The organism is Bradyrhizobium sp. CCBAU 11430 (assembly GCF_028128855.1).
In the GTDB taxonomy this organism is placed as follows: domain Bacteria; phylum Pseudomonadota; class Alphaproteobacteria; order Rhizobiales; family Xanthobacteraceae; genus Bradyrhizobium; species Bradyrhizobium ottawaense.
The window spans coordinates 1-55,952 of sequence record NZ_LBJV01000045.1; the positions used below are offsets into that span (position 1 = coordinate 1).

Annotated in this window: 57 protein-coding genes and 1 pseudogene (1 of these 58 running past the window's edge); 23 read left to right on the forward strand and 35 right to left on the reverse strand. The window is 65.2% G+C overall.

Annotated elements, in window-relative coordinates:
- Positions 1-518, reverse strand: a pseudogene (locus tag XI04_RS11830) (hypothetical protein); the annotation flags it as partial.
- Between the two features lie 132 nt (positions 519-650).
- Positions 651-947 (reverse strand): hypothetical protein, encoded by a 297-nt coding sequence (locus tag XI04_RS11835; RefSeq protein ID WP_244429075.1) that lies wholly within the window; start codon positions 945-947, stop codon positions 651-653.
- 564 nt (positions 948-1,511) lie between these two features.
- Between XI04_RS11835 and XI04_RS11845 the strand changes: the two genes are divergently transcribed.
- The 3 genes from XI04_RS11845 (at position 1,512) to XI04_RS11855 (ending at position 4,673) form a co-directional block, all read left to right on the forward strand.
- Positions 1,512-1,805: a hypothetical protein gene (locus tag XI04_RS11845; protein ID WP_271623694.1), complete on the forward strand. Its 294-nt coding sequence runs from the start codon at positions 1,512-1,514 to the stop codon at positions 1,803-1,805.
- A gap of 795 nt (positions 1,806-2,600) precedes the next feature.
- On the forward strand, positions 2,601-3,881 hold the full coding sequence (locus tag XI04_RS11850) for an amidohydrolase/deacetylase family metallohydrolase (protein ID WP_271623695.1): 1,281 nt from the start codon (positions 2,601-2,603) through the stop codon (positions 3,879-3,881).
- Positions 3,882-4,058: 177 nt separating this feature from the next.
- Positions 4,059-4,673 carry a cupin gene (locus XI04_RS11855; RefSeq protein WP_097668185.1) on the forward strand — a complete coding sequence of 205 codons (615 nt, stop codon included), beginning with the start codon at positions 4,059-4,061 and terminating at the stop codon, positions 4,671-4,673.
- Between the two features lie 50 nt (positions 4,674-4,723).
- Here the strand turns inward: XI04_RS11855 and XI04_RS11860 are convergent, their stop codons facing one another.
- Together XI04_RS11860 and XI04_RS11865 are read right to left on the reverse strand one after the other, a co-directional pair.
- Positions 4,724-5,425, reverse strand: a complete 702-nt coding sequence (locus tag XI04_RS11860; RefSeq protein ID WP_028145015.1) for a Crp/Fnr family transcriptional regulator — start codon at positions 5,423-5,425, stop codon at positions 4,724-4,726.
- 16 nt (positions 5,426-5,441) lie between these two features.
- Positions 5,442-5,675 (reverse strand): hypothetical protein, encoded by a 234-nt coding sequence (locus XI04_RS11865; RefSeq protein WP_028145014.1) that lies wholly within the window; start codon positions 5,673-5,675, stop codon positions 5,442-5,444.
- A gap of 158 nt (positions 5,676-5,833) precedes the next feature.
- Between XI04_RS11865 and XI04_RS11870 the strand changes: the two genes are divergently transcribed.
- On the forward strand, positions 5,834-6,571 hold the full coding sequence (locus XI04_RS11870; protein WP_038972967.1) for a Crp/Fnr family transcriptional regulator: 738 nt from the start codon (positions 5,834-5,836) through the stop codon (positions 6,569-6,571).
- 113 nt (positions 6,572-6,684) lie between these two features.
- On the opposite strand, the gene XI04_RS11875 is transcribed toward XI04_RS11870, so the two are convergent.
- The 9 genes from XI04_RS11875 to lptF all read right to left on the reverse strand — a co-directional run bounded on the left by XI04_RS11875 (position 6,685) and on the right by lptF (position 16,785).
- Entirely contained in the window at positions 6,685-7,404 is a 720-nt protein-coding gene (locus tag XI04_RS11875; protein WP_097668186.1) for a Crp/Fnr family transcriptional regulator, read from the reverse strand.
- 340 nt (positions 7,405-7,744) lie between these two features.
- Entirely contained in the window at positions 7,745-7,981 is a 237-nt protein-coding gene (locus XI04_RS11880; RefSeq protein ID WP_038972966.1) for a hypothetical protein, read from the reverse strand.
- A gap of 74 nt (positions 7,982-8,055) precedes the next feature.
- Positions 8,056-9,114 carry an alcohol dehydrogenase gene (locus tag XI04_RS11885; RefSeq protein WP_038972965.1) on the reverse strand — a complete coding sequence of 353 codons (1,059 nt, stop codon included), beginning with the start codon at positions 9,112-9,114 and terminating at the stop codon, positions 8,056-8,058.
- Between the two features lie 16 nt (positions 9,115-9,130).
- Positions 9,131-9,991 (reverse strand): 16S rRNA (adenine(1518)-N(6)/adenine(1519)-N(6))-dimethyltransferase RsmA, encoded by an 861-nt coding sequence (rsmA, locus tag XI04_RS11890; protein WP_038972964.1) that lies wholly within the window; start codon positions 9,989-9,991, stop codon positions 9,131-9,133.
- Positions 9,991-11,028, reverse strand: a complete 1,038-nt coding sequence (gene pdxA, locus XI04_RS11895) for a 4-hydroxythreonine-4-phosphate dehydrogenase PdxA (RefSeq protein WP_097668187.1) — start codon at positions 11,026-11,028, stop codon at positions 9,991-9,993. The genes rsmA and pdxA overlap by 1 nt, the downstream gene beginning before the upstream one ends.
- Entirely contained in the window at positions 11,028-11,963 is a 936-nt protein-coding gene (locus XI04_RS11900) for a SurA N-terminal domain-containing protein (protein WP_028145007.1), read from the reverse strand. The genes pdxA and XI04_RS11900 overlap by 1 nt, the downstream gene beginning before the upstream one ends.
- A gap of 69 nt (positions 11,964-12,032) precedes the next feature.
- On the reverse strand, positions 12,033-14,522 hold the full coding sequence (locus XI04_RS11905) for an LPS-assembly protein LptD (RefSeq protein WP_038946521.1): 2,490 nt from the start codon (positions 14,520-14,522) through the stop codon (positions 12,033-12,035).
- Positions 14,522-15,619 carry an LPS export ABC transporter permease LptG gene (gene lptG / locus XI04_RS11910; RefSeq protein ID WP_038946522.1) on the reverse strand — a complete coding sequence of 366 codons (1,098 nt, stop codon included), beginning with the start codon at positions 15,617-15,619 and terminating at the stop codon, positions 14,522-14,524. Before lptG ends, XI04_RS11905 begins: the two co-directional genes overlap by 1 nt.
- Positions 15,616-16,785 (reverse strand): LPS export ABC transporter permease LptF, encoded by a 1,170-nt coding sequence (gene lptF, locus XI04_RS11915; protein WP_028145004.1) that lies wholly within the window; start codon positions 16,783-16,785, stop codon positions 15,616-15,618. The genes lptG and lptF overlap by 4 nt, the downstream gene beginning before the upstream one ends.
- A gap of 340 nt (positions 16,786-17,125) precedes the next feature.
- Between lptF and XI04_RS11920 the strand changes: the two genes are divergently transcribed.
- The 3 genes from XI04_RS11920 to XI04_RS11930 all read left to right on the forward strand — a co-directional run bounded on the left by XI04_RS11920 (position 17,126) and on the right by XI04_RS11930 (position 19,736).
- Positions 17,126-18,625, forward strand: coding sequence for a leucyl aminopeptidase (locus tag XI04_RS11920; protein ID WP_095424298.1), 1,500 nt, complete (start codon positions 17,126-17,128; stop codon positions 18,623-18,625).
- Positions 18,626-18,631: 6 nt separating this feature from the next.
- Positions 18,632-19,084, forward strand: coding sequence for a DNA polymerase III subunit chi (locus XI04_RS11925; protein WP_018317550.1), 453 nt, complete (start codon positions 18,632-18,634; stop codon positions 19,082-19,084).
- A 166-nt stretch (positions 19,085-19,250) separates the two neighbouring features.
- Positions 19,251-19,736: a hypothetical protein gene (locus XI04_RS11930; protein ID WP_038946527.1), complete on the forward strand. Its 486-nt coding sequence runs from the start codon at positions 19,251-19,253 to the stop codon at positions 19,734-19,736.
- A 165-nt stretch (positions 19,737-19,901) separates the two neighbouring features.
- Here XI04_RS11930 and XI04_RS11935 read toward each other — a convergent pair whose 3' ends face one another.
- Both XI04_RS11935 and XI04_RS11940 read right to left on the reverse strand, forming a co-directional pair.
- Positions 19,902-20,375, reverse strand: coding sequence for a hypothetical protein (locus XI04_RS11935; protein ID WP_095424297.1), 474 nt, complete (start codon positions 20,373-20,375; stop codon positions 19,902-19,904).
- 26 nt (positions 20,376-20,401) lie between these two features.
- The gene (locus XI04_RS11940; RefSeq protein WP_026201869.1) at positions 20,402-20,770 is read right to left on the reverse strand and encodes an antibiotic biosynthesis monooxygenase family protein; all 369 of its coding nucleotides are present in this window, start codon (positions 20,768-20,770) and stop codon (positions 20,402-20,404) included.
- A 96-nt stretch (positions 20,771-20,866) separates the two neighbouring features.
- On the opposite strand from XI04_RS11940, the gene XI04_RS11945 reads away from it, so the two are divergent.
- Together XI04_RS11945 and XI04_RS11950 are read left to right on the forward strand one after the other, a co-directional pair.
- Positions 20,867-21,337, forward strand: a complete 471-nt coding sequence (locus XI04_RS11945; RefSeq protein ID WP_152103061.1) for a MarR family winged helix-turn-helix transcriptional regulator — start codon at positions 20,867-20,869, stop codon at positions 21,335-21,337.
- Between the two features lie 161 nt (positions 21,338-21,498).
- Positions 21,499-22,467 (forward strand): tripartite tricarboxylate transporter substrate-binding protein, encoded by a 969-nt coding sequence (locus tag XI04_RS11950; protein WP_271623696.1) that lies wholly within the window; start codon positions 21,499-21,501, stop codon positions 22,465-22,467.
- Between the two features lie 92 nt (positions 22,468-22,559).
- Here XI04_RS11950 and XI04_RS11955 read toward each other — a convergent pair whose 3' ends face one another.
- The 3 genes from XI04_RS11955 to XI04_RS11965 form a co-directional block, all read right to left on the reverse strand.
- Positions 22,560-24,422, reverse strand: coding sequence for an ABC-F family ATP-binding cassette domain-containing protein (locus XI04_RS11955; protein WP_271611573.1), 1,863 nt, complete (start codon positions 24,420-24,422; stop codon positions 22,560-22,562).
- A 110-nt stretch (positions 24,423-24,532) separates the two neighbouring features.
- Positions 24,533-24,706 carry a hypothetical protein gene (locus XI04_RS11960; RefSeq protein WP_162832233.1) on the reverse strand — a complete coding sequence of 58 codons (174 nt, stop codon included), beginning with the start codon at positions 24,704-24,706 and terminating at the stop codon, positions 24,533-24,535.
- A 218-nt stretch (positions 24,707-24,924) separates the two neighbouring features.
- Positions 24,925-25,182 (reverse strand): hypothetical protein, encoded by a 258-nt coding sequence (locus tag XI04_RS11965; protein ID WP_018317542.1) that lies wholly within the window; start codon positions 25,180-25,182, stop codon positions 24,925-24,927.
- A 314-nt stretch (positions 25,183-25,496) separates the two neighbouring features.
- On the opposite strand from XI04_RS11965, the gene ndk reads away from it, so the two are divergent.
- Both ndk and XI04_RS11975 read left to right on the forward strand, forming a co-directional pair.
- Complete coding sequence (ndk, locus tag XI04_RS11970; RefSeq protein ID WP_018317541.1) at positions 25,497-25,919, forward strand: nucleoside-diphosphate kinase; 423 nt, start codon at positions 25,497-25,499, stop codon at positions 25,917-25,919.
- Between the two features lie 44 nt (positions 25,920-25,963).
- Positions 25,964-26,824: a TerC family protein gene (locus tag XI04_RS11975; protein ID WP_028144998.1), complete on the forward strand. Its 861-nt coding sequence runs from the start codon at positions 25,964-25,966 to the stop codon at positions 26,822-26,824.
- Between the two features lie 6 nt (positions 26,825-26,830).
- Here XI04_RS11975 and XI04_RS11980 read toward each other — a convergent pair whose 3' ends face one another.
- From XI04_RS11980 to XI04_RS12000, 5 genes are all read right to left on the reverse strand, one after another.
- Positions 26,831-27,142, reverse strand: coding sequence for a DUF3240 family protein (locus XI04_RS11980; protein WP_028144997.1), 312 nt, complete (start codon positions 27,140-27,142; stop codon positions 26,831-26,833).
- Positions 27,139-30,213 (reverse strand): efflux RND transporter permease subunit, encoded by a 3,075-nt coding sequence (locus XI04_RS11985; protein WP_271608755.1) that lies wholly within the window; start codon positions 30,211-30,213, stop codon positions 27,139-27,141. Before XI04_RS11985 ends, XI04_RS11980 begins: the two co-directional genes overlap by 4 nt.
- Positions 30,214-31,347, reverse strand: a complete 1,134-nt coding sequence (locus XI04_RS11990; RefSeq protein ID WP_049806442.1) for an efflux RND transporter periplasmic adaptor subunit — start codon at positions 31,345-31,347, stop codon at positions 30,214-30,216. It lies immediately after the preceding gene.
- A gap of 725 nt (positions 31,348-32,072) precedes the next feature.
- Positions 32,073-32,636, reverse strand: coding sequence for a cytochrome b/b6 domain-containing protein (locus XI04_RS11995; protein WP_038946535.1), 564 nt, complete (start codon positions 32,634-32,636; stop codon positions 32,073-32,075).
- Positions 32,637-32,647: 11 nt separating this feature from the next.
- The gene (locus XI04_RS12000) at positions 32,648-32,923 is read right to left on the reverse strand and encodes a PepSY domain-containing protein (protein ID WP_028144993.1); all 276 of its coding nucleotides are present in this window, start codon (positions 32,921-32,923) and stop codon (positions 32,648-32,650) included.
- Between the two features lie 133 nt (positions 32,924-33,056).
- On the opposite strand from XI04_RS12000, the gene XI04_RS12005 reads away from it, so the two are divergent.
- From XI04_RS12005 to XI04_RS12015, 3 genes are read left to right on the forward strand one after another with little or no spacing between them, the layout of a single operon-like run.
- On the forward strand, positions 33,057-33,383 hold the full coding sequence (locus XI04_RS12005) for a PepSY domain-containing protein (RefSeq protein WP_038946536.1): 327 nt from the start codon (positions 33,057-33,059) through the stop codon (positions 33,381-33,383).
- Positions 33,383-34,048 (forward strand): response regulator transcription factor, encoded by a 666-nt coding sequence (locus XI04_RS12010; protein WP_028144991.1) that lies wholly within the window; start codon positions 33,383-33,385, stop codon positions 34,046-34,048. Before XI04_RS12005 ends, XI04_RS12010 begins: the two co-directional genes overlap by 1 nt.
- Positions 34,045-35,424, forward strand: a complete 1,380-nt coding sequence (locus XI04_RS12015) for a sensor histidine kinase (RefSeq protein WP_095424292.1) — start codon at positions 34,045-34,047, stop codon at positions 35,422-35,424. Before XI04_RS12010 ends, XI04_RS12015 begins: the two co-directional genes overlap by 4 nt.
- A gap of 106 nt (positions 35,425-35,530) precedes the next feature.
- Here XI04_RS12015 and ppx read toward each other — a convergent pair whose 3' ends face one another.
- The 4 genes from ppx to XI04_RS12035 form a co-directional block, all read right to left on the reverse strand.
- Complete coding sequence (ppx, locus tag XI04_RS12020) at positions 35,531-37,033, reverse strand: exopolyphosphatase (protein ID WP_028144989.1); 1,503 nt, start codon at positions 37,031-37,033, stop codon at positions 35,531-35,533.
- 15 nt (positions 37,034-37,048) lie between these two features.
- Positions 37,049-39,241: an RNA degradosome polyphosphate kinase gene (locus tag XI04_RS12025; protein WP_028144988.1), complete on the reverse strand. Its 2,193-nt coding sequence runs from the start codon at positions 39,239-39,241 to the stop codon at positions 37,049-37,051.
- 158 nt (positions 39,242-39,399) lie between these two features.
- Entirely contained in the window at positions 39,400-40,077 is a 678-nt protein-coding gene (locus tag XI04_RS12030; protein ID WP_271611574.1) for a DnaA ATPase domain-containing protein, read from the reverse strand.
- A gap of 130 nt (positions 40,078-40,207) precedes the next feature.
- Entirely contained in the window at positions 40,208-40,750 is a 543-nt protein-coding gene (locus XI04_RS12035) for a CDP-alcohol phosphatidyltransferase family protein (RefSeq protein WP_025035876.1), read from the reverse strand.
- Between the two features lie 157 nt (positions 40,751-40,907).
- On the opposite strand from XI04_RS12035, the gene purM reads away from it, so the two are divergent.
- Both purM and purN read left to right on the forward strand, forming a co-directional pair.
- On the forward strand, positions 40,908-41,981 hold the full coding sequence (gene purM / locus XI04_RS12040; RefSeq protein WP_028144986.1) for a phosphoribosylformylglycinamidine cyclo-ligase: 1,074 nt from the start codon (positions 40,908-40,910) through the stop codon (positions 41,979-41,981).
- A 14-nt stretch (positions 41,982-41,995) separates the two neighbouring features.
- Positions 41,996-42,649, forward strand: a complete 654-nt coding sequence (gene purN / locus XI04_RS12045; RefSeq protein ID WP_038946541.1) for a phosphoribosylglycinamide formyltransferase — start codon at positions 41,996-41,998, stop codon at positions 42,647-42,649.
- A 16-nt stretch (positions 42,650-42,665) separates the two neighbouring features.
- Here purN and XI04_RS12050 read toward each other — a convergent pair whose 3' ends face one another.
- Complete coding sequence (locus tag XI04_RS12050) at positions 42,666-42,950, reverse strand: hypothetical protein (protein WP_038972947.1); 285 nt, start codon at positions 42,948-42,950, stop codon at positions 42,666-42,668.
- A gap of 28 nt (positions 42,951-42,978) precedes the next feature.
- Positions 42,979-43,185, reverse strand: coding sequence for a cold-shock protein (locus XI04_RS12055; protein WP_007591938.1), 207 nt, complete (start codon positions 43,183-43,185; stop codon positions 42,979-42,981).
- 378 nt (positions 43,186-43,563) lie between these two features.
- Between XI04_RS12055 and XI04_RS12060 the strand changes: the two genes are divergently transcribed.
- Complete coding sequence (locus tag XI04_RS12060; protein WP_212475970.1) at positions 43,564-44,697, forward strand: autotransporter outer membrane beta-barrel domain-containing protein; 1,134 nt, start codon at positions 43,564-43,566, stop codon at positions 44,695-44,697.
- A gap of 10 nt (positions 44,698-44,707) precedes the next feature.
- Here XI04_RS12060 and XI04_RS12065 read toward each other — a convergent pair whose 3' ends face one another.
- Positions 44,708-45,748 carry a LysR family transcriptional regulator gene (locus tag XI04_RS12065; RefSeq protein ID WP_212475971.1) on the reverse strand — a complete coding sequence of 347 codons (1,041 nt, stop codon included), beginning with the start codon at positions 45,746-45,748 and terminating at the stop codon, positions 44,708-44,710.
- A gap of 70 nt (positions 45,749-45,818) precedes the next feature.
- Here XI04_RS12065 and XI04_RS12070 point away from each other — a divergent pair, with 70 nt between their 5' ends.
- The 5 genes from XI04_RS12070 (at position 45,819) to XI04_RS12090 (ending at position 49,451) form a co-directional block, all read left to right on the forward strand.
- Entirely contained in the window at positions 45,819-46,436 is a 618-nt protein-coding gene (locus tag XI04_RS12070) for a hypothetical protein (protein ID WP_212475972.1), read from the forward strand.
- Positions 46,423-47,043, forward strand: coding sequence for a GNAT family N-acetyltransferase (locus XI04_RS12075; RefSeq protein WP_028144981.1), 621 nt, complete (start codon positions 46,423-46,425; stop codon positions 47,041-47,043). The genes XI04_RS12070 and XI04_RS12075 overlap by 14 nt, the downstream gene beginning before the upstream one ends.
- A gap of 25 nt (positions 47,044-47,068) precedes the next feature.
- The gene (locus tag XI04_RS12080) at positions 47,069-47,632 is read left to right on the forward strand and encodes an isochorismatase family protein (protein ID WP_212475973.1); all 564 of its coding nucleotides are present in this window, start codon (positions 47,069-47,071) and stop codon (positions 47,630-47,632) included.
- Positions 47,633-47,662: 30 nt separating this feature from the next.
- Entirely contained in the window at positions 47,663-47,833 is a 171-nt protein-coding gene (locus tag XI04_RS12085; RefSeq protein ID WP_162832232.1) for a hypothetical protein, read from the forward strand.
- 235 nt (positions 47,834-48,068) lie between these two features.
- The gene (locus XI04_RS12090; protein ID WP_028144979.1) at positions 48,069-49,451 is read left to right on the forward strand and encodes an aspartate aminotransferase family protein; all 1,383 of its coding nucleotides are present in this window, start codon (positions 48,069-48,071) and stop codon (positions 49,449-49,451) included.
- A gap of 218 nt (positions 49,452-49,669) precedes the next feature.
- Here the strand turns inward: XI04_RS12090 and rnd are convergent, their stop codons facing one another.
- The 5 genes from rnd to XI04_RS12115 form a co-directional block, all read right to left on the reverse strand.
- Complete coding sequence (gene rnd / locus XI04_RS12095; RefSeq protein WP_028144978.1) at positions 49,670-50,818, reverse strand: ribonuclease D; 1,149 nt, start codon at positions 50,816-50,818, stop codon at positions 49,670-49,672.
- 410 nt (positions 50,819-51,228) lie between these two features.
- Positions 51,229-52,563 (reverse strand): ABC transporter substrate-binding protein, encoded by a 1,335-nt coding sequence (locus XI04_RS12100; protein WP_271608752.1) that lies wholly within the window; start codon positions 52,561-52,563, stop codon positions 51,229-51,231.
- Positions 52,564-52,574: 11 nt separating this feature from the next.
- Positions 52,575-53,444, reverse strand: coding sequence for a carbohydrate ABC transporter permease (locus XI04_RS12105; protein WP_271608751.1), 870 nt, complete (start codon positions 53,442-53,444; stop codon positions 52,575-52,577).
- A complete protein-coding gene (locus XI04_RS12110; protein ID WP_271608750.1) occupies positions 53,441-54,391 on the reverse strand; it encodes a carbohydrate ABC transporter permease in 951 nt (316 codons plus the stop codon). Before XI04_RS12110 ends, XI04_RS12105 begins: the two co-directional genes overlap by 4 nt.
- Before the next feature lies 1 nt (position 54,392).
- Positions 54,393-55,241, reverse strand: coding sequence for a phosphodiesterase (locus tag XI04_RS12115; protein WP_271608749.1), 849 nt, complete (start codon positions 55,239-55,241; stop codon positions 54,393-54,395).
- A gap of 191 nt (positions 55,242-55,432) precedes the next feature.
- On the opposite strand from XI04_RS12115, the gene XI04_RS12120 reads away from it, so the two are divergent.
- A protein-coding gene (locus XI04_RS12120; protein WP_271608748.1) for an REP-associated tyrosine transposase crosses the window boundary here: on the forward strand, positions 55,433-55,952 show its 5' portion. The gene runs 5 nt beyond the window's last position; 520 of the gene's 525 nt are visible here — the first part of the coding sequence; it begins with the start codon at positions 55,433-55,435; its stop codon lies off the right edge, out of view.

Consider the following 55,952-nt stretch of genomic DNA (forward strand, 5'->3'; position numbering starts at 1 on the left):
GTGGGCGCGGCGGAGGCCGGAGAGGCCTCGGGCCAGCGCGCGGTCACAGCCGGCTGCTGCGCGTTGGTCGCAGGCGCGCCGCTTGGCGGCTGCTGGGCGACCGGCGGCGCATTGGTTGCAGCGGGCGCGGGCGCGCTCATGTTCGGCGTGCCTGGTGCGGCACTCGTCTGCGGAGCGGTGTATTCGGCGCGCGCGTTCTGCATCGCTTGCGGCACGGCCGAATCCGCCTCGGGCGTGTCGGTCGTCGCCTGCGCGGTCTGGGAGGATTTGCCGCCTGCGGCGCGCAGATACCAGCATTGCCGCTTGGTCGTGCGGTCGAGACGATAGTACCAGTGTTGCCCCTGCGGCGCGGCGCCCTTCGGCGAGGCGAGGCAGTCGGCGGCCGCGTTGGCTGTGCTCGATGGCGCCGGCGCGTTCTGCGACACGGCGGCCATTGGCGCGCCGGCAATGATGCTGCCGACTAGCGCGGATACGAATTTTGCGGTGCGGTTGCCCATCCTGGTCTCCCGGTTACGCATGACGCAACTCTTAACCAGCCCTTTGTCATCAAAGACTTGGGTGGCAATGAGCCGCAAATCCGGAGAGGATGTGGCTTGAATTGGGCTTGCGGCGCGTTCGTTCCGCCGCGAGATCAGGCATTTCCTTGCGCGTTACTGCTTCGCCGAGCTCCAGGTTCCGCCGCAGCCATCGGAGCGCCGCCAGGTTCCGGAACCGCTGCGAGCGCCGAGACGGCCGGAGCCTGTGAAGGTCACGCCGTCGCCTTGACCGACCGTGCTGACCGAGCCGCTCGGGCTGACGGTGCCAGTGACACCCTGGCCGATGACCTTGCCCGAGGAGACGACGACCGCACCGGACGTGGTGCCGCCGCAGCCGACACTGGTGACCACCCAGGCGCCGTCAAACCCGCCACCTCCGCCACCGCCGCGCGCCGCGAGGCGTGGTTCCACGAGATGCCCCATTTGCTGTTGTCCGGGCCGTAGACGATCGAGCCCCAGGGCTTGAGATCCTCCATCTTGCGCATGCGCAGCAACAGGCCCTCGGTCGGCTCTCCATTCGGCGCCATCGAAATCCGCTGCTGGAGCTTTGTGATCGCGCGAGTGAGTCCGTCGGGGGTATCAGGGTCGAAATTGAGCTCGTCCGCAGTGCCGACAAGCAAGGCCAGTGTCGCCAGCCCCAAAACGCGATTGAAAATCCTCGCGCGCATCAAAATTCCCCAAAATAATGGCGCCACTCTACCAGCCCGGCGCGCGCGAAAAGTGGTGCGAGAGACGGTGGTACCCACACACGTGTCCCGGACGCGCTGCAGCGTTCTTACGCTGCTGCGCAGAGCCGGGACCCAGCGCTGCCCGCGCGCCGCTGCGACATGGGCCCCGGCTCTGCAGCGCACCGCTAAGGGGCGCTGCGCTGCGTCCGGGGCACGAGAGCCGAGGAGGCTGAGGCGCTCGCAATAACGGAGTATGAGGTTGCAGCCCGCTCCAAGTGACGCTGTCTGCGATGACACCGAGTATGTGGTGCAGACACGCCTTCGCGCTCTCGCGGCGCGTTTCGCCCGAGGCTTGCTGTCGTTCGCGCTCGGGGGGGGGGGGGGGGGGGGGGGGGGGGGGGGGGGGGGGGGGGGGGGGGGGGGGGGGGGGGGGGGGGGGGGGGGGGGGGGGGGGGGGGGGGGGGGGGGGGGGGGGGGGGGGGGGGGGGGGGGGGGGGGGGGGGGGGGGGGGGGGGGGGGGGGGGGGGGGGGGGGGGGGGGGGGGGGGGGGGGGGGGGGGGGGGGGGGGGGGGAAGATGCACACGGGGTGGACCACAGGTGATGCCGGTCGCCCGGCCTTCCCTGCGCGGCTGGTTTTAACGGTGTCCTTCGTGCTCTCCCCGGGGAGCGATGCACTATTGCCCCCGTCGCCTTGCGGATGATCGATGCGCGTGCCCGGTCGGGCCGCCGCATCACCGCAAGCCTTGACGCACAGACCCCGGGCGTCAGGACCACACGACTTCTCCGTCCGCGGACGATCCCGCCGAAATACCCGGAAGGCTTGCGTGTGCTCGCCCCCAGGCATCGACGAAACCGCTGTGACCGCGCCGTGTCGTATCGCGTCGCCTGAGGACTCACGGTTGCCCGCCCTGTCATCATGCTGAGCCGCGCCGGCGCTACCGCGTCCACCGCCACCCGGCCCGCATCTCGTGACGATCGCGAAGCGCCCCTTTGGCAGGGGCCGGGATGGGCGAGGATATGCCATAAATCCGAAATTCGGAAAAGTGGAATATTTTTACGCCAAGGGCTTGACCGGGTGTTTTGCCCGACGCCTCTCGGGAGCCGCCGTCAGTTCTGCTTGCCGTTCTGCATGGCGCAAACGGCCCATCGCCACGAATGACCCAAGCGGCCCGGCGGATGTGCTCGCTTAGTCGGCGCTCTTCCCAGGAAGGTTCACGCGATTCCGGAAAATTTCGCGGCTCCTCAGGGCTCGTGTGCAGTCATAGGATTGGATCATCCGCGCGAAGATGCTTCAATTCCAATTCCATTCATTCCGGTCTCGTACGTTGGCGGCAGAAGCGCATCTGCTCGTCAAGGCGGGGCCGTAGCCGCCAATAAAAGCGCATGGGGGGCCGTCATGTCCGTGTTGTCACGCCGCGATTTCCTGGCATTGTCGACGTCAGCCGCAGTTGTCGGTCTCGCCGCGCCCGCCGGCGCCGCGATGGGGCCGAACGACAAGTACGATCTGGTGATCCGGGGCGGCGAGGTGCTCGACCCCAGCCAGTCGCTGCGCGCCAGACGCGATATCGGCATCCGCTGGGGCGTGATCGAAACGGTACAGGAGGCGATCCCGGCCGAGCGCGCGCTGAAGAGCATCGACGCGTCAGGCAAGCGCGTGATGCCCGGTCTCATCGATCTGCATAGTCACGTCTACCCCTACGGCTCGGCAATCGGTATTCCCGCCGACGAGCTGGTGCAATTCCAGGCCACGACAACCGTCGTGTCCGCGGGCGACGCCGGGGTCAACAATCTGGCGGCGCTGCGCCGGTTCATCGTGGCCCAGACGCGGGCGCGGATGTATGCCTTCGTCCATATCGCCAATAACGGCCTGTCGGCGTTCCCGGTCGCGGAGCTGTACAATATCGACGTCGCCCAGACCGAAGCCTGCGCGATGGCGCTCGCCGAGAACGCTGATTTCCTGCTCGGGGTCAAAGTGCGGATGTCGGAGAACGTGATCTACAAGCATGGGCTCGAGCCGCTGAAGCGCGGCATCCAGGCTTGCGAGATGTGCGGCTGGCCGGCGAAGATGATGGTGCATATCGGCGGCGTCGAGTCCAAGGAGCTGATGTCGCAGATCCTCGACCTGCTCCGCCCGGGCGACGTGCTGACCCATGCCTATTCGGGCGCACCGAACATGTCCAACGTCTTCACCAATATCGTGCAAGAGGGCAAGCTGCTGCCCGCGGCCCTGGCGGCCAAGCAGCGTGGCGTCATGTTCGACGTCGGTCACGGCGGCGGCAGCTTCGATTTCACCGTGGCGGAAGTGGCGATCCCCGGTGGGTGCACTCCGGACACGATCTCCTCCGATATCCATGTCTTCTCCGGCAACTCGCCGGGCATCCCGTTCCTGCCCAACGTGATGAGCAAGTTCATGACGCTGGGCTTCACGCTGGAGCAGGTGGTCGCGATGGCCACCACGGCTCCGGCGAAGATCATCAATCGCGCGCCGAAGATCGGCACCCTGCAAGTCGGAGCGCCCGGCGACGTCGCCATCATGGAGCTGGTGGAGGGGCCGGTTAGCTTCCTCGACACCCGCAACAACAAGAGAGACGGCAAGGCCCAGCTCAAGCCGGTCCAGACTGTCATCAACGGCGTGCCGTTCGGCCGGCCTTATCAGGCGCCGTTCGCGGTGCGATAGAGAGCCGGCCGGTCTCAGCTGTTGTGGGGACCCGCATGAACCAGTGCGACGCGCGAGTTATCCAGGCTGCATCGAGGCTGCAGCCCGCAGGGTGGGGTGAGCCCTGCTCCTGATCGAGCCCGTTCGCCTGGAAACTTCTCACCCCCGCCGTCGTTGAATCGTGGCTGAGGACAGGCCATGCCGATCAAGGACCAGATCAAGAATCTCGCCAAGAAGCTTGTGGAGGAGCATCCCGATGCGGCAACGCTGCGGGCGCTGGTGCGGGCCCGGAAGCCGGCAGCCATCCGTTTTCGCGACGATGGCATCGTGCCGAACAATCCGAGTTTTCCGGTGTTGCTCTATCGCGGCGCGGTGAATCTGAAGTCCAGGCGCTTTCCCCCCGAGGTCATCATCGACACGCTGTTCGATACAAACGGCTGGGGCCGGTCGTGGCGGGACACCGTGTATGACTTCGTCCATTATCATTCGCAGATCCACGAAGTGATGGGCGTGGCGCGCGGCACCGCCAGGGTCGAGTGCGGCGGGATCAAGGGGCGCATCCTCCGCGTGAAAGCCGGCGACGTTCTGGTGTTGCCCGCCGGCACCGGACACCGGTTGATCGAATCCAGCCGGGACTTCGGGGTCGTCGGAGCGTATCCGCAGGGCGGGACGTACGACGAGTGCACCGACATGCGAGAGCGTCCCGATGCCGTGAAGCGCATTGCCAAGGTCCGCAAGCCGAAGTCGGATCCTGTCCTCGGCCGCGGCGGTCCGCTGCTCACATCATGGCGGACCGCGCGGTCGCGTTCGTGACGCGAGGGGTAGCGCTCCGCTCACCCATTCTTCGCGCTCACCCACCGCGCTCAGGTCAGATAGTCGGGCGTGAAATCGGCAAACCTGCGCAACTCGTCGGGCTGCAGCAGCTCGATCTCGTTGCCCTCCCATGCGATCAATCCGCGATGACGCAGTTCCTGGATGGTGCGATTGACGTGCACGATCGACAGGCCGCAGGCATCGGCGACGTGCCGCTGCGTCATCGGCATCTGGAAGCAGGCGTCCTTGAGAAGGCCGACGATCTCCAGCCGCGCCGCGAGCTCGCAGATCAGATGCGCGACCTTCGGCAAGGCCGCCTGCGCGCCGAGCCGGGCGATCCATTGCCGCGAGATCGCCGCATCGATCAGCGTCTCGCGCCAGAACGCGCGGGTCAGATGGATCGAGCCGTCGAGCAGCTGGCGGAGCTGGCTGTGCCCGACGTAGCCGACGACGGTCGGGCCGAGGCCGACGAGGTCCGCATCCGTCGGCGAGACCAGCAGCGTGTGCAGGCAGGGCATGTCGCCGGGAACGTGGAACGCGAGGATCTGGCTGCGATCGCCGACGATGCGGGCCTGGTAGAGGAAGCCGCTGACGACGAAGACGCAGCGCGCGGCGGCCTCGCCCTGACGCAGCACGATCTCGCCGTCCGCGACCTGGCGTAGCGTGGACGGCAGGCCCGCGATCTGCCGGCGTTCGTCCTCGGACAGGCCTTCGATGGCCTGGAGACGCGCGATGAACTTCGGATGCGGCATGAGCCTCGCGCGTGCTTCAGCAGTCTCGCGGCACGTCGATGAAGCGCCGCGAGAGCTTTGCGATGGTCCAGTCGGAGACCTCGGTGCTGCGGAACTCGCGGATGGCGTGGGCGAGTTCCTGATCCGACATCGGATGCGCCGGCTCGCGCAGCGTTCCTTTCTCGAAGGCATCGCTGATGCAGTCGAGGTGTTCGCTGGTCTCGGATGCGAACAGGCCGCGGATGCGCTCCAGGATCGTCGTAGGGCTCATGAGAAGGGCCGGCTCGGTTGGTGATCGAGGTGTGGTGTGGGTGCGACCCGTACGATCGCAAACGGATTAGCAACCTGTGCGTCCGTCTCGCGTTCTAGTCCGCTGAACCGAGGCCAGAAGTATCATTTGATAGATCCGGCGCGATTTTTGGTGGTCTCATGGAAAAAGCCCACGACGTGCTGATCCGGAACCTGAGCGAGCACACCTCGCTCACCGGGGAGGATCTCGACGAGATCCGCGCGCTCACCTTTACGCAGCGTGATGTCGCGCCCAACGAGGATTTCATCCGCCAGGGTGACGAGCCCGAACATTCGGCGCTGGTCGTCTCCGGCATGGTGGCGCGTTACCATCTGCTCGGCAGCGGGGGGCGGCAATATCTCGCGTTCCATATCTCCGGTGACCTGCCGGATTCCCAGGGTCTGTTCATCGACCAAATGGACCATGGGCTCTCCGCGCTCGGGCACGCCTCGGTTGCCTTCATCCCGCATCGCGAATTGTTCACGGCCTTCCGGCGCCGGCCCACTTTCGCGCTCTCGGTCTGGCGCGAGACGCTGCTCGATGCCTCGATCTTCCGCGAGGCCATCACCAACAACAGCGCCCGGCCGATGCAGGCGCGCATGGCGCACCTGTTCTGCGAGCTGTTCTACCGCGCCCGCGCCGCGCAGCTCATCCGCGGCAATCGCTTCCGCCTGCCGATCAGCCTGGTGCAGCTCGGCGAGACGCTGGGCATGGCGATCGCGACGGTGAACCGGACGCTCGCTGACCTCAGACGGGGCGGCGCGATGGATCTGCGCGACGGGGAGCTCATCGTCCTGAAATGGCGCGAGCTGCAGCGGCTCGGCGATTTCAGCCCGGCCTATCTGCATCTGAAGCGTCAGTCGCCACCGGAGACGTGAGCCGCAACGGTGCTAAAGCATGATCCGGACAAGTGCGCAGCGGTTTTCCGAAAAGATCATGCTTGAACGACAACCTGAAGCGCGATGACGATGCATCCTGATCGCATCTCGCTTTAGCCATCGGCAGGTGTCGCTCCGCCCAGCACCTCATCAAAATGCTTCCTTACCCAATCGTTGCAGCAGCAGGCTCTGGCTTCGAGCGCTGTCCCGTCGAGGATCAGGATGGCGCCGCGGCGGGTCGCGAGGATGCGCCTTGCCTTGAACATCTGGATGACGCGGCTGGCATAGCTGCGGGAGACGCCGAGCATGCCGGCGAGTTGCTCGTGGGTGAGGGGGATCTCGGCCCCGCCGATACTCTCTTTCGCGGAGATGATCCATTTGGCGGCGCGCTGCTCGATCGAATGAGCGGCGTTGCAGGCCGCCGTCTGCAGCAGCTGCGCGAATTGGCAGTCGGCGTAGCGCGAAAAGACCTCCTGAAGCGTGGCCGACCGCTGCTGTGCCTGCTCGAGTGCGCGCAGTGGCAGCCGGACGAGGGTGCCGCCCAGCTTCACGACGATGCGCGAATATGCGAGCGAAGGGTTGCGGCCTGCGGCAAGGCCCACCGCACCCTCACGGCCCACCAGCAGGCTTTCGACCTCGCGATCGTCCTCGACCGGCACGGCGAACGATACCAGTGCGGAACCGCAGGGAAAGTGTACCGCCGCCACGTCGTCGCCGGCGTGATGCAGGACGTGGCTCGCCGCGAGTTCGACCGGCTGGAGGTGAGGCGCGAGCAGTTCGAAATCCTGGTGGGTGAGCTGCCGGAGCAGATCGTTCGGGGGCCGACCGGTCACAGTTTCTTCTCTGGGCTGGCCGGGAATCGGCGCCAGCCAGAACCCTACGTTTCCGCAGCGGAACCGACGGTTCCAAAGTGCACACAAGCGGCCGCGCATAGTTGAGATGCTAGCGCGCGGGCTTACCGGACTCCCGGAAGTTGGGAGGGGCGAGTCTGCATGCGCGTTATTAGCGCAGCGCTGATCTGGCGAGGTCTGTTCAGGAGTGAACATAGCGGGCTTGCGGATTGGCGTAGCATGTGGCGCCGAGTGCCGTATTCCGTGCGCTTTGCCCGAGGACCGCCGGCCTCAATCCGCCAAAACGCCGCTGGGCCGGCGGCCCGAGGGGCGGCGACGATCATCACCCGAAGCGTGCTTCGCGATTCCACGAGGATCGGTGCAGCGCCGCGTGCGCGCGATAGGCGTCGATCGCCTTGTTGGCGAGCATCAGCTGCCGGCGTTCGCCGGTTTTGAGCTGACCTTCGATGGCGTCGAGAATGACGTTGGCGCTCTCGTCCGGCGGACCGAGCTCGCCGCTCTGCTCCAGGCAGCTCCAGGCGATGAAGAATGCGCTTTCGACGGTGCAGCGAATGGACATGGGCTGCCAACGCGGCGGGGCAGCAGGCGTTCCGTCACGCGGGCCCAACTTGCGTCGGGCCCGCTGCGTGCGGCTTAGTTCTTCAGCACGATGCGGCCGACGACCTTGCCGGCACGAAGCTCGTCGATCCATTTCTGGACGTCGCCCATCGGCTCCTCGCGCATCGGCGTCGGCTTGATCTTGCCGGCGCGCGCCAGCGCCATCAGCTCCTGGGCCTCCTTGAGCGTTCCGACCATGAAACCCTCGATGGTCATGCGTTTGTAGACCCATTGCACCATCGGCAATGTGAACTGGCCGCCCATCAGGCCGGAGACCACGATCTTGCCGCCGCGCGCGGCGACCGCGACCGCAAAGGCCATCGACTTCTCGTTGCCGGCGAAATCGACGATCTCGTCGAAGCCGCCTTCGGTCTCCTTCAGGATGCGCTTGATCACGTCGGGCTCGGACGGATCGTAGGCGTTGGCTGCGCCGTTCTTCAGCGCGGTGTCGCGCGCGGCCGGCGACAGGTCGGCGACCGTGATCGGCTGCTTGAACATCGCCTGCGCGAACGACAGGCCCATCATGCCGACGCCGCCGAGACCGATCAGCAGCAGATTGCGCTGGCGCGGACGGTCGACCAGGCGCTTGAGCGCGCCATAGGCGGTGACGCCGGAGCACATCAAGGTCGCGGCCTGGTTGACGGGCAGGGGATCGTAGTCGAGCAGATATTTCGCGTCGGGCACCAGCACGTGGGTGGCGAAGCCGCCGTCGATGGAGACGCCGAGGAAGCGCTGCTTCACGCAGAGATTCTCGTCGCCATTGGCGCAGTCGCGGCACTGGCCGCAGCCGATCCAGGGGAAGACGGCCTTCTTCGCGCCGACGAGGCCGGTGGCGACGTCGGGGCCGACTTCGTCGACGACGCCGGCAATCTCGTGGCCGAGCGTGAAGGGCAGCGTCATGCCGCGCGTGGTGTCGAGCTTCTTGCCGCCGCCGAGATCGGCATAGCCGTCCTGGATGTGCAGGTCGGAATGGCAGAGGCCGCAGCGCTCGATGCGCACCAGCACCTCGGCGCCTTTCGGCTTCGGCGTGTCGACGATGGTCTCGCACAGCGGCGCATCAAACTTGACCAGGGACTGCCGACGCATCAACGCCATATTTCTTCCTCCGAAATTATCGCTCTGTTTCGGTTCGTATATTGGCCAATTCACACGCCATGGCAACAAAGCCCGAGATCGGAATGGTCTCGGCGCGCCGCGTCGCATCGACGCCGGCGGCCGCAGCGAGCCGCGCGGGGTCGACGCCCAGCGACTTCAGACTCTGCCGCAACATTTTCCGGCGCTGACCGAAGGCGGCCGCGGCGACCTGCTCGAGCAGCTTGCGATCGCAGGCAAGCGGCTCTGCGCGCGGCGTGAGGCGCACGACGGAGGAGGTGACCTTGGGCGGCGGCACGAAGGCGGACGGCGCAATGTCGAACAGGATCTTGGTCTCGCAACGCCAATTGGCGAGCACGCCGAGCCGGCCATAGGCCTCCTCGTCCTCGCGCGCGACGATGCGCTCGCCGACCTCGCGCTGGAACATCAACACCATCATGTCGTACCAGGGCGGCCAGGGCTCGGTGGTGAGCCAGCCGATCAAGAGCTGGGTCGCGATGTTGTAGGGCAGGTTGGCGACGATCTTCGCGCGGTCGCCATTGAGCAGCGGGCGGGGATCGAAGGTCATGGCATCGCCATGCACGATCTCGAGCCTGTCAGGGTAGCGCGCGGAAATATCCTGCAACGCCGGGATCGCCCGCTCGTCATGCTCGATGGCGATGACGCGCCTCGCGCCGAGCGCGAGCAGCGCGCGTGTCAGCCCGCCCGGGCCCGGGCCAATCTCGACGATGGTGGAATCTTCGAGTGGCACTGCCGCGCGCGCGATGCGGGCGGTGAGATTGAGGTCGAGCAGGAAATTCTGGCCGAGCGATTTGCGCGCCGACAGCGCGTGCTGGCGAATGACCTCGCGGAGCGGCGGGAGGTCGTCGATCGCGCTCATCAGCTTTGCGAAGCCGCCATGCGGCTGGCCAGCTGAAGCGCCGCGATCAGGCTGGCCGGATTGGCCTTGCCGGTGCCGGCGATGTCGAAGGCGGTGCCGTGATCAGGCGAGGTGCGGATGAAGGGCAGGCCGAGCGTGACGTTGACGGCGTCGTCGAAGGCGACGGTCTTGATCGGGATCAGCGCCTGGTCGTGATACATGCAGATGGCGCAGTCATAGGTGCTGCGCGCGGCCTCGTGGAACATGGTGTCGGCGGGCAGCGGGCCCCTGGCCTCGATGCCGTCGCCACGCAACGTCTTGAGTGCGGGGGCGATGATCGTCTGCTCCTCGTGACCGAGCGAGCCGTCCTCGCCGGCATGCGGGTTGAGGCCGGAGACCGCGATGCGCGGCTGCGCGATGCCAAAGCGCGATTTCAGCTCGGCTGCGACGATGCGAGCAGTCGAGACGATCAGCTCGCTGGTGAGCTCTGCCAGCGCATCGCGGATCGAGACGTGGATGGTCACGGGTACCACCGCGAGCCGCGGCGACCACAGCATCATCACCGGCTGCGGCACGCGGCCGCCTTCCGCGGCGAGCTCGGCGAGGAATTCGGTGTGGCCGGGATGACGGAAGCCTGAGCGGTAGAGCACGCTCTTGGCGATCGGGTTGGTGACGACGGCGCCGGCGCGGCCCTCGCGGACATCGGTGACCGCCTGCCGGATCGAGGCGAGCGCGGCCGGCGCGCTCGATGCGTCGGGCGTGCCGGGCTCGGCGGTCGCGCGCTCGCCGGTAGCGACCACCGGGAGGGCGTCAATGAAGGCGGAAGCGGCCTCGTCCGGGCTCACCGCCGCGGTCCTGACATCGGCACCGAGCGCGGCGGCGAGCGCCTTGGCGCGCCGGGCGATCAGCGCCTCGTCGCCGAGCAGATAGAAGGCGGGCAGGTTCAGTTCACGGCGCCGGAGCCAGGCTGCGATCGTGATGTCGGGGCCGATGCCGGCGGGCTCTCCCAGGGTCAGGGCAAGGGGAAGGGTATGCGGTTTGGCTGCGCGATTGGCCATCAGCGGTTGCGATATTCGATCATCGCCGCCTTGCGGAGCTCGTCGAGATAGGCCTTCTGGGTCTTCTCGTACTTCTCCTGATACATCTTCTCGCGGACCTCGCGCTTCTTCGGCGTGTCGATCATGGTCGGCTTGCGCGAGCACAGCACCACCATCTCGATGCCGTTCTTGGTCATCTCGGGCGCCGTCAAATGGCCGATCGGGGTGTCGTCGAGCACCTTGCGCAGCGCCTCGGGCAGCTCCGCGGTGGTCTTGGTGACACTGTCGCGGATGGTGGCGTTCGGCGTCGAGCGGAACAGCGAGTTGGCTTCCTCGCAGCTTCCGACGCGCGCGCGATAGCTCTCGGCTTCCTTCTTCCGTGTTTCCAGGAATGCGGCGGACGAGCCGCGCGGCACGATCAGCACGATCGGCTGCATCTTGTATTCGGTGCCCTCGATCTGGAGCTTGTCGCCGGTCTGGGCCTGCACGGCCTGCGCGACGTCGCGCTCGCCGACGAGCAGCTTCTCCTTGAAGCGGCCGCGCACGAGGCTGGTCCAGACCATCTCGGCCTTCATGCGGCCCTTCAGCGTCTCGGGGCGCACGCCTTTGGATTCGAGCGACTTGGTGAGCTGGTCCGGCGTGATGCGCATGCGCTGCGCCATGCCTTCGTAGGACTGGTTGATGTCGGAGACGCCGGGATCGACCCCGAACTTCTTGCCCTCCTTCATCTTCACCTTGTCGTCGATCAGCTCGTTGATGACCTCCTGCCGGCTCGGGGTCTTCTGCGTCGTCAGCTGGTCGAGCTTGGAGCGCTGCTCGATGTCGAAATCGGTGATCGGGTCGCCGTTGACCATGACGACGATGTTCTGCGCGCGCGACGGCGAGGGCAGTCCGGTCAGGACCAGTCCGGCAGCGATGGCGAGGAGAAGGCGGAAGACGGGCAATGGGGTCGTCATGATTGTCGCTCGCATGTCAGCCGCGTCGAGCCTGTGATGGGGGCAAGCGCGGCCGGCACTTCAAACCGTTCACTGGAGGCCGGCGGAACTGCTGGTCGTCGACGAGGTCGCCAGCGTGCGCAGGCCGATCTGGAACATGAACGCATGGCTCAGGACGGGCGGCGCGGTGCCCGCCGAGTAGCTATACGAAGTTACGTAGTTCGCCGCCAGCACGAAGCAATCGTCGACATAGCCGGCACCGAGCACATACTGGTTGATCTTGTTGGCCTCGAGGTCCCACCGCGCCGAGCCCGACACCACCCAGTTGGTCGCGAGCTTTATGGAGCCCGAGGTCAGGATGCCCTCGCGGCGGGTCAGATAGCCGAGCTCCGGCTGCGCCGCGTAATTGCCGTACAGCACGCTGACCGCCCAGCGATTGAAGTTGGCGCGGCCTTCCGCCTCGAAGCGCTGCACGTTCCAGGTCTGCTCGTCCATGCGGGAGCGAACGCTGAACGTGTAGGTGCTGTTGGGCGAGTAGCTGGCGCTCGCGACGTAATCGGAACGCGGCTTGTCCAGGCCGGAATTGAGGCCGGTATTGATGGGGTCCTGGACCGCGAAGGAGTTCATGCCGAACAGCTGGTAGGACTGGCCGAACAGGGCCTTGACGGCGCCGCCCTTGTCGAACTGCGTGGTGGACTGCACGCCGACATTGGCGCGGCCGCCACCCTCGACGCGGTCGTAGCCGGAGAACTTGTCGACGCTGAACAGGTTCGAGGCGTCGAACACCATGCTCTGGGCGTCCTCGTTCGGGAGCTTGCCGGCATAGGTCTCGTTCGGCCGGATGATGATCTGCGCGATCGGCTCGACGGTGGTCGAGCCCCAGGGCTGAATGTTGATGAAAGGGTAGCGGTATTCCAGGCCCACGGTCGGCATCAGGCGGAACGCCTGGGTGTCGCCGACGGGGAGATAGTTCGACACGCCCGGCTGGTTGGAAACCGAGGAGTTGATCGCGTCGGCGCGCAGGCTGGCGAACGGCGTCCAGATCTGGCCGAGCGGATCGGTGAAGGATTTGCGCCACTGCGCCTCGGCCGTGAGGCGGGTGTAGGTGCCGGGGAAGCCGCGCAGCAGGCACTGCGACGGCGTGCGGGCGAGCGGATCGGCCGACGCCGTCGTGCACAGGCTGTTGGTGTTCGCGATCGTGGTGATCGGATCGAACACCGCCTGGTCACGCGACATGTTCACGAAATTGGTCTTGTAGCTGAACTCGCCGCCGAACACCGGATAGTTGAGCACGTTGGAGTAGTCGATCACCGGATAGACGATCGGCACCTGGCTCTGGTTACCCGAATAGCTCAGCCAGTACATCGTGCGCGCGTCGAAGAAGCTGCGGTTGCCGACGCCGGTCAGATAGAGCTGCGACAGCGCCTCTGTCGGCAGCAGCAGGAACGAGCCGAGCGGATCGCGGTACTGGTAGAGCCGGTAGTCCGAGAAGAAATAGTAGTCGGACATCAGGACGCCGTCCCAACCCCAGACCCATTTGTCGTTCAGCGCGAACTGACCCTTGGTGTCGACGGCGCCGCGGAACTGCTTGTCGCCCGGCTGCCCGGAGAACGCGCCGGGATCGAGCTGGTCGATGCCATAGGCGCGGATCTGGTAGGCGCCGTCGATCAGGCGCTGCCGGAATTCTCCCTGCAGCAGCACGCCTTGCCGCGACAAGAAGCGGGGGTTGATGGTCGCGTCCATGTCGGGCGCGATCGCCCAATAATAGGGAACCTCGACGCCATAGCCCGTGTTCGTCGTGCCGGAAACATAGCCCGGCATCAGGAAGCCGCTCTTGCGCTTCACGGTCGGGTCGGGCGTCGAGAAATAGGGCATGTAAGCGAGCGGCACACCGAAGAATTCGATCTGCGCCGTCTCGAAATACAGCATCTTCTCCTGCTGGTCATGGATGATGCGGGCACCCTTGACCTGCCACAGCGGCGGCTTCTTCGGATCGTCCTTACACGGCGCGCAGGCCGTGTAGACGCCGTTCTCGAACACTGTGTAGTTGCCGCTGGAGCGGTCGGCGCGGCTCGCGGCCATGCGGGTCTGGTCGGCCGTGTCCACACGCAGCGAATCGACGAAACCGTCGCGGTAATCGTCGGAGAGATCCATGATCTCGGCATAGGTGATCTTGCCGTCGGCATCCGTCATGCGGATGTTGCCTTCGGCATGCAGCCGCTTGGTCTTCTGGTCGTAGATGACCTTGTCGGCCTCGACGCTGGTGCCGTTGTAGAACAGCTGGACGTTACCGACCGCGGAGACGCGTGAATTGTTGTAGTCGTAGTCGACCTCGGTCGCCTGAACCAGCATCTGGTTGTCGTTGGCGGCCTTCGGCGGCTTCGGACGCGGCGGCAGCGGATTATAGGTGAAGCTCTGGGCCGAGGCGGGGGCCACGGCAGCAACGTCGATCAGCGCGCCGAGCGATGCCACGGCAGCGACAGCCATCATGAGCCTGCGAAGAGACAAGCCGGACCCGTTCGCGCGCATCACGATGCGGCGCGTCAAACGAGACACGGGTCCTCGATGGACGGCAGTCACTAACCGTCCTCCTGGTACAACAAGGCCAAAAAGCCGGTGAGGCCGCCCACCACCACGGGCAACCACGCCGCAGCGATCGGATGCATCAACTCAGCCTTGCTCAAGTCTTCAGTCACTTTCGACAGAACGTAGAGCAGAAAGCCTGCGCCCACGCCACTCAAAACCATCTTCTGCACGCCGCCCATCCGGAAGAAGCGTAACGACACGGAGGCCGCGAGCATCACCATGGCCGCAAGCAAAAACGGCTGTGCCAGAAGCTTCTGATACTGGAGTCGGTATCCGGCTGTCGCGAAGCCTGAGCTCTCGGATGAGCGGATGTAGCTCGGTAGTTGCCAAAAGGACACAGTCTCGGGGGTGGAAAAGCTGTTGCGGACCTGCGCCTCGGTGAGCGTCGTTGGAATCTCCAGGGTGGCCTGATCGATCGGCGGGGAGTCCAGCGAGAAGCGGCGAACGGATTTGAACAGCCAGTGGCCGGACTCCAGTGTCGCCTCGCGCGCCTCGATCCGCTCCTTGAAGTGACTGTCTGTGTCAAAGCGGAACAGCGTCAGGCCGGTGAGTCGGACGCCCTGCTGCTCGCTCCGCGCGGCGTTGATGATGGTCTGGCCGTCGCTGGTCACCTGATTGAGCCAGAAGCCGGAAGCGTCCTGGATGCCGCCGCCGGGCGCCGAGCCGAACAACTCGGCTTCCATGCGCTTGGAGAGCTCACGCAGATTCGCCGACATCGGATTGTAGGCGACGGTTGCGATCACCCCGATCAGGAGCGCGCTGCCGAGCGCCGGTGAAATGAACTGCCATGCGGAGATGCCGGCGGCGCGCGCAACCACGAGCTCGAGCCGGCGGGAGAGGGCGAGATAACAGGTCATGGCGCCGATCAGCATGCAGAACGGCGTCAGCTTCTCCAGCAGTTGCGGCACCCTGAACAGCGAGGTCTCGGCCACCATGAGCGCCGAGGCGGACGCCAGCCCCGAGGTCTTGCGCACCATCTCGATGTAGTCGACCAGCACCAGCAGCAGGAAAATGCCCGCGAACACGCCGAGCGCCGCGACCACGAAGCGGCCGGCGAAATAGCGTCCGAGTGTGTTGGTGAGCATGCTCATGCGGTGGCTGGCCGTCCGAACAGCTGCGCGATGCGCGCGTTCGACCTGTTGATGGCCTCCATGAGGCCAGGGGGCGGCTCGACCACGACGCCGCGGATGATCATCCACAGCCCGACGCCGATGGCGCCCATGACCATCGCATATTGCACCAGCACCGGGCTCGGCGACTTCACCGCCATGACCGAGCAGGCAAAGCCGGCCATGCGCAGGCCGAACACCGCAACGACCGAAGTGCCGATCGAGAAATTACGGCTCTGGCGGGTGGTGCGGGGCGCACCGAGGAAGGCGAAGGTCAGCACGGCGAAGGCGAAGGGATAGATCGGCGCGAGCAGGCTGTCATGCAGGGCCGAGCGGAACTGGCCGGGAATCTGCTTGTAGACGGGGTCGTTGTCGGACGGCGCGAGCAGCTCCCAGAGATAGCGCTCGCGGATGCCGAGGGTGACGTCGCGGCCCTGGTTGGAGAACTTCGACATGTCGAAGCCGTAGCGGCCGAACGCCACCAGCGCGGGATCGCGCTTGCCCGCCTCGAAGCGCTGGAGATTGCCGGTCTCCAACACCAGGAACGAGCCGGTCTCGTTCTTCACGACCTCGCCGTGCTCGGCGACGATCGAGACGCGCTCGTTGGGATCGCGGCGGTCGTCGATGAAGATGCCGGCAAGGATGCCGCCGGGCTGGCGTTCGCGAATCCGGATCGTGAGGTTCTTGTCGAGCTGGGCGAAGCGGCCGGGCTGCAGGATGTTGGTGAGCACGTCCGCGGTGATCTCGGCATCCCACTGCTTGATCCGCCGCATGCCGTCGGGGGCGAGATAGGCCGCGATGAAGGCAACCAGCAGCGCCACCACGCAGGTGGCGTAGAAGAACGGATAGAACAGCCGGAACGGCGACAGGCCGGCGGCATTCATCACGATGATCTCGGAATCGGTCGCGAGCTTGTTCAGCGTGTGCGAGATCGCGATCATCAGCGCGATCGGCGAGATGATCAGGACCAGGGCCGGCACGACGAGGCTGGTGATGCCCAGGAAGGTGAGGATGGTCTGTCCCTGGCTCGTCATCAGGTCGATGCCGCGCAACGCCTGCGTAATCCAGATCACGCCGGTGAGGCTGACCAGGATCAGCGCAAACGACGCCAGCGTCGTGCGGAAGATATACCTATCGATCGACCCCATGCGCTACCGCACGAATCCCACCAAGTCCCCAATGTCGGCCCGAAACTCCGCTGTCCAACCAATCCCCGATCGGGGGATCCCCAAGGTTGGCGAGCGCCTCTTCCGCCAGCTCACTCTCTCACTACCATCCCTTTGATCCGTCAACAAAATGGCTGCCCCGTGGCACCCTCATAATATGGTTAATATTTCCCTCGTTGTGGCCTTGAGGCCACGGGGGGTGCTTGGCATCTGCCGGGGCGCTGGCCCATAGTGCGGGAGGCTTAGTGAATCGCCGTTCAGGTCCGGCCCTGGCCAGGAACCGTGACCAGCAAAAAGACCAAGATTTTTGAAGGAGTTACCCATGTCCGATGCCATCAAGGTCGGCTTTGTCCCGTTGTCTGCCGCCGCCCGTGGCATCCTGGTCGTGTTTTGCGACGACAGTCTGAAGGTCGGTCCGGCGACGGCCAAAGCCCTGGGCGGCGCTATCGAACTCGTGAAGCGTGCGGCCATCGCCGCCGCCTTCAAGGGCAAGACCGGAGCTGCGCTCGACATCCTGGCGCCGGAAGGAGTGAAGGCCACCCGTCTGCTCGTGATCGGCGCCGGCAAGGCGGCCGGCCTGAAGGCGAACGATTTCCTCAAATTCGGCGGTGTGGCGGCGGGCAAGCTTGCCGCCGGGGCGGCCGCCATGACCATCATGGCGGAACTGCCAAGTGGTGCCATGACGAGCGAGCAGGCGGTTGCGATCGCCTCGGGCCTGCGCCTGCGCGCCTACAAGTTCGACCGCTACAAGACCAAGAAGAAGGACGGCGAGGAGGGCGGTTCGCGCGCCGACATCACGCTTGCTGTCGGCGATGCCGCTGCCGCGAAGAAGGCGTTTGCCTCGGCCGGCCACGTCGTCGACGGCGTGATCATCGCGCGCGATCTCGTCAACGAACCGCCGAACGTGCTCTTCCCCGAGGAATTCGCGCGCCGCGCCAGTCAGCTCCGCAAGCTCGGCGTCAAGGTCGAGGTGCTCGACGTCAAGGCGATGCAGAAGCTCGGCATGGGCGCGCTGCTCGGCGTCGGCCAGGGCTCGGCGCGGCCGAGCCGCACCGTGATCATGCGCTGGGACGGCGGCAAGAAGGGCGAGGCGCCGGTGAGCTTCGTCGGCAAGGGCGTCTGCTTCGACACCGGCGGCATCTCGATCAAGCCGGCCGGCAGCATGGAGGATATGAAGGGCGACATGGGGGGCGCGGCCTGCGTCGTCGGCCTGATGCACGCGCTTGCCGCGCGCAAGGCCAAGGTCAACGTGGTCGGCGCCATCGGCCTCGTCGAGAACATGCCCGACGGCAACGCGCAGCGGCCGGGCGACATCGTGACCTCGATGTCGGGCCAGACCATCGAGATCATCAACACCGACGCGGAGGGCCGGCTCGTGCTGGCCGACGTGCTCTGGTACGTCGCCAAGAAGGTGAAGCCGAAATTCATGGTGGATCTGGCGACGCTGACCGGTGCGGTCGTGGTCGCGCTCGGCACCGAGCACGCCGGCATGTTCTCCAACAATGACGAACTCGCCGAACGCCTGCTGGCGGCCGGCATCGAGAGCGGGGACAAGGTCTGGCGCATGCCGCTCGGTCCCGAATACGACAAGCTGATCGATTCCCAGTTCGCTGACATGAAGAACACCGGCGGCCGCCATGGCGGCTCGATCACCGCGGCGCAGTTCCTGCAGCGTTTCGTCGACGGCACGCCCTGGGCCCATCTCGACATCGCCGGCACCGCCATGGGCGCGCCGAAGACCGACATCAACCAGAGCTGGGCAAGCGGCTATGGCGTCCGCCTGCTCGATCGCCTGGTCGCCGACCATTACGAGCGCAAATGACCTGAGATGACCGAAGTCCTGTTCTATCATCTGCAAAACATGACGGTGGAGAACGTGTTGCCGCCGCTTCTCGAGAAATCGCTCGAGCGCGGCTGGCGCGTCGTGGTGCAGTCGACCTCGGAAGAGCGCGCCGATGCGCTCGACGCGCATCTATGGACCTATCGCGACGATTCCTTCCTGCCGCACGCGACATGGCGCGTGAACGATGCCGCCGATCAGCCGATCGTGCTGGCGATCGAGGAGGGCAATCCCAACGGCGCCCATGTCCGCTTCCTGGTCGACAATGCCGCCCTGCCGCAGGACGCGCAGGGCTATGCGCGAATGGTGCTGCTGTTCAACGGCGACGATCCGGACGCACTCGCGCTCGCCCGCAGCGCCTGGACGGATTGCAAGGAGCGGGGATTTGATGTCACCTATTGGCAGGCCGACGAGCGGGGCCGATGGCAGCGTCGGAATTAGGGGTCCTTCGCAATTAATGATAATTTGCACTTTTCGGGCGATGCTGGCTTTTGTCACCTTCGTGCCGCAAAGTGATGTTGGGACAATCGCTTAGGGCTGGTCCTTCACGCGGGGAATTTGGTTTATCGTGCGACATCAAAAGCTTCCCAAGTCGCTCATAGTTGCGTTGGCTGCCGTAGCACCGCTGGTCGCGGGCTGCTCGGGGACCGATCTGCTGTCCAAGGACGCACAATGGTTCAACACGCCCAGCCGTCTCTTCATCAAGAACATCTCGATCGAATCCCCGCCGCTGACCCCCGACAAGGCGGTCGGAGCTGAGGATCTCGTCAGCGCCGACGGCGGCTGTCCCGGCATGGCGCCGCCTCCCGGGCCGGCCGATGCCAATGCATCGACGACGGCACCGGCGCCGACGGGCGGCACGGTCGCGCTCGGCCACACCGAATGCGACGTGGTGCGCGGCATCGGCGCGCCATCGAACGTCAATCTCTCCAATGATGCCGTCGGCCGCCGCGTTGCCGTCGTCACCTGGGCCACGGGACCGCGCGCCGGCATCTACACGTTCACGGCTGGACGTCTGTCGTCAATCGAGGGCAACCCCGATCCGCAACCGGTGCCGAGGGCGACCAAGCCAAAGCCGAAGAAGCACGCGTAAGCGCGGATCGCCGGCACCACAACGGATCGGCTGCGCGCATCGGAGAAGTTATTGTACTGCTCCATAGATCGCCGTCCGCTCAAATGACGCCATCGATGCCGTGCTTCTGAAGGACACGGGCGAGCGTGGGCGGCCCCGATCGGAAGTCCGCTTCGCGCGCGAACCTCAGAGCATCGGCTTGGTGTCGAAGCGATCGGGTTGGGGAGCGCGCAAGCGGCCCTTCATCTTGAAGCCGTCACGCATATTGAGGCCGAGAAGACCGATGTTCGTCGCGCCGGCAAACAATTCGAGAGTCTGCACTGTGTAGAACGTGGTGTCGAACTCCGCGGCGTTTGCCTTGGAGGCAAGAAACAAGGCGGCGGGAATGAGAACGAGGATGCCGTTGCCCGCGATGAACGGCATGCGCTTGATCTTCGCGCCGATCAGGCCAGCGCGCCGTCCCTTTGCCAGAAAGAAACCCGAACCTCCCGTCACCGCCAGCGCCGGAACCAGCAACAGGAAGCCCCAGGGGATGGCTGTCTTCACCAGGGTTACGCTCGCGTGTGACGCGAATAGCTCGGAGAGAGCCGTGGAAAGCCAGAAGGTCGCAATGGTCGTCAGCGCGACCACGCCCGCGACGGGATGAATGATCTTGGTCATCGGGTCCTGCTGTTCTTTAAGGCGAGCTACGCGACGCAGATGCCGGGCACGGCGACCTTCTCGAACAGGTGCGGAGAGGCGACGGCGGAGGAGGGATAGGCTGCGATCTTCGATCTGAACTCAGGATGTGTGAACGCGGCCCGGAAGTGGGCAGTCGATTCCCAGACGGCATAGTTCAGATATGTCGGGCTATCGCCGATTGCGCGGTGAAGCTGGGTGGCAATGAAGCCCGGCTGCCGCTTCATGAAGGCTGCATCGTCCTGCCAAACCTGGAGGAAGCTCTGCTCGTCGGTCTTGTCGAGCGTGAACACATTCACCAGCACTGCGGGGCTGGTGTCGATGCCAAGCTGACGTTCAATGGGAAAGTTAGGGTCCAGAGGGCGTAGGTGGGCCATGGCAGGCTCCGTTCGATATGGCAATATGGTGTCAATGTGGTACTATACGTAGTAATTATTTGACATCATGATGTCAATAACGGTTTATGGTGACGGATGCCGAAATCCTTGCGAACGCCGGCCGGTGATGCTCTGTCGAACCTCGTGCTTGACCTGTTCCGGCTGAACAGCCTGCTCCTGACCGCAGGGGACCGCTTGGTGGCCCAGCTCGGGCTCACGAGCGCTCGCTGGCAGATTCTCGGCGCCATCGTGCATGCGGAGCGCCCCCAGCCGGTGGCTTGGCTTGCCCGCGATCTGGGTGCCAATCGCCAGAACGTGCAGCGGATCGTCAATGATCTGCACGCGGAAGGCCTCGTTGCTTTCGAGGCCAATCCGCATCACCGCCGAGCGCAGCTTGTCGTCCTGACCGACAAGGGGCGGCATGCCTTCGATGCCGCCATGGCTTTGCAGGCGCCGTGGGTCAACGGCCTTTCGGAGGGGCTTCCGGTCAAGGACCTGCAAACCGTTCATCGCATCGTCGCGGACCTGCGAACGAAGCTCGAGAGCGAGACAGAGAGCCAGACCTAGCGCACGGCGAGCAGGCGGAATTGACGGGCAGCTCTTCGCGACATGTTCCCGGAACGCCGCTGCGGCCGAACAATTGCTGCACGCTTCTGATGAGTCGCTTTCCTGATGGTCTTGCGGCCAGGAATGCGCTCATATGGAGCAATAAAAATCTGGAGGAGACTATGCGGTTCTCGATTGCCCTCGTATCGGCTCTGCTTCTGCCGCTCGGCGCGGCCGTTGCCCAGGACTATCCGACGAGGCCCATCACCATGCTGGTTCCATTCGCGGCGGGCGGGCCGACCGACACCATCGCGCGCCTGACGGCCGCAGGTATGGGGAAGTCGCTGGGACAGCAAATCGTCGTCGAGAACGCGACCGGCGCCGGCGGCACCATCGGCACGACCCGCGCCGCGCGCGCCCAGCCCGACGGCTACACGCTGCTGATCCATCACGTCGGCATCTCGACCGCCGCGACGCTGTATCGCAATCTCAGCTATGACACGAAGACGGCGTTTGCGCCGATCGGCCTCGTGACCAATGCACCGATGACCATCATTGCGCGTCCGGATTTTCCGGCCAACACGCTCAAGGAATTGGTCGCCTACGCCCAGCAGCAGGGCGACAAGCTGACTTACGCCAATGCCGGGTTAGGTGCGGCATCGCATCTCTGCGGCATGCTGTTCATGACGGCGATCCAGAAGCAGCTCACCACGGTGCCTTACAAGGGCAACGGTCCGATCATGAACGATCTGCTCGGCAAGCAGATCGATCTCACCTGCGACCAGGCGACCAACACCACCGGGCCGATCACGGCCAAGCAGGTCAAGGCCTATGCGATCACAACAAAGGAGCGGCTGAAGAGTCTGCCCGATCTGCCGACGGCCGATGAGGCGGTCCTCAAGGGATTCGAGCTCGGCGTCTGGCATGGCCTCTATGCTCCCAAGGGCACTCCGCCCGCGGTCGTGCAGAAGCTGACGGCCGCGCTGCAGACGGCGCTCAAGGATCCGGCGCTGATCGCCCGGTTCAACGACATCAACACCGAGCCCGTGCCGCAGGACAAGGCGACGCCCGAGGCGCTGGGCGCGATGCTGACGAGCGAAGTCGACCGCTGGGCCCCGATCATCAAGGCGGCCGGGCAGTTCGCGGACTGAGCGGACAATCCCATGAGAGTAGCTTGGTGAGCCACTAAGGCAGGGTGATTAACTACCGCTCCTGTGCATGGGGTTGTTTTCCAGATTTGGAGTCAACCCGCCGCTTCGTCGAACTGCGTGCTCGCCTCGAGCCACTGCTCCTCCGCGCGCGCCAGCGCATCGGCGGCATTGGCGCGCGCCTTTGACAGCTGCGCGGCCTGCTTGGGATCGCGCGTAAAAATGTCGGGCAAAGCGAGGGCCGTGTCGATCTTGGTGATGATGTCGCTGACGCGGGCGATCTCGGCTTCGGCCTCGGTGATGCGCTTCTTCAGCGAGCCGCGATTGTCGGGCCGCGCGCGCTGCGGCTTTTCGCTTGGCACACTGCGCTCGCGCGGTGCCGGCTCGCCGTTGCGCGCGGACAGCACCAGGCGGCGGTATTCGTCGAGGTCGCCGTCGTAATTGGTGACGGTGCGGTCGGCGACGATCCAGAGCCGGTCGGCACAGGCTTCGATCAGGTAGCGATCGTGCGAGACCATGATGACGGCGCCGGGGAATTCGTTGATGGCTTCGGCAAGCGCGGCTCGGCTGTCGATGTCGAGATGGTTGGTCGGCTCGTCCAGGATGATCATGTTGGGGCCGAAGAAGGTCGCAAGGCCGAGCAGCAGCCGCGCCTTCTCGCCGCCCGACAGTTTGGCGACCTTGGTGTCGGCTGCCTTGCCGGAGAAGCCGATCGCGCCGGCGCGCGCGCGCACCTTTGCTTCGGGCGCGTCGCCCATCAGCTTGCGGACGTGGTCATAGGCCGAGGCGTCCTCGTTCAGCTCGTCGAGCTGGTGCTGCGCGAAATAGGCGATCGACAGCTTGTCCGCGCGCGTCACCTTGCCGGAGAACGGCGCGAGCCTTCCGGCGAGCAGTTTGACCAGCGTCGACTTGCCATTGCCGTTGGCACCCAGCAGCGCAATGCGGTCGTCATTGTCGATGCGCAAGGTGACGCGATTGAGCACGGGGCTAGCCGGATCGTAGCCGACCGAGGCGTTGTCGACCGCGATGATCGGCGGCGACAGGATCTTCTCCGGCGCCGGAAAGCTGATCTCGCGCACGTCCTCGGTGACCAGCGCCGTGATCGGCTTCAGCCGCTCCAGCATTTTCACGCGAGACTGTGCCTGGCGGGCTTTCGAAGCCTTGGCCTTGAAGCGGTCGACGAAGGCCTGCAGGCGGGCGCGCTCGGCTTCCCGGCGCTTGACGGCCTTGGCATCGAGCAGCTCGCGCGCGGCGCGCTGCTCTTCGAACGAGGAATAGGTGCCCTTGTAGAGCGTAAGCTTGCCGCGCTCCAGATGCAGGATCTGGTCGACCGAGCTTTCGAGGAGATCGCGGTCGTGGCTGATCACGATCACCGTGCGCGGATAGTGCGCGAGGTGATCCTCCAGCCACAACGTTCCCTCGAGGTCGAGATAGTTGGTGGGCTCGTCGAGCAGCAACAGGTCGGGGGCTGCGAACAGCGTCGCGGCGAGCGCGACGCGCATGCGCCAGCCGCCGGAGAATTCGGCGCAGGGGCGGAGCTGATCGGCGGCGGAGAAGCCGAGGCCGGAGAGGATCGCGGCGGCACGGCTCGGCGCCGAATGCGCGTCGATGTCGACCAGGCGGGTCTGGATCTCGGCGATCCGGTGCGGATCGGTCGCGCTTTCGGCTTCGTGAAGCAGCGCGTCGCGTTCGAGGTCGGCCTTGAGCACGACGGAGATCAGGCTTTCGGGTCCGTTCGGGGCTTCCTGGGCGAGGCTGCCGACGCTCCAGCGCGGCGGCAGGGTCACCGAGCCGTGCTCTGCCGCGAGCTCACCGCGGATCACCTTGAACAGCGTCGACTTGCCGGTGCCGTTGCGTCCGACCAGGCCGACGCGCGATCCCGGCGTGATCTGCACGGAACTCTGGTCAATCAGAAGGCGTCCGGCGAGGCGGATGGAGAGGTCGGTGATCCCAAGCATGCGGCCTTGTCACCGCAAGGCGCGCCGAACGCAACCCGTTTTTCCGGGGTTATCGTTCAAGCATGATCGTTCCGGAAAACCGCTTCACACTTTTCCGGATCACGCTCGGCTCAATGCGAGTCGCGGTCGCGCTGCCTCAGCTCTTTCATGAGCTGCTCGAGATGGGTCGGGAGCTGGGGTTCGGGACGCAGGCTCTGCTGGAGCCGTTCGCCCACCGCATCGCAAATCGAACGGCTGGTCCGCCGGTCGATCTGCTCACTGTCATTGGCAAAAAGGCCAGCCATCGCGCAGGTTCCGTGTGCTCAAAGTTAGGACACGGTACCAAGTCATTGGCCCCCAAAATGGTTTCGCCGTTTTTGGGGGAATGCCGGCATTCTCGTCAAAATTGTATGAGTCCCGCCATATCCGCCCAAAATGCGAAGCCCCGGCGGGGGGATCGCCGGGGCTTCTCTTGGAAGGCAACCGGGGGGTCGGTAGCCTTTAAGTTAAGGTGCTGTCGGGCTCAGTAGCAGCGGTTGATCATCCGCCAGCGGGGTCCCCAGGGGGTCGGGACCAACCGGCGCACATAGCAGCCGCCATAACCGTAGGAGACGGGGGCATAGAAGCGCGGACCGCCCCAGCCATGGCCGCGGTGCCAGCCACCGCCGCCGCCGTGCCAGCCCGGGCCGCCACCGTGCCAGTGGGCGGAAGCCGAGGTCGGCGCCAGCGCGGCACCCAGCGCAACCGCAGCGACGGCGGCAAGCGAAAGTTTCCTCAACATGGTGATCTCCTCAATACTGCCGGCGCGGGGCTATCGCGTCCGATGGAAAGGCCGCCGAAACGGTCCGCCCAGTGATCGGGCTTCAGTTTCGATGGGGCCAACCCTACGCCGGCAAGGCTGAACCGAATCCTGACAGGGGCTTCAGATTGGGTTCATCTGGGTGAAATTGTCGTAATCCAGGTTGAAACCGCATCCTCCGGTCCTGCGGCGAAGCGCCTGTGACGTCATACCGGCGATCGCTTGCCGGATGGCAAAGGCGCCGATATAAGCCCGGCAACTCGACAACCACCGCTTTTCTTCCCAAGGACAAGATTATGGCCATCGAACGCACTTTCTCGATCATCAAGCCCGACGCGACCGCGCGTAACCTGACCGGCGCCGTCAACGCCGTGATCGAAAAGGCGGGCCTGCGCATCGTCGCGCAGAAGCGCATCCGCATGACCAAGGAACAGGCCGAGACCTTCTATGCCGTCCACAAGGCGCGGCCGTTCTTCGGCGAGCTGGTCGAGTTCATGACCTCGGGCCCGGTCGTCGTCCAGGTGCTGGAAGCCGAGAACGCCATCGCCAAGTACCGCGACGCGATGGGCGCGACCGATCCGTCGAAGGCCGCCGACGGCACCATCCGCAAGCTCTACGCCAAGTCGATCGGCGAGAATTCCGCGCACGGCTCGGATGCGCCGGAGACCGCCGCGATCGAGATCGCGCAGTTCTTCTCGGGCAACGAGATCGTCGGCTGATCCATCGGCTGATAAGTTAAATCGACGGGGCGAAAGGACGTATTGTGAGCTGGCTCTGGCAGATCTTCGATCCCGCAACGATCGGGGCGTTCTTCACCCAGTTTCGCAACGAGATGGCCGAACCGACTTTCTGGATTGCGGTCGGCAAGATCATCTGGATCAACATCCTTTTGTCCGGTGACAACGCGCTGGTGATCGCGCTCGCCTGCCGCGGCCTCTCGCCGCGACACCGCCTGTGGGGCATGATCTTCGGTGCCGGCGCCGCGGTGCTGCTGCGGATCATCTTCACCGGCATCGTCGCAACCCTGATGGAGTTGCCGTACCTCAAGCTGATCGGCGGACTCGCGCTGATCGTGATCGCGGCCAAGCTGCTGGTGCCGGAACACGAGGACGAGGACGACGTCGACGCTGCCTCGCATCTGTGGCAGGCCGTGCAGATCGTCGTGGTCGCCGACATCGTCATGAGTCTCGACAACGTCATTGCGGTCGCAGCCGCCGCCAATGGCAGCGTGCCGCTCCTGATCCTCGGCCTTGCCATCAGCGTGCCGCTGATCGTCGCCGGTGCGGCGCTGATCATGGCGCTGCTCGAGAAGCTGCCGGTGCTGGTCTGGGCGGGTGCTGCGCTGCTCGGCTGGATCGCGGGCGAGGTAATGGCGACCGATCCCGGCGTCGCGCCCAAGCTGCACACGCTGTTCGACGGTCCGTTCGGTGCCGCGCTCGACTCGATGCTCGGCGCCTTGCGCATCCCGCCGCAATTCGGCCATGGCGGGGCGGGCGGCGAATATTTCTGCGCAGCGCTCGGCGTCGTCGTCGTGCTGGTGGTCGGCACCATCTGGCGCCGCCGCAAGCTGACCGCCGCGGCGCTGGAATCGTCCGAGCGGCACGCCAGGGCGTCGGCGGAGTAGGCCCGCTCAGTCGATCGTGCCGAGTTCCGTCACGGGTATCGTCCAGTAGACCAGCTTGGTTCCGGCGAACGAAACCCGCAGACGGTCGAGCAAGCGGCCGGCATCTGTCCCTGCGAGCACCACCTGCACGACGGCCTGATCGGCGTGGCCTTTCACGCGTTCGGCGGCCGTATGCAAGCGGATCTCAGTGCCGTGACCGGCTCCGTGCGATGCCGTGAATCCCGAAACCAGGTCGGTCTGCTCAGTGAGATAGTCGAACACCTCCTCGCGGAGGAGATGCGGCACAATCAGCGTCAGACAGACCGGCTGCTCGATCATTTGGCCACTTTCGACGATCCGCCATAGCGGCGATACAGAATCGGCAGGAGAATCAGGGTGAGCAGGGTGGAGGACAGCAGTCCTCCGATCACGACGATTGCGAGCGGTCGCTGCACTTCGGAACCCGGGCCGGAGGCGAACAGCAGCGGGATCAAGCCAAGCGCAGTGATGCTCGCGGTCATCAGCACGGGGCGAAGCCTGCGCATGGCGCCTTCGACGACGATGCGATCCTCGGGAAGGCCGTGGGCACGGAGCTGATTGAAGTAGGAGACCAGCACGACGCCGTTGAGCACGGCGATGCCGAGCAGCGCGATGAACCCGACCGAAGCCGGCACCGACAGGTACTCGCCCGTCACGACCAGCGCGAAGACGCCCCCGATCAGGGCAAACGGGATGTTGACGAGCACCAGCAGGGCCTGGCGGATGGCACCGAATGTTGTGAAGAGCAGCACGAAGATCAGGCCGATCGCGACGGGGACTACGACGGATAGGCGCGCGGCAGCGCGTTGCTGGTTCTCGAACTGCCCGCCCCAGGTCAGCCGGTAACCGTTCGGCAGCGGGAGTTCGGTCGCCACCTTCTGGCGGGCCGCTTCGACGAAGCCGACCATGTCGCGACCGCGGACGTTGGCGCGCACCACGCTCATGCGAGCGCCGTCCTCGCGGTCGATCTTCACCGGACCGTCTACGCGTTGGATACGGGCGACCTGCGATAGCGCGACGTGCTGTCCGGAGGCGAGCGTGAGCGGCAGGCTGGCCAGCAGCGTTGGCGCTTCCCGCGTCGTCTCGCTGCCCCGGACGAGGATCGGCGTGCGGCGTCCGTCCTCGAGCGCGGTCCCGATGGTCCGGCCCTCGATCTGCGTCCGCAGCGAGTTGACGACGGAATCCACGGTCAGGCCGAAGCGTCCGGCTTCCATGCGGTTGACCGCAACCGTGTAGTATTGAGCGCCTTCATTCAGCGTGGTGTAGACGTCCTCGGCACCGTCGATGCTGGACAGGATCGCCGACAGCTTTGCCGCGGTTTCGTTCAGCCTGGCGATGTCGGGGCCGAAGATCTTGACGGCGACGTCACCGCGCACGCCGCTGATCATCTCCTGCACGCGCATGTCGATGGGCTGGGTGAAGCTGAGCGAGATGCCGGGAAAGCCGGTGAGGACCTCGCGAAGCTTCTGCAGCAGGGCTTCGCGATTGTCGGTCGCCCGCTCGGCGGCCGGCTTGAGCACCAGGAACGTGTCGGTCTGGTTGGGGCCCATGGGATCGAGGCCGAGCTCGTCCGACCCGGTTCGCGCGACGATGCCGGCAATATCAGGTACGGCCAGAAGCGCGGTCTGCAGCCTTGCATTCATCGCTAGCGACTCGTCGAGGTTGACGGACGGAAGCGTCTCGACGCTGACGATGACGTCGCCTTCATCCATGGTCGGCATGAAGGTCTTGCCGAGCTGGGTATAGGCGAAGCCCGCCGCGACGAGGCCGATCAGCGCCGCAGCCATCACCTTGCGCTCGTTGTTGAGGGCCCAGTCCAGTGCCGGCGCGTAGATCCGTTGGGCCGCACGCACCAGCAGGGGATCGCGATGTGACGCCGACTTGAGTACGAAGGAGGTTGCGACCGGGATCACGGTGAGCGACAGCAGCAGCGAGCCGGCCAACGCGAAGATGATGGCCAGCGCGACCGGGATGAACAGCTTGCCCTCCAACCCCTGCAGCGTCAGCAGCGGGACGAACACGATGATGATGATGAGCACACCCGAGGCGACCGGTTCCAGGACTTCGCAGACCGAACGGTAGATCAGGTGGATCAGCGGAGTGGCCTTGTCCGGGGCGTGCTTGCCGAGGTTGCCGACGATGTTCTCGACCACGACGACCAGCGCGTCGATCAGCATGCCGATCGCGATCGCAAGTCCGCCGAGGCTCATCAGATTGGCCGACATTCCCACCACGCGCATGACGATCAAGGCGATGACGATGGCCAGCGGCAGGCTGAGCGCGATCACCAGTGAGACCCGCCAGTTGCCGAGGAAAAGCAGCAGAAGGACGATGACGACGGCGGTGGCCTCGCCGAGGGCACGCACCACGGTGCCGACGGCGCGGTTGACCAGGCGGCTGCGGTCATAGAACACGTTGATCGACACGCTCTTCGGCAGCGAGGGTTGCAGCTCCGCGAGCCGAGCACGCACGTCACGGATCAGCTGACCCGCGTTGGCGCCGCGTAAGCCGAGGACCAGTCCCTCGACGGTTTCGCCGCGGCCGTCCGCCGTGACGGCGCCATAGCGGGTCAGCGTCCCGACTTTGACGCTCGCGACGTCGTTGACCAGGATCGGCACGCCCTCGCGGGTGTCGACGACGATGGCCTTGATGTCCTCGATCGACCGGATGCTGCCTTCGATTCGAACCAGAGCGCTGTCCTCGCCCTGGTTCACCCGTCCGGCGCCGTCGTTGCGGCTGTTGGCTTCGATGGCCCGGCGAAACAAATCGTAGGAAATGCCGCGCGCGGCCAGCGCATCGTTGCGCGGCACGATCTCGAAGGCGCGGACATAGCCGCCGAGCGCATTGACGTCCGCAACGCCGGGGACGGTCCGCAAGGCCGGGCGGATCACCCAGTCGAGCAGGGTGCGGCGTTCCGCGAGCGACAGCTCGGGACTGTCGATCGTGAACATGAACATCTCGCCGAGCGGGCTCGTGATCGGCGCCAGACCGCCGCTCACCCCGTCCGGGAAATCGCGCGAGATGTTCGACAAGCGCTCCGAGACCTGGTTGCGCGCCCAGTAGATGTCGGTGCCGTCCTCGAAATCGACGGTGATGTCTGCCAGCGCGTATTTCGTGGTCGAACGAAGCACCTTCTTGTTCGGCAATCCGAGCAGTTCGAGCTCGACGGGAACGGTGATGCGCTGCTCGACCTCTTCGGGAGTGAGGCCCGCCGCCTTCATGATGACCTTGACCTGAACCGGCGAAACGTCAGGAAAGGCATCGATCGGCAAGCCGGGCAGGAGGACAGCGCCGGCGCCGATCACCAGCAGCACGCCGAGCATGACGAACAGCCGCTGCGACAGTGCGAACGCGACCAGGCGCCGGAGCATTTACTGCCCCAGTCCGGAGAGGATGCCGCGAAGCGCCGAGATGCCGCCGATCGCGATCTCATCCCGGGCCGAGACGGCGCCCGCTACGACCACATGGTCCTGATCTTCCGCAAGCAGCTTGACCGGCACCAGCCGGAAGCCGCCGTCAAAGGCGACGAAGACCGACGTTTGCTCGCCCCGCCGGACTAGCCCGCTGTAAGGGATCTCCCAGGCGCTTTCGCCGGTCGAGAGAAATCCGATGCGGGCCGCGGTGGTCTGGCCGGGATGCAGCTCGCCGTCGTTGGGGACTTCCGCGCGAACCAGAATAGTCTGGGTGGCAGGATCGATGGTCTCTGAGACCAACACGACCTTGCCCGGGGTGGAATAGCCCTCGATCTCGACTTTCGCGCCGGTACGGATCGCTCGAATATTGGCGGCAGGGACCGCGATTTCCGCCCATAGCGGCGAGAGCCGCGCCAACTTGACGAGCGGTGCGGATTGTTCGAGCCGCTGCCCTGGTGACACCGCGAGTTCGACCACGGACGCGGCTTGCGGTGCATTGACCGTGAGCGTCCCGCTGATCGCCGCTTGCTGGGCCAGCCGGGAGATTGCATCGTCGGACATCCCGCTCAGATGCAGCATCTGACGCCGTTCGGCGACGACGAGGGCGGCCTGGCGCGCTTCGGCCTGGCTGGCCTCCAGCACGCGTTGCGGAACGGCCTTGCCCTCGAACAGATCCGCATTCCGATTGAGTTGCTGGTTGGCGAGATGCTCCTGCGCGATCGCGTGCAGATAGTCGCGTTGCTGGGAGACGAAGCTCGGACTTTCCAGAGTGACCAGCGGCTGGCCGGCCGTGGCGCGGTCACCGCGCCCGACCAGGAGAGTGGCGACCATGCCGGCTACCGGCGCGCTGACGACCCACAATTGTTGCGTCGGGATGACGACCTGGACGGGATAGGGCAGCGTCAGATCGGTCCGGCTCGCGACCGGATGGGTCACGCGCACCCCGAGATTGCGCGCCTGCGCATCGCTCAGCTTCACCTCGTCCTGTGCCATCGACACGGAAGGTAACAAGCTCAATGCAATGGCGATGAGCGTACGAGCGAGCGTGCCGCCAGAGAAGGTGAGAAGGAGAGGTCCGTGGCGGACTCGCATGAGGAATGTCCCGCATTCGCCGGCGAGCGAAGCGCTGCTCGATTGCAGGTTTCGCTTAACCCACCAGCGCGTTGGGGCGTTGATCTGTCTCAAGCGGGCCCACCACTTTGGAAGGCTGCTCGCCGTCCCGGGAGGGCTTCGGTTGATCTTGCTCAATTCCGTCCCAGCCCGGGAAGCTAGGCTGGCTTTGCATCCTTCGGAGAGGCGGCCGTGAGACCAACAAGATTCGCGTCGATCCTGGCAACCGGCTTTGTCGCGCTGGTTGGGCTTGTGCAGCCGGCACTCTCCCATAGCGGAACGGCGCAGGACCCCTGGAGTTCTGCGCACATCGAAATGCTGCCGCCTGAAATCCGAGCGGACGTGCGGAAATGGGATGCCGCGTGCGGCGCGCCAATCGCCGCTGCCCAACGCTTTGCTCTTTATCTGACCGTGCCGGGCGCTCAATTCCTGGCTCTCCATTTTGACGACTTTCGTTGCCGCAACAGGGCAGTTTATTGCGGGTCCGCAGGGTGCCTGCACGAGGTGTATGTCTCGAAAAGCGGGCGTTACAGACGTGTGCTTTCCGTGCACGCTCATGACGTTCGGCTGTCTTCTTCCCACGATCAGGCCGTCGTTGAAGTCGTGGACGGGAGGGGCACGAGCCGCACGCTGTGGTGGAACGGAAGCCGATTTGTCGGCAGATGAGCGTTTGAGAAGCCTTCGTGCCGGGGCATCCCCGGGCTCGCTCATGACGGACGCTTCCTCCCGGTGATCATCGCCTTCACCAGGCTCTCGCGGTGCTCGAAGCTCGCCACGAGGACGCCAAGCACATGGACGACGACGAGGCCGATCGTGAGGTTGGCGAACGCCTCATGGACCTCTTCCACCCATTTTGCTCCCCAGAAGCTGCCAATCGTCATCATGTAACCGGAGGTGCAGGTGCCGATCAGCATGACGATCAGCGCCACGACCATCGTGCCGCCGGCAGGATTGTGGCCGAGATAGCGTGGCGCCCTCAGCAGCGCCACGTCGCGCATGTAGGCGAGCACCGCGCGCGGCGAGCGCACGAAGTCGCTGAAGCGCGCATGGCGCGGCCCCACGAAGCCCCATAAGATCCGTAGCGCGAGCAACCCCGCAATCGTGTAGCCGGCGGCGATATGGACATTCTCGATCTCGTCACCGGTCGCATACGCGAGCAGAAACAGCCCGGCCAGCGACCAATGGAACACGCGCACAAAGGGGTCCCAGACCTTGACGGTGGCCGGCGGCTTCTCGCTGCCGGCCACCGTCGCATCGTGAATCGAGCTCATGGCGCGGCCTCTTACAGCTGACCGACGATCTGGCCGCTGGTCGGATCGACGAACAATTCGACCCGGCTGCCGGACTTGTCGATGGTGTAGAGTTCGCCGCAGGCGTTCTTGAGCTTGGCCTTCTGGACTTTGTAGCCCTGGGCTTCGACCTTGGCCTGCAGTTGTTCGAGCGGCAGCCAGCTTGTCTGCGGCGCCGCAGTGCAGGGACGCCCGAGGCTGCCGGCATGAGCGGTCGCGGTGGCTGCGAGCAAGGCGGCGGTCGCGATGAAGATGGTGATGTTGCGCATGGTTCTCTCCGGCTTGTGGCGCCCGGCCGCGTCATGCGGCGAGGCGATGGACGGACACTGGCAGAAGAGCGCTGACGGCCACCTGTTGATCCACGTCAGCGTTCTGTCAGGTCGATTAGGGCATTCTTTGCGAATGCAGCCCGCCAGCCTCCTGGGATTCCTCGCGGTGCCATTGCTGGCAGGGGTCCTGCTCGCGCCGGTGCCTGCCGCAGCAGGCGGCCACGATAAAGGCGCGCCCGACGCGGTTCGCCGTGCAGTCGAGGCGGGTGAGATCAAGCCGCTCGCCGACATTCTCGCATCCATTCGCGGCAAGCTGCCGGGTGAGGTTGCCGGCGTGGAGATAGAGCGCGAGCGTGGCCGCTGGATCTACGAGTTTCGCGTCGTCGACGACAAGGGCCGCCTCTACGAGGTGTACGTCGATGCGCGCAGCGGCGAGATCGAACGCGTCAAGGAGAAGTGATGCGCCTGCTGCTCGTGGAGGACGACCGACGGATCGCGGCCGATGTGGAGAGGGCGTTACAAGCGGCCGGCTATGTGGTCGAGACCGTCCGCAACGGCGAGGAAGCCTGGTTCCGCGGTGATACCGAGGACTACGGCGCCGTCATCCTCGATCTCGGCTTGCCCGACATGGACGGCCTGGCGGTGCTCAAGCGCTGGCGCGCGAACGGACGCTCCATGCCGGTGCTGATCCTGACGGCGCGCGGCAGCTGGGCCGAGCGCGTCGATGGTATCGACGCGGGCGCCGACGATTACCTGCCTAAGCCCTTCCGCATGGAGGAACTGCTGGCGCGGCTGCGCTCGATCGTGCGCCGCTCGGCAGGCCATGCCTCCTCACGGATCGTCGCCGGCGACGTCGAACTCGACGAGCGTCAGATGAAGGTGACGCTGCGCGGCGTACCCGTCGCGTTGTCGCCGTTGGAATATCGCCTGATCGCCTTTCTCTTGCACCACCGCGGCCGTGTGGTGTCGCAGCACGAGCTCGACGAAAACGTCTATGGCCACGGCGAGGACCACGAGTCGAACGCGCTCGAGGTGCTGGTCGGCCGGGTGCGCAAGAAGCTCGGCGCCGATCTGATCGAGACCAGGCGCGGCTTCGGCTATCTGATACCGGAGACGACGCCGTGAGCTGGGGCTCGTTGCGGCTGCGACTGGTGGCCGGCGGCGTTGTGGCCATCCTGGTTGCGCTGACCATTGCCGGCGCCGGGCTGACGCTGCTGTTCGAACGCCACGTCACGCGCACGATCGGCAGCGACCTCGACATCTATTTGAAGCAGCTCGTCGCGGGTATCGACGTCGATGCCCAGGGCAAGCTGGTGGTGGGCCGGCCGCCGGCCGATCCGCGTTTTGCCGACCCGCTTTCGGGCCTGTACTGGCAGGTATCGGACGACGGCGGTCAGGTGCTGCGTTCACGTTCGCTGTGGGACACGGCGTTGGACCTGCCGCAGGACGAGCCGTCGCCTCGCGAATTGCACCGTCACGTCATCCCCGGGCCGGCGAACGCGCGGCTCCTGGTCAGTGAACGCCGCGTGCTGCTGACCGTGGGCGACCGCCGCGTCCCGGTGCGCGTCGCGGTGGCGGCCGATCTTGCCCGCGTGTCGGTCGCCGCCTCGCAATTCGCCAGGGATCTGGCACTGGCGCTCGGCCTGCTGGGGCTGGTGCTGGCGGCGGCCACCTCGATCCAGGTCGGACTGGGCCTACGTCCGCTCGATGCACTTCGCCGCGGCGTCGCCGACGTCCGCTCAGGCCAACGCAAGCATCTCCCCGTCGACGTCCCTGCCGAGGTGAAGCCGCTGGTGGAAGAGGTGAACAATCTGATCGACGCCCAGGAAGGCGAGATCGAACGTTCGCGCAGCCGCGCCGCCGACTTGGCGCATGGGCTGAAGACGCCGCTCGCCGCGCTCGCGGCCGACGTCGCGCTTTTGCGTCAGCGAGGTGAGCAGGACGTTGCCAAGGCCATCGAAGCTGTCGCCGACGCGATGAGCCGTCATGTCGACCGCGAACTGGCACGCGCCCGGGCGCGAGGCACGGCACGACAGCGTGGCGGTATCTCCACGCGCCTCAGACCGCTTGTCGAGTCCCTGATACTGACGCTGGCGCGCACGCCTGCCGCGCAGAAGCTTGAATTCAAGGCCTGCATAACGGGCGAACCGAGCGTGCCGCTCGATCGCACCGATCTGGCCGAAGTGCTGGGCAATCTCCTGGAAAACGCCGCCCGTCACGCCAAGAGCCAGGTGCGCATTGGCGCGGATGCCATTGCGGGCCCGGCGATCACGGTCGAGGACGACGGGCCGGGCATCGCGGCCGCCGAACGTTCGCGCGTGCTCGAACGCGGTGCGAGACTGGATGAGCGCGGCGAGGGCGCCGGCCTCGGCCTCGCAATCGTTCAGGACGTGCTCAGTGCCTATGGATGGCTGCTTGTCCTCACCGATTCCGAGCTCGGCGGACTGAAAGCCGTCATCGCGCCAGAGGGCAGCCGCGATCAAACGGCCGCTGCTGGTTGAAGACCCTAAAGCGCGATGCGATTAGGATGAAACGTCATCGCTCTTCAGGTTGTTGTTTGAGCATGATCTTTTCGGAAAACCGCTGCGCACTTTTCCGGATCATGCTTTAGCGCCGCACGATCGAGCCGGCGCGGCTGACCAGGCGGGCGAGTGCGCGGAAGCGGCTGCCGACGCGGTCGGCGACGAGGTCGCCGAGGCGGTGCTCGAACACCAGCATCAGCTTGCGGCCCTGGCTGCGGAAATGCGTGGCCGGCAGCACGCCCGGGCGCGCCGCCGAGATCAGATGCGCGACGCGGAACGCCGCGCCCAAGAGGCGCGCGCGTTCGAGCTGCGCCGGCGTCAGCAGCTCCTGCATGGTGACCGGCGGCTGGTTTTCCTCGCTCAGGCCCGCATAGCGATAGAACACCGACAGGCCGACGAAGGCACGCTCGGTGTGGGTGATCGCGCCGAAATTGCCGTTGACGACCAGGCTCAGCGTCTGCTCGCCGCGGTGATCTGGATGCACGCGCCAGCCGATATCGGACAGCAGGCACGCGGTGTGGCGCAAGCGGCGGTCCTCCTCGGTCTCGCGCAGCTTCACCACGCGCGCGAGGCGGTCGGTCCAGGCGATCAGCTCGTGGGCGTGCTTGGCCGAGCGCGACAGCAGCTGGTTCAGCTCTTCCGCGGCGCAGATCAGGCCGTCCTTGTTGCGTTCCGGCTCCGACAGCTTCTCGTGCAGCAGGCCCTCGCGCACGCCGAAGGTCGAGAACACGATCGTCTTCGGCTTCGCCACCCGGATGATGTGCTCGAGCACCAGCGCCGCATAGGTGAGAAGGGGGCGGCGGGCATCGGCGACGCTCTCGATGTCGGCGAGCATGTCCGCGGCCGCCAGGCGACGGAGACGACGCGAGAAGTCGAGCGCTTCAGCCGCCGACAGCGAGTAACCGTGCATCACCTGGAGCGGATAGCCGCTCTGGATGATGTGAATGCGCGCCAGCGCGCGCCAGGTGCCGCCGACGGCGTAGAAGGTGCGGCCGCTGCCGGCGGTGAGCTGCGGCACCTCGTCGAGCTCCTCGCGCACGATGCGATCGGCGCGCTTGAGCGATTTATGCGCGAGGTCCTGCAGCGCGAGGCCCCCCAGCGGCAGCGTCACGCCGCTGCGCACGCTGTTCCTGCGCACGTCGATCAATTCGAGCGAGCCGCCGCCGAGGTCGCCGACGATGCCGTCGGGATGGTGGATGCCGGAGATCACGCCGAGCGCCGACAGCCGCGCCTCGCGCGGGCCCGAGAGGATCTCGATCTTCACGGCGCAGATGCGCTCGGCCTTCGCGATGAAGTCGGGGCCGTTGGAGGCGTCGCGGCAGGCCGCGGTCGCGATCGCGAACACGCGCCCGACCTGCATCACACGGCACAATGCGCGAAAGCGCCTCAGCGAGGTCAGCGCCTTGTCGACGGCGTCGGGCGCGAGCAGACCGGTGCTCTGCACCTCGCGGCCGAGGCCGCACAGCGTCTTCTCGTTGAAGATCGGAATGAGGCTCCGCGTCAGCCCCTCGTAGACGACGAGGCGGACCGAGTTGGAACCGATATCGATGACCGCGACGCTCGAGCCGCGCTTGCGCGGCCGCTTCACGTCGAACATCCCTGATCAGGATTGATGGCGTTCGTTCCGGCGCGTGAGACGACGCGGCGAGGATTCCTTGAGCGACTTTCCACGGCCAGACAGACTCGGATTTGTCATGAAGTAGTTGTGGACGTTGAAAGGCTCCTCGCCTTTCGCGGTCTTCATACGCGTTGAGGACCCGTCCGGCAACAATTGCCAGCTCTGCTCATTGTCCTTGAGGTTCGCGACCATGATCTGTTCGAGAACCTGCTGATGCACCGTCGGATTCTGCAGCGGACACAGCACCTCGACGCGGCGGTCGAGGTTGCGCGGCATCATGTCGGCGGAGGAGATATACACAGCCGCTTTGGCGCTCGGCAGGCCCTGGCCCATGCCGAAGCAGTAGATTCGGCCGTGTTCCAGGAAGCGTCCGATGATCGACTTGACGCGGATGTTCTCGGACAGGCCGGGAATGCCGGGGCGCAGGCAGCAGATACCGCGCACCACGAGCTCGACCTGCACGCCGGCCTGGGAAGCCTCATAGAGCGCGTCGATGATGTCGGGGTCGACCAGTGCATTCATCTTCATCCAGACCGCACCGTGGCGGCCGTGGCGCGCATGCGCGGTCTCGCCCTGGATGTGCTCGATGATGCGCTTGCGCAGGGTCAGCGGCGACACCGCCATCTTCTCCAGATCGCTCGGCGCGGCATAGCCGGTGATGAAATTGAACACACGCGCGGCGTCGCGGCCGATGGTCGGATCCGAGGTGAAGTAGGAGAGGTCGGTGTAGATGCGCGCGGTGACCGGGTGATAATTGCCGGTGCCGGTATGGACGTAAGTCGTGAGGCTGCCGCCCTCGCGGCGCACCACCATCGAGAGCTTTGCGTGCGTCTTCAGTTCGAGGAAGCCGTAGACGACCTGCACGCCGGCGCGTTCGAGGTCGCGTGCCCAGCGGATATTGGCTTCCTCGTCGAAGCGCGCCTTCAGCTCGATCAACGCGGTGACGGATTTGCCGGCCTCGGCGGCTTCCGCCAGCGCGCGGACGATCGGCGAGTTGTTGGAGGTGCGGTAGAGCGTCTGCTTGATCGCGACGACATCGGGGTCGCGCGTGGCCTGCTGCAGGAACTGCACCACCACGTCGAAGGATTCGTAGGGATGATGGACCACGAGGTCCTTCTGCCGGATCGCGGCAAAGATGTCGCCGCCATGCTCGCGCACGCGCTCGGGGTGGCGCGGCACGTAAGGGGTGAATTCGAGATCGGGCCGGTCGAGGCGGGTGAGCTGCGAGAGCTCGTTCATCGCTTGCACGCCGTCGACCAGGAACACCTCGTCATCGGCGGCCGACAGCGCGTGCTGAACGAAGTTGCGCAGCTCCTCCGGCATCTTGGCGTCGATCTCGAGCCGGATCACCGATCCGCGGCGGCGGCGCTTCAGCGCGGTCTCGAACAGGCGGACGAGGTCTTCCGCCTCTTCCTCGATTTCGAGCTCGGAGTCGCGGATGATGCGGAAGGCGCCCTGGCCGTGCAGATTGTAGCCTGGGAACAGGCGGTTGATGAACAGGGCGGTCGCCTGCTCCAGCGAGATCAGCCGGACGGCCTTGCCCTCGGTCGGCAGGCGGATGAAGCGGTCGATCTTGCCGGGCATGCGGATCAGCGCGTTCATCTGCTTGCCGTCGGCGGCGCGGGTGAGCTGGAGCGCGATGGTGAAGCCGAGGCTCGGGATGAACGGGAAGGGGTGGGCCGGGTCGATCGCCAGCGGGGTCAGCAGCGGGAATACGTTGCTGAGGAAGTAGTCCTCGATCCAGGTCCGTTCCGCCTTGGTGACCTCCTTGCCCTCGACGAGCACGATGCCGACATCGGCCAGCGTGCCGCGCAGGTCGCGCCAGATCGCCTGCTGGTCGGAGGCGAGCTCGGAGACGGTGCGGTTGATCAGCGCGAGTTGCTCGGATGGCGTCAGGCCGTCGGGGCTGCGTTCGGCAATGCCCTCACGCACCTGGGCCTTGATGCCGGCGACGCGGACCATGAAGAACTCGTCGAGGTTATTCGCCGAAATCGACAGGAATCGCACCCGCTCCAGCATGGGGTGGCTGGGATTGACCGATTCCTCCAGGACGCGGCGGTTGAAATGCAGCCAGGAGAGCTCGCGGTTGATGAATCGCTCGGGACTCGATGCGATCGCCGGCAGGCTCTCGGTCTCTGGGGCTTTTTCTTTAGTTTCAACAGCTTGCGCAGAGTCCATCAGAAGTCGGTCCATCCAGTTCGCCCCAATTTGCGACTTATGCGCAAAACCGGCCGGAGCATGTGTTAGAGCGATGACGTTTCGATGACATTGATGTTCCGCCGGTTCGCCGCGTCAAGCGGGCTTGGCGTGGGTCTGGAGGCGGCCACGGAGGCCGATCAGGCGTCGCGGAGCAGCTCGGCGGCCAGCGCCCGGGTGACCGGGCGGCCGAGCCTGAGGGCTTCGCTGTCGAGCAGTTCCACGGCCTGGCGGGCGGCGGCCGAGGACCGCTCCAGGCGGGTGGCGAGGTAGCCGACCACGCTCTCGTCCACGGTGAGCTGGCGGTCGGCGCAGAATTTGACGATCAGGCCGCGGAACAGCTGGTCGTCGGGCGGTAGCAACGCGACCACTGGAACGGCGCGCAGACGCGAGCGCAGGTCGCGAAGCTCGATCTCCAGCGAGGCCGGCACCTCGCGTCCGGTGAACAGGACGTAGGCGCCATCCTCGCGGGCGAGGTTCATCAGGTGGAAGAGGGCGCGTTCGTCAAATTCCCTGGCCTTGAGATCCTCGACCACCAGCGCGCCGGTGGCGAGCGCGCCCGGGACCCCCGCGGCGCTCAGCGCATTGGCCGTGGTGGAGCGGGCCCCTGATGCCTCGGCCCAGATCGCGGCGAGATGGCTCTTGCCGCTTCCTTCGGGACCGGCCAGCCACATGATCCGGTTCGGCCATTCCGGCCAGCTGTCGATCAGGCCGAGACCGGCCGCATTGGCGGGGCCTTCGAGGAAATTGTCCCGGCTGAGGCTCTCCGCATGCGGAAGCGAAAACGCCAATTGTCGGGGGTGAACGCGGCCTGGCACGCTTGCTTTGCTCCATGCCGGCGCGCCGGCGTCATTCGAAGAGGTCGGACGTATCGAGCGGGAGTTGGCCTTTTACGGGGCCGCATCGCCTCTCATTTGGCCTCGATCGTGCTACTTGGCCTCGATCGTGCTACTTGGCCTCGATCGTGCTCATGTGCCGCAGCCACTCGACCAGATAGAGCGACACGGAGGAGAGTGTGAAGACCGTGACGAGGCCCATCAGGATGATATCATAAGGGGCCGGCTTGAAGCCGAAGGCAAGCGCTGCCAGCACGAGCGCCGCGAACGCCACCTGTGCCACGGTGTTGAGCTTGGACACTTTCGACGGCTTCATCTCAACGGGCCGGTCGAACAGCCAGGACACGATCACGGCGGCGACGATCATGATGTCGCGCGAGACCACCAGGATCACGATCCAGCGCGGAATTGCGCCCCAGATGCCCAGCGCCATGTAGATCGAGACCAGCAGCGCCTTGTCCGCGAGCGGGTCGAGCAGGGCGCCGAGCTCGCTCGTCATGTTGAAGCGCTTGGCCAGGAAGCCGTCCACGGCGTCGCTGATACCGGCGATCAGGAAGACGGCGAACGCGACCTCCATTTGGCTCGACACGATGGCCCAGACGATGATCGGGACCAGCATGATGCGGCCCAGGGTAATGATATTCGGAATACTCACGAAAGCGCTTCCCGGCACCCGGTCTGACCTCGAATCCGGCCTCTCGGGAGGCTGAACCGGTTGATATCTCTACATAGTATACGGCGGTGCGCCATGCGAGCCATTGCGCGTCCCCGGAATTCGACGTAACCAGCCGCGAACCCACTGGAAATCGGGCATGACCGACCGCAAAAACGGCCTCACTTACGCCGATTCAGGCGTCGATATCGATGCGGGCAACCGCCTGGTCGACCTGATCAAGCCGATGGTGCGCGCCACCGCACGGCCGGGCGCCGACGCCGAGATCGGCGGTTTCGGCGGCCTGTTCGACCTCAAGGCGGCCGGTTTCAAGGATCCGGTCCTCGTGGCCGCGACCGACGGCGTCGGCACCAAGGTCAAGATCGCGATCGAGACCGGGCTGCATGGCGGGATCGGCATCGATCTCGTCGCCATGAGCGTCAACGACCTCGTGGTGCAGGGCGCCGAGCCGCTGTTCTTCCTGGACTATTTCGCGTGCGGCAAGCTCGATCCGGAGGCGACGGCCTCGATCGTCGCAGGCGTCGCGGAGGGCTGCCGCGAATCCGGCTGCGCCCTGATCGGCGGCGAGACCGCCGAGATGCCCGGCCTGTACAAGGACGGCGACTACGACCTCGGCGGCTTTGCCGTCGGTGCTGCGGAGCGGGGCACGCTGCTGCCGCGCAAGGACATCGCGGCCGGCGACGCCGTGATTGGCCTCGCCTCGTCGGGGGTGCATTCCAACGGCTTCTCGCTGGTGCGCAAGATCGTGGAACAATCGGGCCTCGGCTTCGAGGCGCCGGCGCCGTTCGCCCCGGTCATGACCCTTGGCGGCGCGCTGCTGACGCCGACGAAACTTTACGTCAAATCCTGCCTGCGCGCGATCCGCGAGACCGGCGCGGTGAAGGGGCTCGCCCACATCACCGGCGGCGGCTTCACCGACAACATTCCGCGCGTGCTGCCGAACAACCTCGGTGTCGGCATCGATCTGGCCCGCCTGCCGGTGCTGCCGGTGTTCAAATGGCTGGCCGCGCAGGCCGGCATCGCCGAGCTGGAGATGCTGCGCACCTTCAACTGCGGCATCGGCATGATCGCGATCGTCGAGCCCGACAAGGTCGACGAGGTCATGCAGGTCTTCACCGACGCCGGTGAGACCGTGGCGCAGCTCGGCACCGTGATCCCGGCCGAGGGCGAGCACCGCGTCGTCTATAACGGCCATCTCGACATGGCACTGTAATGACTGGCGCTGTGATGAAGCGCCGCGTCGCCATCCTGATCTCCGGCCGCGGCTCCAACATGTCCGCGCTGATCAGGGCCGCAAGCGCGGCGGATTTCCCGGCGGAGATTTCGCTCGTCATCTCGAACAAGGCCGATGCGCTCGGCCTTGAACGGGCCAAGGCAAGCGGCGTGAACACGCTGGTGATCGAGAGCAAGCCGTTCGGCAAGGACCGCGCCGGTTTCGAGAAGGTGCTGCAGGCGGCGCTCGACCAGCACGGCATCGAGCTGATTTGTCTGGGCGGCTTCATGCGCCTGTTCACGGCCGAGTTCACCAGGGCATGGTACGGGCGGATGCTCAACATCCATCCCTCGCTGCTGCCGTCCTTCCCCGGTCTCGACCCGCACGGCCAAGCCTTGCGCGCCGGCGTCAAGCTGTCCGGCGCTACGGTGCACTTCGTCATCCCCGAGACCGATGCCGGCCCGATCGTGATGCAGGGCGCGGTTCCCGTCGGCGACCACGACACGGGCGATACGCTGTCGGAGCGCATCCTCGAGGTCGAGCACCGCATCTATCCGGAAGCGCTACGTCTGCTCGCGACCGGCAAGGTCCGGATCGAGGGTGATGTGTGCAAGACGGCGGGGAGCGCGGCGTCGGAGAATTTTCTGGTTGCGCCGGTGGTGCGCTAGGCAGGGCCTGCTGGACTCAGGCGCCGCGGAATAGCTCATCCACCGGTTTGTCGATCGGGCGGGGCTGATCGAATACACCCGCGAACGTCTCGTCTGAAAGTTCCGAGCCGAAAACATCGAAGGCAGTTTGCACCCCGATATCAATGCGCGCGGTATCGCGCGCAGAATCTGGACGCAAGTATTCGTCAGTCGTTATCGATGGCCGCTTGGTGGCGATAGTCTTAGCTCCAGGCAACTGCTCTTCGGTATTATGTCGTCCAATACAAACAAAATCCCCCGGCAGAGCCGGGGGCAACGTCATGATCTCTCGCGCTTTGGCTCGAGAGATATCAGGAGACCTTGAGGTTCTCCGCGGATGCTTTGCCGCGGTTCTCCACGAGGTCGTATTCAACCACCTGGTTCTCGTTGAGGGTCGAGAGTCCGGCACGCTCGACGGCGGAGATGTGGACGAACACGTCCTTGTCGCTGCCGTTCGGCTTGATGAACCCATAGCCCTTGGTCGGGTTGAACCATTTGACGGTGCCCTTTTGCGGCATCGCTAGTCTCCTCCACTAGATATAAAAAAGACGCGGCCGCTTTTCGCGTGCCACGCCACAAACGGGCTTCCGGGAGTCTGTTCGAGTCTTGAATCTCAATGTCGCGAAACGCACAGCAGAGCGGCCAATTCCGATTGTGTCCAACATTGCAACATGAAAATCGCCCGTTAGCAAGCTGCGCGTAAATTTCAAGACGGGCGGATTGTGCCGTTCTGCAATTTCCGACCTGTGGCCGCGGAACCACAATCGAGGGCAATAGCCTCGGTCACCGCGGGCTAAGCGGTTGACCCTCCGTGGCAGTTCGGCACAAATCGCGACATGCGTGCGCCGCGCGTGTTGCATTTTTGCGCGCCGCCATTTGCTTCGGGATTTGTCGTCATGTGCTGCACATCGCAGCCCTCCGGGACACGGCAGACGATCGGGCTGGACCGCGTCCGCAGGGTCGCGGCAGCGATCGCGACGGCGTTTGCGATCGTCGTGATGTCGGCCACGTCGCCAGTCTTCGCGCAAAGCCCGACGCCTACGCCGACCCCGACGCCCACGCCGTCGCCCACCCCGATCCCGTCCCCGTCGGCCGGCAACGCCGCGCTCGATCTCGGCTCGAATTTCCTGGAGCGGCTCGGCAACCGGGCATCGAACGGTTTCGACCGGGCGTTCCGGTCCAATCCCGGTGGCGGCGGCGCGTCCGCCAGCACCGAAGAACCGCGCTACCGCACCTGGTTCGAGGGCTACGGCATCTCAGTCCGGACCGATGCGCAAGGCGACTTCGTCGGCGACAGGCGCAAGACGGTTGGCGGCGTCGCAGGCTTCGGCGCGCGCGTGGCCCCGGGCGTCAATCTCGGCTTCTCGGTCGACCAGAGCCACACCGACATCGACGTGCCGCTGGCGCTGCAGTCGGCCACGCTCGACCTGACGCAAATCGGCTTCAACGGCTCGGTCGACAAGGGGCCATGGACCTGGGCCTTTGCCGTGGTGCACGGTTTCGGCAAGGTCCGTTCCAGCCGCGACACCGGCCTTGGCCTTGCGACCGCGGGCTATCGCGCCGCGGTCGATGGCGCGCTGACCGAGATCAGCTATTACTGGACCAAGGACCAGATGCGCATCGTGCCCAAGGGCGCACTGGAATATGTGCGCGCCACCAGCGCGGCGTTCCAGGAGGCCGGCGGCCTCGACCCGCTCAACGTTGGTTCGACGGCGCTCTCACGCGCACGCATCATGATCGGGGCCGAGATCGGCCGCTACTTCATCATCGACCAGAAGATCCTGGACCTGTCCGGCTACGGCAAGTTCGTCGACAATTTCCACCAGGATCTGGGATCGGTCCAGGTCAGCCTCGGCGCCCAGAACATCGTCGTTCCCGGCATCGGCGAGAGCCGTTACGGCGTGGATGCCGGTGCCTCGGCTTCGCTCAGCCTGACCAGCGTCGCGCGGCTCTACGTCAATTACGACGGCAAGTTCCGCAACGAACTGACCTCGCACCAGGGCACGGTCGGGTTCGAATATCGCTGGTAGGCGCAGCCTCCTAGGTCGGCGTCGCCGCGACATATCCCGTCAATCCAAAACCCTCGCGCGCCGCCGTCATCATCGGCACCAGCGCGTTCGGATGGATGAACTCGTCGCGGAAGCAGGGATAGGTCTTGGCATCGAAGATCTTCTTCAGCCAGTCGACCACAATCTTGTGGCGCTCGGAGGTGCGGAATTCCCGGTGATAGGTGAGCCAGAGATCGGCGTGGTGGCTGACGCCGAGATCGACGGCGATCAGCGGCGCGCCGAGCGCGATCGAGACCGTCGGCAGAAAGCCGATGCCGGCGCCGCGCTCGACGGCATAGAGCACGCCGACCGAGGAGTTGGTCTTGATCCCGACGATGCCCTCGAGCGACTTCAGTCCGAGCACGCGCGCGTAGGCGCCGTCGTCGACCTGCGGCGCGCTCTGCTTGATGATGCGGTGGTTCTTCAGGTCGGCCAGCGTCGCCGGCACGCCGTAGAGATTTTCGTACTCCTTGGAGACGAAGGGATAGATGTGCAGACGCCCGAGCTTGGCGACGATCAGATCCGGATTGGTCGGCGGCTCGAGCTGGATCGCGATGTCCGATTCAAGCCGTGCGACGTCGGTCTGCTCCATCGCGCAGCGCAGATCGACGGTGATCTTGCGGTAGGTCTTCTGGAAGTCGATCAATCGCGGCAGGATCCAGAAATTGCCCGGGCCTTCCGTCACCGCGACGCGCACTGTGCCTGAGGTGTCGTTCGACGACCGCGAGGCGCGCCGGAAGACGTTGAAGGCATGACGCTCCATATGCGCAACGTCGGCGATCATCGCGGTGCCTTCATCGCTGAGCGTGAGCCCGCTCTGGTCGCGCAGGAACAGCTTGCAGCCGATGCTCTCTTCGAGCCGGTCGATCCGGCGCATCAGCGTCGTGGAGGTGAGCCCGAGTTCCTCAGCGGCGTTGCGAAAACTTTTATATTTTGCGCACGCTAAAAACAGTTTCAAATCGTCCCAGGACGCGCCCAGGGCTTCTTCACGGTGCTGCATCATAGCAGCACCCCGGTGCAATAACTGCTGCATACTCCTGATCCCCAGCCGCTAAGCTCGTCGGCATAGCGGGGCACGTAAGCCCGGACGATAGAGGCGCGATATGGCTATGGAAAGGGGCTCGTTTGCCGCAAGGCATGATTTCGATGCCTTGCCGCTGAGCCCGGATGTGGATGTCCGCTGCGCGCAATTGTCCGAAATTGCACCGCTTTCGCAGATGGCGCACCGGCTGGTGCCGGGCGTGCGGATCGGGACAGCCGAACTTGCGCATTACTTCACGTTCGATCCCCAGAGCATCCTGACGTTCCGCCGGAAAGGCGATCTCGTCGGCGGCATGGCTTTCCTGTTTCTCAATGACCGCGGGCACGATGCGCTGCTGCTCGACGAGATCTGCCTCGCCGCGCCCGAGACGCGCTATCTCGCTTCCGCGAACGAAGAGGTCGCTGCCATCTACATCTGGGCGATCGCGGCGACGGGACGCGGTATCGCCGGTCTCGGCAAGGCTGCAGCACATCTGCGACAGCTAAGGTTTCGCAGCGCCGATTGCTATGCGCAGCCGTCAACGGTGGCCGGACGCGACATCATGAAGGCGACCGGCTTTGCGCCGGTCCCGAGCTTCCAGCCCGACCTCTGGTGCTACGAGCGGCCCTGGCATCGGCAGCCGATGCGGATGCCAGGCGCGATCATCCAAGCAAGGAGTTTTGCAGATGCACGGTACTAGGATTCCCGTCGCCAAGCCCTGTTCCCGCGCCATCACCATCCGCCTTGCGCGCGATCCAAGCGATCTCATGCTGGTCACCGCCATTCGCTCGGCGGTCTATCTCGCCGAGCAGGATTGTCCGTTCGAGGAGGAGTTCGACGGCAACGACATGGTCGCGGCCCATTTCATCGGCTTCGTCGGCAACGAGCCCGCAGGCTGCCTGCGGGTGCGCTTCTTCGGCGATTTCGCCAAGGTGGAGCGGCTCGCGGTCCGCCACCAATACCGGCGCTCGCGCGTCTCGTTCAAGCTGGTGCAGGCCAGCGTCGACTATGTGAAGCGCAAGGGTTTTCGCAAGATCTACGGCCAGGCGCAGGACAGGCTGGTCGATTTCTGGGCCCATTTCGGCGCCAAGCCGCTCGGCCACAATCGCAAGGTCACGTTCTCGGATTTTTCCTACACGGAAATGCTGCTGGAGATCGAGCCGGGCCCGGACGCGATCACGCTGGACAGCGATCCCTACGTGATCATCCGCCCCGAAGGCGATTGGGACCGGCCGGGCGTGCTCGACGCTTCGGCGGGGCGGGCGGTGACCTCACCGCTGCGGGATCTCGCGCTCGCCGACCGTTGAAACTGGTGCAGCTCTGCGCAAGACAATGCTGGCTTCCATTCACGAAGATCCGCCGATCCTGGTCTGCGCGGATCTCCAGGTCGAATATCTGACCCCTGGGCGCCGCCACGTCGTCCTCGACGGCGACGCCGTCACTGCGCGCTGCCTGCAACTCCTGACCTTGTGGCGGGGCAATCTCTGGCCGGTGATGCATCTGAAGCGCATCGCACAGGCGGCGTGGTTCAATCCGGCATCGAGGTTGACCGATTGGATCGCGGAGACCAAGCCGCGGCCGGGAGAAATGACGTTCGACCATCCGCTGCCGTCGGCCTACAGCTCGTCGCGGTTTGTGGACTACATGTCCAATATCCGCACTGTGCGCTGCATTCTGATCGGTTTTTCCCTGGACGAGACCATCCTGGCCACCGCCGTTGATGGGTTTCACCGCAGCCATCGCTACCAGGTCGTCGCTGACGCCGCGGCTTGCCGGCAGCCGGGTACGGGCGATGCCGCCGCCTATAAGCATGCAGTAGTGAATGTCATCGGGAATTTTGCTACAATCCAGTCCAGCGCCGAACTGATCAGAACCAGCGGCGCCGTTGCGGTGTAGGCGGCCGCGACCGGCGGATGGGGTGAGAGATTGTCACGGGGAGACGAGCTCAAGGAGCTGGCGAGCGATCTGTCGCGTGCGGCCGAGAGGGCGCGCGGGCTTGGTTTGCCGACGACGGTCTATCTGCTCTCGATGGCGCTGGTGGAGGTGAGGGAAGCCGCCGCCGGCACTGACGACGGGCATGACGACGACGCGGCATGAGAGCTGCTCCACGTGTGTTGCTTCGCCATGAGCGGATTTGTCACGTGCGGCTTTGTCACGTGCGGCAATGTCACGTGCAGTTTTTTCGCGTGCATCTTTGTGCATCGCTGCTGAGCGCTTGCTGCCGACGAATTGGCGTTGCAAGTTCTGCGCTGTCGCAATAGCCAAGGTACTTGATCATCGAGTGATGACGCCGGCTGTGCCTGCGACGTGACGCTTTCAAGGATCCTCGCAAATGTCCATGCTGCCCAATTCGCAAGAGGCCCGGGATGTGGCCTATCAGCTCCATCCCTACACCAATGCGCGCACCCATCAGCAGGCCGGTCCCCTGGTGATCGAGCGCGGCGAGGGTCCCTACGTCTTCGATGCGTCGGGCAAGCGCTATTTCGAGGCGATGGCCGGCCTGTGGAGCGTCGGGCTCGGCTTCAACGAGAGGCGGCTGGTCGAGGCTGCACACAAGCAGATGCTGGCGCTGCCGTTCTATCACACGTTCTCCGCCAAATCGCACGGGCCCTCGATCGACCTTGCCGAGAAACTGGTCGCGCTCGCGCCTGTGCCGATGAGCAAGGTATTCTTCACCAATTCCGGCTCGGAAGCCAACGACACCGTCCTCAAGCTGATCGCCTATCGCTCCAACGCGCTCGGCCAGCCCCAGCGCAAGAAGGTGATCAGCCGGATGCGCGCCTATCACGGCGTCACCATTGCCTCGGCGAGCCTCACCGGCCTGCCGAACAACCACCGCTCGTTCGATCTGCCGCTGCCGAACATCCTGCACACGGGCTCGCCGCATTTCTACAAGGACGGCGCCCCCGGCGAGACCGAGGAAGCGTTTGCGACGCGCCGGGCCGAGGAGCTCGACGCGCTGATCCAGAAGGAGGGTCCCGATACGATCGCGGCGTTCTTCGGCGAGCCGGTGATGGGCGCGGGCGGCGTCATCGTGCCGCCGGCGACCTATTGGGACAAGATCCAGGCGGTCCTGAACAAGTACGACATCCTGCTCGTCGCCGACGAGGTGATCTGCGGCTTCGGCCGGACCGGCAAGATGTTCGGCTGCGAGACCTACGGCATCAAGCCTGACGTGCTCGTGGTTTCCAAGCAGATCACCTCGAGCTATTTCCCGTTCTCGGCCATCATCATGAACGATCGCATGTTCGAGCCGATCGCGGACGAGAGCAACAAGATCGGCGTGCTCGGCCACGGCTTCACCGCGGGCGGTCATCCGGTCGGATCGGCGGTTGCGCTGGAAAACCTCAAGATCATCGAGGAGCGCGGCCTGGTCGCGCATGCCGCCGAGCTCGGCGCCTACATGCAGGGCAGACTGCGCGAGCTCACCAGCCATCCGCTGGTCGGCGAGGTCCGCGGCGTCGGCATGATCGCGGCAATCGAGCTCGTGCTCGACAAGGGGCGCAAGACCGCAGCGGCGACGCCGGGCGCAGTCGGTGGCATCGCCAGCCGCATGCTCCAGGAGCGCGGCGTGATCTCGCGCAACATGCTGGACGCCATCGCCATCTGCCCGCCGCTGATCGTCACCAAGGCGCAGATCGACGACCTCGTCGCCGCCATTTCGGGCGTGCTGAATGACATGAAGGCGGAAGTGGCGAAGCTGACGCCGGCGTAGGCTCTTGTCTGGGCGCTCAATCTAACACCGTCACCCTGAGGTGGCCGCTTCTTCAGCGGCCCTCGAAGGGCGACGGCCCGGCTGGCTCGCAGTGTGGCCGCTCATCCTTCGAGGATCCCCGTGCGATGCTTTGCATCGCACGCCTTTGCAGACAACGGCTTCGCCGTTGCGCGGGGATGACGGTCTGAATTATGCCGCGTTGATAGCTGGCGGCAGCCTTACGCCCGCTGCACCCCGATCACGCGGCCCTTCTCGATCGCCAGCGCCAGCTCGCCGCGCTTGAGCTTCAAGGCGGCATCGCCGAACAGCTCGCGGCGCCAGCCGCGCAAGGCGGGGACGTCGGCTTCGTCGTCGGCTGCGATCTCTTCGAGATCGTCGACGGTGGCAATCACCTTGCTGGCGACCGCATGCCGCTCCGCGGTCATGCGCAGCAGCACCTTCAAGAGCTCGACGATGGCGGCGCCATTGTTGTTGTTGCGCGGCTTCTCCAGCTTCGGCAGCGTCGAAAAATCCCGCGCCAGCCCGCGCTCGACCGCGGCGACGATGTCCGCGCCCCATTTGGATTTCTCAAAACCCTTCGGCACCGAGCGCAGATGGGCGAGCTTCTCGAGCGTGTTCGGCGCGTGGGTCGCGATATCGCTGACGGCCTCGTCGCGCAGCACGCGGCCGCGCGGCACGTCGCGGCTCTGCGCCTCCTGCTCGCGCCAGGCGGCGACCTCCATCAGGACCGCGAGATCCTTCGGCTTGCGCACGCGCGTCTTCAGCCGCTCCCAGGCGCGCTCGGGGTGGAAGTCGTAGGTCCGGGGCGAGGTCAGGACCTCCATCTCGATGGAGACCCATTCGCTGCGGCGGCGCTTCTTGAGGTCGGCATCGAGCGCTGCGAACACGTCGCGCAAATGCGTGACGTCGGACACGGCGTAATGCATCTGCTCCTTGGTCAGCGGCCGGCGCGACCAGTCGGTGAAGCGGTGGGTCTTGTCGGGGCGGTGGCCGGTGACTTTCTCGACCAGCGCGTCGTAGGCGATGCTGTCGCCGTACCCCAGCACCATCGCGGCAACCTGGGTGTCGAACACCGGATGCGGGATGATGTTGGCCTGGTGCCAGATGATCTCGATGTCCTGACGGGCGGCGTGGAAGACCTTCAGCACGGCCTCGTTGGCCATCAGCTCGAAGAACGGCTTGAGGTCGATCCCCTCGGCCAGGGTATCGACGACGACGGCTTCCTCGGCGCTGGCCATCTGCACCACGCATAGCAGCGGGTAGTAGGTGGTCTCGCGCAGGAACTCGGTATCGACGGTAATGACGGGGTGCTTGGCCAGCCGGCTGCAGGCAGCCGCGAGGTCAGCGGTGGTGGTAATCAAATCCATGAACGGCCCATGACACTTGATATCAGCCGTTCTGCCGAAAGCGCTGTGATGTCAAGGGGCTCGATGCGAATTCGAGCCTTGCATTTGGGTCGGAATCGCTTTTTCCGACGAAAATCCTATTCGTAGCGGACCCGGTGCGAGGATTTGCGGGCACAGGGCAACGCCACCACGACCACGCACATGGCGACCAATGCCAATCCCAGGAACTCGAAAACCAACAGATCCACGGCGAAATCTCCAGAAACATTGATAGATTTGTCGGGGGTGCGTTGAGGGTCTGTTAATTGCGATGGTTACCGGCGGTGCGGGCCGCCGGATGGTGGACGGGGGGTTAATACGGGCGACCGCCTAAAACGAAATCGGCGCCCCGCATGACGGAGCGCCGATGGTCGTTGGCGATGCAGCGATCCTTACGGCAGCTTCAGCGACGTCTCCGCATTGTACGGCTTCAGCGTCTCATCCGCGGCCTTCTGGGCGGCGGCGAGGGCCTCCTTCGGCTGCTTCTTGCCGTTGAGGACCAGCATCACCTCGTCCTCCAGCGTCTTGCGCACCGGGACGGTCTTGTAGGTCGCAAACCAGGGCTTTGCGACATCGAGCTGCTCGACGGCGGTCTTGGCGTCCGGGTTCTTGCTCAGGAAGTCGACCATCTCAGGCGTCTTGTAGGCGGCCATGTTGGGCGCGAAATAACCGGTGGCGCGGCTCCACCAGCCGCTCTTCTCGGGCGAGGTCATCCACTTGATCAGCGTCCAGGCGGCCTTCTGCTTGTCGGCCTCGAGCCCGGCCGGAACGATCAGCGAGGCGCCGCCGATCGGCACGGCGTTGCGGACGTTGCGCGGGATGAAGGCGACCTTGTAGTTGAACTTGGCGTTGTCGCGCACGTAAGTGAGCGAGCCCGTCGACAGCATCATCATCGCAGCATTGCCTGAGATGAAGGAGGTGCTGACGGCAGGGCCGGGCGTGGCGCCGGGCGCATGGACCTTGTGCTTGGTGACAAGGTCGTTCCACCAGGTCAGTGCGCCCAGCATCGAGGGCGTGTCGTAATAGACCTCGCCGCCGAACTCCTCGTTGTAGTAGCGCCCGCCATTGCTCATGGTGAGCGTTTCCATCATCCAGCCGCAATAGTCGTAGGCGCAGGGGATCGCGACGCCCCACTGGGGCACCTTGTCGCCCTCGCGCTTGGTGAGCTTCTTGGCCCAGTCGGTGAGCTCGGCCCAGGTCTGCGGCGGCTTGCTCGGATCGAGGCCGGCTTCCTTGGCCTTGTCGGCGTTGATGTAGAGCAGCGGCGTCGAATTGTGGAACGGCACGCCGTAGACCGAGCGGTTGATCACCGCGTTGCCCTGCAGCGCGGGGAAGAACTGGCCGAGGAACTGCTCCTTGGTGGTGCCGTCGGCCTTGATCAGGGCATCGAGATCGGTGAGCTCGTTCTCGATCTGCATGTCGAGCAGGAAGTTGGCCGACATGATCACGGCGGACGGCGGCTTGCCGGCCTTGATCGCGGCGCGCGTCTTGATCAGCGTGTCGTCATAGGAGCCGGTGTAGACCGCGGTTGCCTTGACGTCCGGATGGGTCTCGTTGAACTCCTTGATCAAGGTGCCCATGTCGCGGGCGAGCTTGCCGTCGACGGGGACGGGGAAGAACAAATCGATCTCGGTCGGACCTTCGCCGGCGAGAGCCGGAAAGGCGAGGGCGCCTGCCATGGTACCTGCGATGGCGAGGCCCAGCATGAGCCTGCGGGAAAACAGCATCGAAGAATCTCCTATTTGATGCCTGAGGTGACGAAAGAGCTGATGAAGCGCTTCTGGAAGATCAGGAAGGTGATGAGCAGCGGCGCGATCACCATCAGCGTGCCGGCGGCGATGGTGCCCCACGCTTGCGTGCCCTCCGCGGTCTTGGTGAAGACCGAGAGCCCGACCGTGAGCGGCCGCTTGTCCGGCGAGTTGATCACCATCAGCGGCCACAGGAAGTCGTTCCAGTGGCTGGTCACGGAGATGATGGCGAAGGCCGAGAAGCTCGGCACCGACAGCGGCACGTAGATGTGGCGAATGCGCTGGAACAGGCTGGCGCCGTCGATCAGGGCGGCGTCTTCCAGCTCGGTCGGAATGGCTTCGAACGCCTGCCGCATCAGGAAGGTGCCAAAGGCGGAGGCGAAGAACGGCATCATCACGCCGGTGAGCGTGTCGTAGAGGCCGAGCTGCGCCACCAGCGACAGGTTCGGTACGATCAGCAGCACCGGCACCAGCATCAGCTGCATCAGGAACAGATAGAAGATCAGCGTCTTGCCGACGAAGGCGAGGCGCGCAAAGGCAAAGCCCGCCAGCGTGATCGTGGCGAACTGCACCAGCAGAATGCCGGCGCAGATGATCGTGGTGTTGAGCGTGTAGCGCGGGAAATCGCCGATCTCCCAGGCATCCCTGACATTGTCGAGCGTCGGCTTCAGGCTCGGCATCAACTCGGCCATGGCGTTGATGCCGTCGGAGGCCGGGCGCAGCGTCGCCACGACCATCCACAGGAACGGGATGAGCCAGACGATCGCGAGCAGCACGGTCAGCAGGAAGCCGAGCTTGGGCGTGATCTCGCCCCTTGTGGCGAGCGGGGCGTCCCTGAACAGGCGGTCGAACGGCTTCATGGCCCGCCCTCGCGGTTGGCCATGGTGCGGAAGGAGAGCGCGGTGAGGCCCATCAGTGCGGCGAGAGTCAGCAGCGTCGCGGCCGAGGCCTTGCCGACGTCGTAATGCTCGACCGCCTGCTGGTAGATGTAGAACAGCACGAGGTTGGTCGAGTTCGACGGTCCGCCCTGGGTCATGACGAAGACGTGGTCGACCTGCGTCACCGCGTTGAGCGTGGCGATCACGATGACGAACAGGAAGGTAGGCTTGAGCTCCGGCAGGATGATGTGGCGCAGGCGCATGTAAGGCCCGGCGCCGTCGAGATGTGCGGCCTCCATGACGTCCTCGGGCACGGCCTGGAGGCCGGCGAGGAAGAACAGCATGTAATAGCCCGCGTTCTTCCAGATCGTGATGACCATGATCGCGTAAAGCGCGATATCGGGGTCGCCGAGCCAGTTCGGCAGCACCGGAAGCAAGCGGCCAATGTAGTAGTCGAGCAGGCCGACATTGGGCAGGAAGATGAACATGAACAGCGCGGAGGCCGCGACCATGGGGATCAGCACCGGCAGGAACAGCGCCGCGCGCAGCGCGCTGCTCACGGCGTTGGTGCGCGACAGCGCCAGCGCGAACAAGAGCGCGAGGCCGATGCTGGGGACCGCGGTGCCCACGGCATAGACGAGATTGTTGACGACCGCGCCGGAGAAAGCGGGGTCGGCCAGCACCGCTGCGACGTTGTCGAGACCGACGAAGCGGACCGGCGCCTTCGGCGTGGCGCGCTGGTAGAGCGCATCGACGAGCACGCGGCCCATCGCGCCATAGGTGAACAGCGCGAGGAAGACCAGCGAGGGCAGCAACAGGAGATAGGCGGGCAGCGAAGCTTTGAAGCGCATGCCGAGGCGCTTCAGGACGTCCAGGCGCGGCGCCGCCGAGGTCGCGACCGGAAGAGCCGCGGGTTCGGCGAGGCTCATCTCACCGCGCCGGGAAATTGAGCGCATAGTCGCGGCCGTCCGTTCCCACGGGTGGTTCGAACGGGAAGCGCAGACTTTCGTCGAGGAAGTCGTGGCTGTGCACGACGAGATTCTCGTCGTCGATCAGCACGACGCCATAGGCCGGCGGCTCGTGGCTGGCCAGATGCGGCGCGTTCGCGTCGAGCTCGAACCAGACCTGGTGGTTGGTGCCGCGCAAGGTCGAGAACGGGATCTTGCCGTAGCTGCCGAAGATGGGACGGTGTACATGGCCGAAGAACAGATGGCGGATGCGGGCGCGATAGGGCGCGATCACCTCGGCGAACTCAGCGCTCTGCTTCAGCCCGATCTCGTCCATCGCATGGACGCCGATCGGGAAGGGCGGGTGATGCATGAACACGACGAACGGCTGGTCGGCAGGCGCAGCCGCGAGCGTCTTCGCGAGCCAGTCGAAGCGCTTGGCGCACATCTCGCCGGCGTGGCTGGTCTCGTCCAGCGTGTCGAGGAAGACGAACAGGCCGTGCTCGGTGGTGCGCGTGCCCTGCACGAAGCCGTTTGAATCGCGCGGCGCGGCCTTGAGCGCGTCGAGGCAGGTCACGCGCTTGTCGTGATTGCCGACCATCGCGATGTACGGAATCTTCAGCGCGGCCATCGCGTCGGCGAAATTGGCGTAGGACTCCGGCTCGCCCCAATGCGTGAGGTCGCCGGTCACGACCGCGAACGCCGCGTCGGACTGATGCTTGTTGATGTCGGCAATCGCAGCGTCCAGCCGGGCGCGCGGGTCGAGGCCGTAGAGCTTCAAGCCGGGGTTCGCCAGATGCGTGTCGGTGATGTGGATGAATTTGAAGGGCATGGCGCGCTTTGTCGGGACGGTTGGAGGATGGGCGCTTCCGGCAAGACGACCCTGACAGGCGGTTAGAGGGCGTGTGTTTCAGTTTGATGACAGCGGTTCCTGCGTCCACAGTGCTACGCTTCGTAGGGTGGATTAGCCGAAGGCGTAATCCACCACAGTGAGCCAACTTCAAGTTGTGCTATCGGTGGGCGATGTCCGACTACCGCCGCGCATTCGTCCCGGGAGGATGCTGGTTCTTTACCGTGAACCTGCTCGATCGGCGGAAAGCTCTTTTGACCGACCAGATTGAGAGCCTACGAGACACGGTCGCCGCAACGCGACAGAGCCACCCCTTCGCAATCGATGCTTTCGTGGTTCTGCCGGACCATCTCCGCGCAATCTGGAAGCTGCCGTCGGGCGACGCCGATTTTTCGGTGCGCTGGCGCTTGATCAACTCTCGTTTCGCCAAAGCACTCCCGGTGACCGAGCGGCTGAGCGCTGTCCGTTTCTCACGGAATGAACGCGGCATATGGCAGCGACGGTTCTGGGAGCACCTGATCCGGGACGAGGCCGACTACGCCCGCCACGTCGAGTATTGTTATTACAATCCCGTCAAGCACGGGCATGTGTCGCGAGTCTGCGACTGGCCGTATTCGTCATTCACCGCGATGTTCGTGCTTCCGGAGGATTGGGGCGGAGACACTCAGTTCATCGGCGAGTTCGGAGAGCGGA

Coding starts and splice junctions, on each gene's coding strand:
- XI04_RS11850 (WP_271623695.1), top strand. CDS start 2,601: ATGTCCGTGTTGTCACGCCGCGATTTCCTGGCATTGTCGACGTCAGCC.
- XI04_RS11855 (WP_097668185.1), top strand. CDS start 4,059: ATGCCGATCAAGGACCAGATCAAGAATCTCGCCAAGAAGCTTGTGGAG.
- XI04_RS11860 (WP_028145015.1), bottom strand. CDS start 5,425: ATGCCGCATCCGAAGTTCATCGCGCGTCTCCAGGCCATCGAAGGCCTG.
- XI04_RS11865 (WP_028145014.1), bottom strand. CDS start 5,675: ATGAGCCCTACGACGATCCTGGAGCGCATCCGCGGCCTGTTCGCATCC.
- XI04_RS11870 (WP_038972967.1), top strand. CDS start 5,834: ATGGAAAAAGCCCACGACGTGCTGATCCGGAACCTGAGCGAGCACACC.
- XI04_RS11880 (WP_038972966.1), bottom strand. CDS start 7,981: ATGTCCATTCGCTGCACCGTCGAAAGCGCATTCTTCATCGCCTGGAGC.
- XI04_RS11885 (WP_038972965.1), bottom strand. CDS start 9,114: ATGGCGTTGATGCGTCGGCAGTCCCTGGTCAAGTTTGATGCGCCGCTG.
- rsmA (WP_038972964.1), bottom strand. CDS start 9,991: ATGAGCGCGATCGACGACCTCCCGCCGCTCCGCGAGGTCATTCGCCAG.
- pdxA (WP_097668187.1), bottom strand. CDS start 11,028: ATGGCCAATCGCGCAGCCAAACCGCATACCCTTCCCCTTGCCCTGACC.
- XI04_RS11900 (WP_028145007.1), bottom strand. CDS start 11,963: ATGACGACCCCATTGCCCGTCTTCCGCCTTCTCCTCGCCATCGCTGCC.
- lptG (WP_038946522.1), bottom strand. CDS start 15,619: ATGAGCATGCTCACCAACACACTCGGACGCTATTTCGCCGGCCGCTTC.
- lptF (WP_028145004.1), bottom strand. CDS start 16,785: ATGGGGTCGATCGATAGGTATATCTTCCGCACGACGCTGGCGTCGTTT.
- XI04_RS11920 (WP_095424298.1), top strand. CDS start 17,126: ATGTCCGATGCCATCAAGGTCGGCTTTGTCCCGTTGTCTGCCGCCGCC.
- XI04_RS11925 (WP_018317550.1), top strand. CDS start 18,632: ATGACCGAAGTCCTGTTCTATCATCTGCAAAACATGACGGTGGAGAAC.
- XI04_RS11935 (WP_095424297.1), bottom strand. CDS start 20,375: ATGACCAAGATCATTCATCCCGTCGCGGGCGTGGTCGCGCTGACGACC.
- XI04_RS11940 (WP_026201869.1), bottom strand. CDS start 20,770: ATGGCCCACCTACGCCCTCTGGACCCTAACTTTCCCATTGAACGTCAG.
- XI04_RS11945 (WP_152103061.1), top strand. CDS start 20,867: ATGCCGAAATCCTTGCGAACGCCGGCCGGTGATGCTCTGTCGAACCTC.
- XI04_RS11950 (WP_271623696.1), top strand. CDS start 21,499: ATGCGGTTCTCGATTGCCCTCGTATCGGCTCTGCTTCTGCCGCTCGGC.
- XI04_RS11955 (WP_271611573.1), bottom strand. CDS start 24,422: ATGCTTGGGATCACCGACCTCTCCATCCGCCTCGCCGGACGCCTTCTG.
- XI04_RS11960 (WP_162832233.1), bottom strand. CDS start 24,706: ATGGCTGGCCTTTTTGCCAATGACAGTGAGCAGATCGACCGGCGGACC.
- XI04_RS11965 (WP_018317542.1), bottom strand. CDS start 25,182: ATGTTGAGGAAACTTTCGCTTGCCGCCGTCGCTGCGGTTGCGCTGGGT.
- ndk (WP_018317541.1), top strand. CDS start 25,497: ATGGCCATCGAACGCACTTTCTCGATCATCAAGCCCGACGCGACCGCG.
- XI04_RS11980 (WP_028144997.1), bottom strand. CDS start 27,142: ATGATCGAGCAGCCGGTCTGTCTGACGCTGATTGTGCCGCATCTCCTC.
- XI04_RS11985 (WP_271608755.1), bottom strand. CDS start 30,213: ATGCTCCGGCGCCTGGTCGCGTTCGCACTGTCGCAGCGGCTGTTCGTC.
- XI04_RS11990 (WP_049806442.1), bottom strand. CDS start 31,347: ATGCGAGTCCGCCACGGACCTCTCCTTCTCACCTTCTCTGGCGGCACG.
- XI04_RS11995 (WP_038946535.1), bottom strand. CDS start 32,636: ATGAGCTCGATTCACGATGCGACGGTGGCCGGCAGCGAGAAGCCGCCG.
- XI04_RS12000 (WP_028144993.1), bottom strand. CDS start 32,923: ATGCGCAACATCACCATCTTCATCGCGACCGCCGCCTTGCTCGCAGCC.
- XI04_RS12005 (WP_038946536.1), top strand. CDS start 33,057: ATGCAGCCCGCCAGCCTCCTGGGATTCCTCGCGGTGCCATTGCTGGCA.
- XI04_RS12010 (WP_028144991.1), top strand. CDS start 33,383: ATGCGCCTGCTGCTCGTGGAGGACGACCGACGGATCGCGGCCGATGTG.
- XI04_RS12025 (WP_028144988.1), bottom strand. CDS start 39,241: ATGGACTCTGCGCAAGCTGTTGAAACTAAAGAAAAAGCCCCAGAGACC.
- purM (WP_028144986.1), top strand. CDS start 40,908: ATGACCGACCGCAAAAACGGCCTCACTTACGCCGATTCAGGCGTCGAT.
- purN (WP_038946541.1), top strand. CDS start 41,996: ATGAAGCGCCGCGTCGCCATCCTGATCTCCGGCCGCGGCTCCAACATG.
- XI04_RS12050 (WP_038972947.1), bottom strand. CDS start 42,950: ATGACGTTGCCCCCGGCTCTGCCGGGGGATTTTGTTTGTATTGGACGA.
- XI04_RS12055 (WP_007591938.1), bottom strand. CDS start 43,185: ATGCCGCAAAAGGGCACCGTCAAATGGTTCAACCCGACCAAGGGCTAT.
- XI04_RS12060 (WP_212475970.1), top strand. CDS start 43,564: ATGTGCTGCACATCGCAGCCCTCCGGGACACGGCAGACGATCGGGCTG.
- XI04_RS12065 (WP_212475971.1), bottom strand. CDS start 45,748: ATGCAGCAGTTATTGCACCGGGGTGCTGCTATGATGCAGCACCGTGAA.
- XI04_RS12070 (WP_212475972.1), top strand. CDS start 45,819: ATGGCTATGGAAAGGGGCTCGTTTGCCGCAAGGCATGATTTCGATGCC.
- XI04_RS12075 (WP_028144981.1), top strand. CDS start 46,423: ATGCACGGTACTAGGATTCCCGTCGCCAAGCCCTGTTCCCGCGCCATC.
- XI04_RS12080 (WP_212475973.1), top strand. CDS start 47,069: ATGCTGGCTTCCATTCACGAAGATCCGCCGATCCTGGTCTGCGCGGAT.
- XI04_RS12090 (WP_028144979.1), top strand. CDS start 48,069: ATGTCCATGCTGCCCAATTCGCAAGAGGCCCGGGATGTGGCCTATCAG.
- rnd (WP_028144978.1), bottom strand. CDS start 50,818: ATGGATTTGATTACCACCACCGCTGACCTCGCGGCTGCCTGCAGCCGG.
- XI04_RS12100 (WP_271608752.1), bottom strand. CDS start 52,563: ATGCTGTTTTCCCGCAGGCTCATGCTGGGCCTCGCCATCGCAGGTACC.
- XI04_RS12105 (WP_271608751.1), bottom strand. CDS start 53,444: ATGAAGCCGTTCGACCGCCTGTTCAGGGACGCCCCGCTCGCCACAAGG.
- XI04_RS12110 (WP_271608750.1), bottom strand. CDS start 54,391: ATGAGCCTCGCCGAACCCGCGGCTCTTCCGGTCGCGACCTCGGCGGCG.
- XI04_RS12115 (WP_271608749.1), bottom strand. CDS start 55,241: ATGCCCTTCAAATTCATCCACATCACCGACACGCATCTGGCGAACCCC.